The organism is Pseudomonas syringae group sp. J254-4, from assembly GCF_032586855.1.
Lineage (GTDB): Bacteria > Pseudomonadota > Gammaproteobacteria > Pseudomonadales > Pseudomonadaceae > Aquipseudomonas > Aquipseudomonas amygdali.
Window position 1 is genome coordinate 1 of sequence record NZ_JAWHOO010000024.1, and the last position, 56,762, is coordinate 56,762.

Here is a 56,762-nt window from a genome sequence, read left to right on the forward strand (position 1 = left end):
GCAGAGCGTCGAGAACTGCATTACCACGCTGGAGCGTGGGAACGATCATCGCAACTATCGTGCGGCGCTCCGCGTCGCATGCCGTTCTGGACGCTTCGCGTCCTCTTGTGACGTAGGGCGACTAAAGCCTCACACTCGCAAACGTCGACTCATTACGCGCCTGACTCAACGCCGACATCGGTCCGGACAAAGGCGCGAGCACCATTGCCTGCGGGATCGGCATCATGGCGACCTGTTGCGCGGTGTTGGAACCCACGCGCTCGTCACGCGGCGGAATGCCGAAGTATTCGCGGTAGCATTTGGAGAAGTGTGGCGTCGATACGAAGCCGCACACCGACGCCACTTCGATGATCGACATCGGTGTCTGCTTGAGCAGTTGCCGGGCGCGGATCAGGCGCAGTTTCAGGTAGTAGCGCGACGGCGAGCAGTGCAGGTATTTCTGGAACAGTCGCTCCAGCTGCCTGCGTGATACAGCGACATACACCGCAAGCTCGTCAAGGTCGATCGGCTCTTCGAGGTTGGCCTCCATCAGCGCCACAATTTCCTGCAGTTTTGGCTGATTGGTACCCAGCATGTGCTTGAGCGGCACGCGCTGATGATCCTGTTCGTTGCGAATGCGCTCGTAGACGAACATCTCGGAAATCGCGGCCGACAATTCACGACCATGATCGCGGCTGATCAGGTGCAGCATCATGTCCAGTGGTGCGGTGCCACCCGAACTGGTGAAGCGGTTGCGGTCCAGGGTGAACAGCCGGGTGCTCATCGACACGCGTGGAAAGGCTTCCTGCATTGAAGCCAGACACTCCCAATGCACACTGCAATCGAAGCCATCCAGCAAGCCGGCACACGCCAACGCCCAACTGCCGGTGCACACCGCGCCGAGGCGACGTGACTGACGCGCCTGGCTCTGCAGCCAACTCACGTGTTCACGCGTTACGGTGCGCTGAATGCCGACACCACCACAGACGATGACGGTGTCGAGTGCCGGGGCCTTGTGCATGGCGGCATCCGGTGTGATCTGCAAACCGTCACTGGCCCACACCTGACCGCCGTCCACGCTCAACGTGGTCCAGCGATACAGCTCGCGGCCCGACAGCTGATTGGCCATGCGAAGAGGTTCTACCGCCGATGCGAGGGAGATCAGGGTGAAGTTATCCAGCAGCAGAAAGCCGATGGATTGTGGCGCGCGGTTCTGAGGTTGAGCCCCTTGATTGAACGATGTCATCACACTATCTCCTCACATATGGCATAGGTTGGCCCCAGGACAGGCTCTTCTTATAGCCCTCGTCATTGATGGGCTTTGTGATGACATCGCAAATCCCATGCCGGAAATTGATCAGCCATTCAATAACACCTGAAAACGACGTCGCGAAGTGTCTATCCGGCAGCGACCCGAGTGTCTGTTTGCGACGCCAAGGCGCGCTGGCCGCACTCTTGATGAGCAATTCGGTAGCACACGGGGAAACGTCATGGGGCTAGACGTGCCCCAAGTGCTACTCAAGGCACGCCCTGAAAAATCAGGTCGTCAGCGGGTTTTCGCGCTAAAAGGTGGCGGCCATCGAGGCGTGTGATCAAAAACCGCGCAGCCGCTAAAAAGTGCGGACAGACCTGACGACACGACCGCACGGGCTGACCCGATAATGAACTTGTCGGCGTTACCCCCCTCCAAAAGACCGCGTTCGCGCAGGCACCGACCTGCCAACCGACCGCTGCCGACCTGCGCAGCGACTGTGTAACGTACTGGCCGTTTTTCAGCAGTCCCAACACTGCAACCGGGCGTGTGTACGATGCAACGAATCTGTAAGCGACCTTGCGCGCACTGGATACGACGCCTCCTGCACTGGATACGACGCCCCCTGTAGGCGTTTGATTTTCCCTGTTACATGATCGGTTCCGACTCGATCGCCCGGCGCAGTGATGGAGCTTCGCGAAAAGCCTCGCCAACCCATAAGCCGCGTCAGCGTTCACCTGCTGATGACTAGAAGAAACTCACAGGAGTCTCCACCCATGAAAGGTTCCAAATCGTTGCTGTTGGCCGCTACGCTCTGTATGCCGGTGCTTGCTCAGGCAGCCGAGCCAGAGGCCTGTCATACGGTCAACTTCTCCGACGTAGGCTGGACCGATATCACCGTTACCACTGCGGTCACCAGCGCTGTACTCGAGTCACTGGGCTACAAGACCAAGACCACCATGATTTCCGTACCGGTGACCTACAAGTCGCTGGCCGACGGCAAGAACATGGACGTGTTCCTCGGCAACTGGATGCCGACCATGGAAAACGACATCAAGCCTTACCGCGAAGCCGGGACCGTCGAAACCGTGCGTGCCAACCTGGAGAACGCCAAGTACACCCTGGCCGTCCCGGAAGCGCTCTACGACAAAGGCCTGCATGACTTCGCCGACATCGTCAAATTCAAGAAGGAGCTGGGCGGCAAGATCTACGGCATCGAGCCCGGCAACGACGGCAATCGCCTGATCCAGAGCATGATCGACAAGAACGCCTTCGGCCTGAAGGACGCAGGCTTCAAGGTTGTAGAGTCGAGCGAAGCCGCAATGCTTTCGCAGGTTGACCGCGCCGTGAAACGCAAAAACGACGTCGTGTTCCTCGGCTGGGAACCGCATCCGATGAACACGCGTTTCAAGATGAAATATCTGACTGGCGGTGATGACTTCTTCGGCCCCAACTATGGCCAGGCGACCATCTACACCAACACCCGCAAAGGCTACAGTCAGGAATGCAGCAACGTAGGTCAGTTGCTCAAGAACCTGTCCTTCACACTGGACATGGAAAGCACCCTGATGGGCAACGTGCTGGACGACAAAATGAAGCCTGATGCCGCCGCCAAGGCGTGGATCAAGAAAAACCCGCAAGTACTCGACACCTGGCTCGCCGGCGTGACCACCGTCGATGGCAAGCCGGGCCTGGAGGCAGCCAAAGCCAAGTTGACCCAGTAAGCCGACAGCAGGCGGGGCTGACCCGTCTGCTGCCCTCTTCACCTTCCGCAAGCGGACACCCGAAATCATGCTGACTGACCATAAAATCCCTCTGGGCGAGTACATCGCCGCATTTGTCGATTGGTTGACGGCCAACGGCGCCGACTACTTCGACGCGATTGCCTCGACACTGGAAATGATGATCCACGGGTTCACTTTCGCGCTGACCTGGTTCAATCCATTCGTACTGATCGGCCTTATCGCCGCCCTCGCGCACTTCATCCAGCGCAAGTGGGGCCTGACGGTTTTCGTCATCCTTTCGTTTCTGCTGATCCTCAACCTGCATTACTGGCAGGAAACCATGGAAACCCTGGCGCAGGTGCTCTTCGCCACGCTGGTCTGTGTTGTCATCGGCGTGCCGCTGGGCATCATTGCCGCGCACAAGCCGCTGTTCTACACCATCATCCGGCCATTGCTCGATCTGATGCAGACTGTTCCCACGTTCGTCTATCTGATCCCGACCCTTACGCTGTTCGGTCTGGGCGTGGTGCCCGGCCTGATCTCGACCGTGGTCTTCGCCATTGCTGCACCGATTCGCCTGACGTATCTGGGCATCCGCGATGTACCCCAGGAATTGCTGGACGCAGGCAAGGCCTTCGGCTCGTCGCGCCGCCAGTTGCTGACCCGCATCGAACTGCCCTACGCCATGCCCAGCATCGCTGCCGGGATCACCCAGTGCATCATGCTGTCGTTGTCGATGGTGGTCATCGCGGCCCTGGTCGGCGCCGATGGCCTGGGCAAGCCAGTGGTCAACGCGCTGAACACGGCCGACATCGCGCTCGGTTTCGAAGCCGGTCTGGCAATCGTATTGCTGGCCATCATGCTCGACCGTATCTGCAAACAACCCGAAGCCAAGGTAGGGTCCGACGCATGAGTATCATCAAATTCGACAAGGTAGACGTCATCTTCTCCAAGGACCCGCGTGAAGCCCTCAAGCTGCTCGACGAAGGCCTCACGCGTGACCAGATCCTGAAGAAAACCGGACAGATCGTCGGCGTCGAGAACGCCAGTCTGGATATCGAGAAGGGCGAAATCTGCGTGTTGATGGGCTTGTCCGGCTCGGGTAAATCCAGCCTGCTGCGCTGCATCAACGGTCTCAATACCGTCAGCCGTGGCTCGTTGTTCGTCGAGCATGAAGGCTCGCAGATCAACATCGCCAACTGCAGCGCGGCCGAGCTGAAAATGATGCGCACCAAACGCATTGCGATGGTCTTTCAGAAGTTCGCCCTGATGCCTTGGCTGACAGTACGCGAGAACATCAGCTTCGGCCTGGAAATGCAGGGTCGCCCGGAAAAGGAACGACGCAAGCTGGTCGATGAAAAGCTCGAGCTGGTGGGCCTGACCCAGTGGCGCAACAAGAAACCGGACGAGCTGTCCGGCGGCATGCAGCAGCGAGTGGGGCTGGCCCGCGCACTGGCAATGGATGCCGACATTCTGCTGATGGACGAACCGTTCTCGGCGCTTGACCCGCTCATCCGCCAAGGCTTGCAGGACGAACTGCTGGCCCTGCAAAGCAAGCTGAGCAAAACCATCGTCTTCGTCAGCCACGATCTGGATGAAGCCCTGAAGCTCGGCAGCCGGATCGCGATCATGAAAGATGGCCGCATCGTTCAGTACAGCGTGCCGGAACAGATCGTCCTCAACCCGGCAGATGAATACGTTCGTACCTTCGTTGCGCATACCAACCCACTGAACGTGCTGTGTGGTCGCAGCCTGATGCGCACGGTAGATGAATGCACGCACGTCAATGGCTCGGTGTGTCTGGACCCGAGCGGCGACTCATGGCTCGACCTGGCCGAAGGCAATGTGATCAAGGGCGCACGGCAAGGTGCCACGCCCCTCGATCTGCAGAACTGGACCCCCGGCCAGGACGTCGGCACGCTGGACCGTCGCCCTACCCTGGTGCACTCCAACATCGGCATGCGCGACGCATTGCAGATCCGCTACCAGACCGGCAACAAGCTGGTCCTGCAGGATGGCAATAAAGTGGTCGGCATTCTCGGGGATACCGAGCTGTATCACGCGCTGCTGGGCAAAAACCACGGCTAAGGCCTGAACGTTAGCGCCTGAAACCGACAAGCCCGCTCCCCTGCGCTGGAATCAATCCAGCCGGGAGCGGGCTTTTTCGTTTACGGCCTCGTCACTGCACAACGCCCCTTCTGCTATTTCTGTTCCCTTGGCCCCCATGTCGTAAACGCACCTTTGTGTGGCGTCCATAGGCATTTGGCGACTTCGGTCCGGCCCTACCATCGCTCTCAGAGGGCTCTGTTCGGCCCTAACGACAAGTCAGGCGCCGCGCCGCCGCTGGGAGATCCGCGATGTTCAGCAAGCAAGACCAGATCCAGGGTTATGACGACGCACTGTTGTCGGCAATGAACGCCGAGGAGCAGCGTCAGGAAGACCATATCGAGCTGATCGCCTCGGAGAACTACACCAGCAAGCGTGTGATGCAGGCGCAGGGCAGCGGCCTGACCAACAAGTACGCAGAGGGCTATCCCGGCAAGCGTTACTACGGCGGCTGCGAGCACGTCGACAAGGTCGAGCAACTGGCCATCGAGCGCGCCAAACAGCTGTTCGGGGCCGATTACGCCAACGTCCAGCCACACTCCGGCAGCCAGGCCAACGCAGCGGTCTATCTGGCGTTGCTGCAAGCAGGCGACACTGTATTGGGCATGAGCCTGGCGCACGGCGGTCATCTGACCCACGGTGCCAAGGTCAGCTTCTCGGGCAAACTCTACAACGCCGTGCAGTACGGCATCGACACCACCACCGGGCTGATCGATTACGACGAAGTCGAACGTATCGCCGTCGAATGCCAGCCGAAAATGATCATTGCCGGTTTCTCGGCCTATTCGAAGACGCTGGATTTTCCGCGTTTTCGTGAAATCGCCGACAAGGTAGGTGCCTACCTGTTCGTCGACATGGCGCACGTTGCAGGTCTGGTGGCTGCCGGTCTGTATCCGAACCCGCTGCCGTATGCCGATGTGGTCACCACCACTACGCACAAGACACTGCGTGGCCCGCGCGGCGGCCTGATTCTCGCCAAGGCCAACGAAGAGCTGGAGAAGAAATTCAATTCCGCCGTCTTCCCGGGCGGTCAGGGCGGCCCACTGATGCACGTTATCGCCGCCAAGGCCGTGTGCTTCAAGGAAGCGATGGAGCCAGGTTTCAAGGCTTATCAACAGCAGGTCATCGACAACGCACAAGCGATGGCGCAGGTATTCATCGACCGCGGCTTCGATGTGGTTTCAGGCGGCACCGACAACCATCTGTTTCTGGTCAGCCTGATCCGTCAGGGCCTGACCGGCAAGGACGCCGACGCCGCGCTGGGCCGTGCGCACATTACCGTCAACAAGAACTCGGTGCCCAACGACCCGCAGTCGCCTTTCGTGACCTCCGGCCTGCGCATCGGCACGCCGGCCGTCACCACCCGCGGCTTCAAGGTGACCCAATGCGTCGAGCTGGCGGGCTGGATCTGCGACATTCTCGATAACCTCGGTGATGCCGATGTCGAGGCCAACGTCGCCAGCCAGGTAGCAGCCTTGTGCGCCGATTTCCCGGTTTATCGCTGAGTCAGGAGTAGCCTTACATGCAGCATTACTCAGGCTTCGGCCTTCTCAAGCATTCCCTCAGCCATCACGAAAACTGGCAGCGCATGTGGCGCACGCCGACCCCGAAAAAGGTCTACGACGTGGTCATCGTCGGCGGTGGCGGGCACGGTCTGGCGACTGCCTACTATCTGGCCAAGGAGCACGGCATCACCAATGTGGCCGTGGTCGAGAAAGGCTGGCTGGGCGGCGGCAACACCGCGCGTAACACCACCATCGTGCGCTCCAACTACCTGTGGGACGAGTCGGCCCACCTTTATGAGCACGCGATGAAACTGTGGGAAGGCCTGTCTCAGGACCTGAACTACAACGTCATGTTTTCCCAGCGCGGCGTCTACAACCTGTGCCACACCTTGCAGGACATGCGCGACTCCGAGCGGCGTGTCAGCGCCAACCGCCTGAACGGTGTAGATGGCGAGCTGCTCAACGGCAAGCAGGTCGCTGAGGAAATCCCATACCTGGACTGCTCGAAAAACACCCGTTACCCGATCATCGGCGCAACCGTTCAACGCCGTGGCGGCGTGGCCCGTCACGACGCAGTGGCCTGGGGCTTCGCGCGTGCCGCCGACGCCTTGGGCGTGGACCTTATCCAGCAGACCGAAGTCATCGGCTTTCGCAAGGAAAACGGCGTGTGCATCGGCGTCGAAACCAACAAGGGTTTCATCGGTGCCAAACGTGTCGGCGTGGTAACCGCCGGTAACTCCGGGCACATGGCCAAACTGGCGGGCTTTCGTCTGCCGATCGAGTCACACCCTTTGCAGGCACTGGTCTCCGAGCCGATCAAGCCGATTATCGACAGCGTCATCATGTCCAACGCCGTGCACGGCTACATCAGTCAGTCCGACAAGGGCGACCTGGTGATCGGTGCCGGTATCGACAGTTGGGTCGGTTACGGCCAGCGTGGCTCATACCCGGTTATCGAACACACTATTCAGGCCATCGTCGAGATGTTCCCGGTACTGTCGCGTGTGCGCATGAACCGTCAGTGGGGCGGCATCGTTGACACCACGCCGGACGCCTGCCCGATCATTTCCAAGACGCCGGTGCCGAACATGTTCTTCAACTGCGGCTGGGGCACAGGCGGCTTCAAGGCCACGCCGGGCTCGGGCAACGTGTTTGCCGCCAGTCTGGCCAAAGGCGAAATGCACCCGCTGGCCAAACCGTTCTCCATCGACCGTTTCCACAACGGCGCGCTCATCGACGAACACGGCGCTGCAGCCGTAGCCCACTAACAGGAGAACCCGACCATGCTGCATATCTTCTGTCCTCACTGTGGCGAACTGCGCTCCGAAGAGGAATTCCACCCGTCCGGTCAGGCGCATATCCCGCGCCCGCTGGACCCCGGTGCCTGCACCGATGAGCAATGGGGCGACTACATGTTCTTTCGCGATAACCCGCGCGGCCTGCACCACGAGCTGTGGATACACGCTGCCGGTTGCCGCCAGTACTTCAACATGACGCGCAATACCGTGACCTACGAGATTCTCGAAACCTATCCGATTGGTACGAAGCCGCAGTTCACGGATCAGGGAGACAAGGTATGAGCCAGACCCAGCGCTTGCCCAACGGCGGCCGTATCAATCGCAGCAAGGTGCTCAACTTCACCTTCAACGGCCAGACCTATCAGGGCTTTGAAGGCGACTCGCTGGCCTCTGCCCTGCTGGCCAATGGCGTCGATATCATCGGCCGCAGTTTCAAATACTCCCGCCCGCGCGGCATCTTCGCAGCGGGTTCGGAAGAGCCAAACGCCGTGTTGCAGATCGGCGCGACCGAAGCGACGCAAATCCCCAACGTGCGCGCCACGCAACAAGCGCTCTATGCAGGACTGGTCGCCACCAGCACCAACGGCTGGCCAAGCGTGAACACCGACGTCATGGGCATTTTGGGCAAGGTCGGCGGCAAGCTGATGCCACCGGGCTTCTACTACAAAACCTTCATGTACCCGCAATCGTTCTGGATGACTTACGAAAAGTACATCCGCAAGGCTGCGGGCCTGGGGCGCTCGCCGACCGAGAACGATCCGGACAGCTATGACGCGATGAACCAGCACTGTGACGTGCTGATCGTCGGCGCAGGCCCAGCCGGCCTGGCCGCCGCGCTGGCTGCGGGCCGCAGTGGTGCCCGAGTGATCGTTGCGGATGAACAGGAAGAGTTCGGCGGCAGTCTGCTCGACAGCCGTGAAAGTCTCGATGGCAAACCCGCTGCCGAATGGGTGGCTACGGTGGTCGCCGAGCTGAAAAGCCTGCGCAACGTGACACTGCTGCCGCGCGCCACGGTCAACGGCTACCACGATCACAATTTCCTGACCATTCACGAACGTCTGACCGATCACCTCGGTGATCGCGCCCCTATCGGCATGGTTCGCCAACGCATGCACCGGGTACGCGCCAAGCGTGTGGTGCTGGCTGCCGGCACTCACGAGCGCCCGCTGGTTTACGGCAACAACGATGTGCCGGGAAACATGCTGGCCGGCGCCGTTTCGACCTATGTCCGGCGTTACGGCGTAGCGCCGGGAAAAAAACTGGTGCTGTCCACGAACAACGACCATGCCTACCGCGTTGCGCTGGACTGGCTCGACGCCAGCCTGCATGTGGTTGCGATTGCCGATGCGCGGCACAACCCGCGCGGCCCGCTGGTTGAGGAAGCCCGTGCCAAAGGCATTCGCATCCTGACCGGCAGCGCAGTGATTGAAGCGCGTGGCAGCAAACGCGTGACAGCTGCCCGCGTCGCCGCCATCGACGTCAAGGCGCACACCGTCACCAGCCCCGGCGAATGGCTTGAATGCGATCTGGTGGCCAGTTCCGGCGGCTACAGCCCGATTGTGCACTTGGCCTCGCACTTGGGTGGCAAGCCGGTATGGCGTGAGGACATCCTCGGGTTTGTACCGGGCGAAGCACCGCAGAAACGTATCTGCGTAGGCGGCGTCAACGGCGTCTACAGTCTGGCTGACAGTCTGGCCGATGGTTTCGAAGGCGGCGTGCGCGCTGCCAGTGAAGCAGGCTTCAAGGTTGTTGAAGGCGTGATGCCCAAAGCCCTCAGCCGTGCGGAAGAGCCGACGCTGGCGCTGTTTCAGGTGCCGCACGAGAAAGGCACCGCTCGGGCACCCAAGCAATTCGTCGACCTGCAGAACGACGTGACCGCTGCCGCCATCGAGCTGGCGACTCGCGAGGGCTTCGAGTCGGTCGAGCACGTAAAACGCTACACCGCGCTGGGTTTCGGTACTGATCAGGGCAAGCTGGGCAACGTCAACGGTCTGGCCATCGCCGCCCGTTCACTGAACGTGTCGATCCCGGAAATGGGCACCACCATGTTCCGTCCCAACTACACGCCGGTCACGTTCGGCGCGATAGCCGGGCGTCATTGCAAACACATCTTCGAACCCGTGCGTTTCACTGCGCTGCACGCCTGGCATGTCAAAAACGGTGCCGAATTCGAAGACGTCGGCCAGTGGAAACGGCCGTGGTACTTTCCGAAAAACGGTGAAGACCTGCCCGCAGCCGTCGCTCGCGAATGCAAGGCTGTGCGCGACAGCGTTGGTCTGCTGGACGCTTCGACGCTGGGCAAGATCGACATTCAAGGCCCGGATGCCCGAGAATTCCTCAACCGCATCTACACCAACGCGTGGACCAAACTGGACGTGGGCAAGGCTCGCTACGGCCTGATGTGCAAGGAAGACGGCATGGTCTTCGATGACGGCGTGACTGCCTGCCTTGCCGACAACCACTTCCTGATGACTACCACCACAGGCGGCGCTGCACGCGTCCTGCAATGGCTGGAAATCTATCAGCAGACCGAATGGCCGGACCTGAAAGTGTATTTCACCTCAGTGACCGATCACTGGGCGACCCTGACGCTGTCCGGCCCCAACAGCCGCAAGCTGCTCAGCGAAGTCACCGATATCGATCTGGGCCGTGAAGCCTTCCCGTTCATGACCTGGAAAGAAGGTCTGGTCGCAGGCGTGCCGGCACGCGTGTTCCGTATCTCGTTTACCGGTGAGCTTTCCTACGAGGTCAACATTCAGGCTGACTACGCCATGGGCGTTCTGGAAAAGATCGCCGAGGCAGGCAAACAGTACAACCTGACGCCTTACGGCACTGAAACCATGCACGTACTGCGCGCCGAAAAGGGCTTCATCATCGTCGGTCAGGACACCGACGGCTCGATGACCCCGGACGACCTGAACATGGGCTGGTGTGTCGGCCGGACCAAGCCATTCTCCTGGATCGGCTGGCGCGGTATGAATCGCGAAGACTGTGTACGCGAACAACGCAAGCAACTGGTCGGCCTCAAGCCTGTCGACCCGACCAAATGGCTGCCAGAGGGTGCGCAACTGGTGTTCGACACCAAACAGACCATCCCGATGAGCATGGTCGGTCACGTGACCTCCAGCTATGCACACAACTCGCTGGGCTATTCGTTCGCGATGGGCGTGGTCAAAGGCGGCCTGGCGCGTATGGGCGAGCGGGTGTTCGCGCCTCTGGCAGACGGCAGCGTGATCGAAGCCGAGATCGTTTCCTCGGTGTTCTTCGATCCAAAGGGTGAGCGCCAGAATGTCGAGTAACACGCGGAGCGCCGATCATCAGCAGCACACAGAATTCAAGGCAGGTGATTCATGACCAAAGCGAACGTTTACCAGCAGCGCCCGACCACCGATGTCAAAGCCGAGTCGCCGCTGTTCCATGCAAACCTCGACAGCCTGATCGGCAAGGGTCGCGCCAGCCCCGGCGTGTTCCTGCGCGAGAAAAAGCTGTTGGGCCATCTGACTATTCGCGGTGATGCCCACGACCAGGCCTTCGCCGCTGGCGTGCACAAGGCGCTGGGCATGGAACTGCCAGCGGCACTGATGCTGGTGGTCAACGGCGAAAGCTCACTGCAATGGCTTGGCCCGGATGAATGGCTGCTGATCGTGCCGAGTGGCGAAGAGTTTGCGGCAGAGCAAAAGCTGCGCGAGGCGCTGACCGGGCTGCATATCTCCATCGTCAACGTCAGCGGCGGCCAGTCGATACTTGAACTGACCGGGCCGAAAGTGCGTCAGGTGCTGATGAAGTCCACCAGCTACGACGTGCACCCGGACAACTTCCCGGTGGGCAAGGCCGTCGGCACGGTGTTCGCCAAATCACAACTGGTGATCCGCCGCACTGGCGAAGAAACCTGGGAACTGCTGGTGCGCCGCAGCTTCTCGGATTACTGGTGGCTGTGGTTGCAGGATGCGAGCGCAGAGTACGGGCTGAGCATTCAGGCGTGAAGAGCCGGGAACCGGGGCTGAAACCGTAGCGTCGGTCTCAATGAAGACTCTTGGATTATCGTTCCCACGCTCCGCGTGGGAACGCAGTTCCGGACGCTCTGCGTCCTGCCCAAGCCTACAGGCTGGCACTGTCAGTCATATTTGCGGATAACAAATACTCTGGAGCATTGATTCAATGAGCCGCGCGCCCGATACATGGATTTTGACCGCCGACTGCCCCAGCATGCTGGGTACGGTAGACGCAGTGACGCGCTTTCTGTTCGAGCAGGGTTGCTACGTCACAGAACATCACTCCTTCGATGACCGTCTCTCGGGACGCTTCTTCATCCGTGTGGAATTTCGTCAGCCCGAGGCTTTCGACGAGCAGGCGTTCAGGGCCGGGCTGAGCGCGCGCGGTGAAACGTTCGGCATGATCTTCGAACTCACGGCGCCCAACTACCGGCCAAAAGTAGTGATCATGGTCTCGAAAGCCGATCACTGCCTCAATGACCTGCTCTACCGCCAGCGTATCAATCAACTGTCCATGGACGTGGTCGCGGTGGTGTCCAATCACCCGGATCTTGAGCCATTGGCTGGCTGGCACGGCATTCCGTACTACCATTTCCCACTGGACCCGAACGACAAGCCCGCGCAGGAAGCCAAAGTCTGGCAGGTCATTGAAGAGTCTGGTGCAGAACTGGTGATTCTCGCCCGCTACATGCAGGTCCTTTCACCCGATTTGTGCCGCAAGCTGGACGGCAAGGCCATCAACATCCACCACTCGCTGCTGCCCGGTTTCAAGGGTGCCAAGCCTTACCATCAAGCTTACAACAAGGGTGTGAAACTGGTGGGTGCCACCGCGCATTACATCAACAACGATCTGGACGAAGGCCCGATCATTGCTCAAGGTGTGGAAGTGGTTGATCACAGCCACTATCCCGAAGACCTGATTGCCAAAGGTCGAGACATCGAAGGTCTGACACTGGCCCGCGCAGTGGGCTATCACATTGAACGGCGGGTGTTCCTCAACGCCAACAGGACGGTGGTTTTATAGCTGCAACGGCTTCTCTCTGCTTCACCACAATAAAAGCGAGGTGACATGTATGTCTGGTAATCGCGGTGTAGTGTATCTCGGCGCTGGCAAGGTCGAAGTGCAATCAATCCCCTTCCCGAAAATGGAAGACCCACGCGGCAAGCGCATCGAACACGGCGTGATCCTGCGCGTAGTCTCCACCAATATCTGCGGCTCTGATCAGCACATGGTGCGTGGTCGCACGACGGCGCAAACCGGGCTGGTCCTGGGTCATGAAATCACCGGCGAGGTGCTGGAAGCCGGGCGCGACGTGGAACATCTGAAAGTCGGTGATCTGGTTTCTGTGCCGTTCAACGTGGCCTGCGGTCGCTGCCGCAGTTGCAAGGAACAGAACACTGGCGTCTGCCTGACGGTCAACCCGGCCCGCCCCGGCGGTGCATACGGCTACGTCGACATGGGCGACTGGGTCGGCGGTCAGGCTGAGTACGTGCTGGTGCCTTACGCTGACTTCAACCTGCTCAAACTCCCGGACCGCGACGCGGCGATGGAAAAAATCCGCGACCTGACCTGCCTGTCCGACATCCTGCCCACCGGCTACCACGGCGCAGTGACTGCCGGGGTTGGCCCTGGCAGTACGGTTTATGTTGCAGGCGCCGGCCCGGTCGGCCTGGCTGCGGCGGCGTCAGCGCGCTTGTTGGGCGCGGCGGTGGTAATCGTCGGCGACGTCAACCCGAAACGCCTGGTCCACGCCAAGGCCCAAGGCTTCGAAATTGCTGACCTGTCCCTCGACACGCCACTGCACGAACAGATCGCTGCCCTGCTCGGCGAGCCTGAAGTGGATTGCGCCATCGACGCCGTAGGCTTCGAAGCACGCGGTCACGGCCATGCTGGCGCTCAGGCCGAAGCACCCGCCACCGTTCTCAACTCGTTGATGGGCGTGGTGCGCGTCGCAGGCAAGATCGGCATCCCCGGCCTGTACGTCACCGAAGACCCGGGAGCCGTGGACGCCGCCGCAAAAATGGGCAGCCTGAGCATTCGCTTCGGCCTGGGCTGGGCCAAATCCCACAGCTTCCATACCGGCCAGACCCCGGTCATGAAATACAACCGCCAGTTGATGCAGGCCATCATGTGGGACCGCATCAAGATCGCCGACATAGTGGGTGTAGAGGTGATCAGTCTGGATGAGGCTCCGCGGGGTTATGGCGAGTTTGATTCGGGCGTGCCGAAGAAGTTTGTGATTGATCCGCATGGGTTGTTTGGTGCTGTGTAGTCATCTAACAGCAAATAGGTTTATTGACTAATTACGCCAGCAGATTCAAGAGCGGGGAATGCTCTTTCACATCTGCTGGCGTATTAATCTTAACTCTTCTTCAGCATTAGAAATTTTAAGGGCTAATTTGTAAGAGGGTGGCGTCGATAGATCCTGAATAGGGTTAGCGAGGTTTTTCTGCGATTTCTTGTATTGTTGAACCAGATCATACTCATAAGGGAGACCATCCTCATCATACAAACTTAACGCCGTGTTTGCCTCTTTTTTCAGCTGTGTAGCCCTTTCAACATACTGACTATAAAGCTTATCGTTGGCCTTAAACTCTTTTGCAGATTTTCTATAGTCAAGACCTGCTTGTTTATTCAATTTTTTTGCAGACACACTCACTGACTTGACTTGTCGCACCGCTGCAGAGCGACTTAACTGTGGCGCACTCGCACTTAAGTTCATCCCGTCAGAACCGCGCAACACAGAACTACCAATAACGCCATCCGTAGACAAACGCCGGGAAGGCTTCATTATTTTAAAAGCTCTTAAAAGTCCCTTCATCAAGGTTGGTGTACTCCCTGTCAAGTCAACCCAATTAACCGGATCCCCCTCACAATACCCATACGCATTCACCCCACCCTCACCAAACGGGCTCAGACTGTCCGGGCTGTTGAACCTCATCAACACCGGGTTAAACGCCCGATACCCATTCCCCAGCAAATAGTGCCCCGTCACCGGGTCAACTCGCTGGCCGGTAAAGCCCGGCAGGCTTGCGGGGCCTGAAGGATGACGATGTCCGTAAGGCGTGTAGGCAAACTCCAACCCCTGAGCGGCAATCACTGACTGCTGTTGATCCGTCGCCAACAACGCGCCGTCGCGCTGATTATTTTCTGCACTCAGGCACGCCAGCAAATGCTCATCCGTGCGCATAAGCGTGTGCTGGACCTGCCCCTGAATCTGCGTAGCCAAGAGTATCTTCTGATAAAAAAGGCGAGTGCTGCCCTGCCCCGCAGCCGAACAATCGGCCAGGCGATCCAATGGATCGTAGCGGTAGACACAGAGCACGGATTGCCCGGACGAAGCCATGGTTTCACTCCTTTGAAGTCAGCCAGGGCAGCAAGTCTGGGCTGAGTCCGTGCTTCCGCACAGCTAGCAGAACTAATAGGTGCCAGGCAGAAAGGCGCTGAACACAGTCATGCCGGCGCTCAGACCGAAGCGCCCGCCATCGTGGAGTTTGATGCGGACGTGACGAAGAAATTTGTAATTAATCCGCATAAGTTGTTGGGTACGACTTGAGCACTGCAACCTTATTATCGCCTTCATGATTAAAAGCCCCCCACCTAACCTCTAACCAACCGGGTGATTGGCCTTTATCCGAATCGACTTGGCACAACGACCGGCTTGTGCAACGCGCCATTGCCATGTCGAAGTTTTTAACGACCGTTTTATAATAGTTAACACAATTAACTACAACACGCGATACCTGCTTACCCTTGCCAGAAAATTATTCACGTTTTCGGGATCCATTGTTCCAACTTTCTAACGGCTTCACGAATATCCATTTTTTCACCTGCTATAGACACAATCGTTCGACGAGGGGGTGATGGGGAATTAACGGCCTGCCCGTTCTTGGGAGGAAGGGGTGGTGGTGGCATGTTTTTGGGAGGACGGGGTGGTTTGGGTGGGATAACACTCGATCGCGCGTTTCTGGGAGGAAGGACCGGCGGAATGCCGTTCAGCTGTCCTGTCTTGGGAGGGCGGGGTGGTGGGACAACAAATTGTGACCCATCGATAACATCAGGTGCAGACGTATGCGAGCTCACCGAGTTAGTTGAAGTAGTTACCTGTGTGGACCCGGAACGATCAAGCAACGGGGAAGATAGAGAATCCTGGCTACCTTTTCGACCAAGTAAACGCTGTTTCACACGGCTTGCTCTTTTCAAAATTTTCACTAAAAACGTTGGCCAATGTCCGCCCGGATCAACCCGATTAACCGGATCCGCCTCACAGTACCCATACGCATTCACCCCGCCCTCACCAAACGGGCTCAGACTGTCCGGGCTGTTGAACCTCATCAACACCGGGTTAAACGCCCGATACCCATTCCCTAACAAATAGTGCCCCGTCACCGGGTCAACTCGCTGGCCGGTAAAGCCCGGCAAGCTTGCGGGGCCTGAAGGATGACGATGTCCGTAAGGCGTGTAGGCAAACTCCAACCCCTGAGCGGCAATCACTGACTGCTGTTGGTCCGTCGCCAGTAACAGGCAATCGTTCTGGTTGTTTTCCACACTCAGGTGAGCCAGCAAATGCTCGTCCGTACGCAGAAGCGTGTGCTGTATCTGCCCCTGAATTTGCGTCGCCAAGCGGCTCTTCTGATAAAAAAGCCGCGTCCTGCCCTGCCCCGCAGGCGAGCAGTCGGCAAGACGATCCGTTGCGTCGTAATGGTAAGTGCAGAGCACTACAGGGCTGGCAGAAGACATGAACATCACCTGCGGCGATCGATGATAGAACCGTAATTCTGGGCGTGTGATCTCGTGCTGCACAGCTAGCAGAAATGCTAGGGAGCCCACCTCGTCTGCCAGAGCCGATTCAGGCAAATGAAATAACTGCCTGTCTTCAGCGCGTTGGGAACAAGCCTCTGTTGCTCACAGTCAAACCGTCTGCTTTACCGCCCACTCATGGGCGGTTCAGGTTTGATAAGGGTGACGCAATGAAAACTGCACGCGGTATGGCTTTGGTAACGTTGATGGCACTGGCTGCAAGCCCGGTGTTTGCCTTCAATCTGAATGACGCCGCAAATGCGGTTTCCAATGCCACGAGTGGCAATCAGAAAGCCACGGCGGCCCCTGAAGTCGCAGGGCTGCTTAATACCCTTGGCACCCAGCTCAATGTCACCCCTGAACAAGCCGTTGGCGGAACAGGCGCATTGCTCGGGCTGGCAAAAAATAAACTGACCAGCACCGATTACTCGCAACTGGCCAAATCCGTTCCTGGCCTGGAGCAGATGTCCGGCACCTCCGCACTGGACAGCCTGGGAGGCGCAAACGGGCTGGGCAGTCTGCTCGGTGGCAAGTCCGGCGATAACTCGATGCTCAACAGCGCACTGGGCAACGTGCAGAGCATGGGTGATGTGAATAACGCCTTCAAGGCACTGGGCATGGACAGCACAATGGTCAGCCAGTTTGCCCCGCTGATTCTGCAATACCTCGGGCAGCAAGGTGCCAGCGGTTCGGCGTTGCAGAGCCTGAGTGGGTTATGGGGTACCGGCAGCTGATTCAAGCCGCAACGCCGCAATACGCGCATCTTTCTCCACCCAGAGCTGGTTGACCCAGCTCTGGATTTTCTCGCGAAACACCGGATCGTTCTCGTAGTCGCCCTGCCACAGTGCCGGGTCCATTTCGCGGGTCTTGATGTCGACGATCACCTTGGGCACGCGCCCGCACAGCATGTCCCAGAACCCGGGAATGCCTGAACCTGGATAGACCACAGTGACATCCAGAATGGCGTCCAGTTGCTCACCCATAGCAGCCAGCACGAATGCGACGCCACCGGCCTTGGGCTTGAGCAGATGGGTATAGGGCGATGCTTGAGTCGCATGTTTGCCCGGAGTAAAGCGCGTGCCTTCCAGATAGTTGACGATGGTCACTGGCTGACGCTTGAACAGCTCGCAGGCAGCCTTGGTGATCTCCAGATCCTTGCCCTTCAGCTCCGGGTGCTTCGCTAGAAACGCCTTGCTGTAGCGCTTCATGAACGGGTAATCCAGCCCCCACCACGCCAGACCCAGCAGGGGCACCCAGATCAGTTCTTTTTTCAAAAAAAACTTGAAGAAGGGTTTGCGCCGGTTGAGTGCCTGGACCAGCGCAGGAATATCCACCCACGACTGATGATTGCTGATGACCAGATACGAAGTATCACTGCGCAACCCCTCATCGCCACGAATATCCCATTGCGTCGGTACACAGGTTGCGAAGATAACCTTATCAATCTCGGCCCAGGTTTCGGCAATCCACATAACGGCGACTGAACAGCGATCGCGCATTCGGCCTCTGAACAGCAGCTTGAGCAACGCAAAAACCAATAACGGACCTATCAATACCAGCGTATTGATCAGTAACAGCAAAGCAACAAAACAGCCGGTGAGCAGACGGCGCATGGCGGACTCTTGAAGGTTCAGGGGCGGCAATAATAAAGACCCACGCGTTTTACGCCAATTACACAGGTGCTTACAAATGTTTCACGTCCGGGCATTTATGCTGGCCTGACACTCTTGCTGGCGAACCTACTGCAGGTTCGCTGTCTAAAAACGCGCGCCAATCAGGCGCTGACCATTGCGAGGAACCTCTCACGTGAAACCGATCCTGGCGCTATTGTCGTTGCTGGCCCTGCCGGTCATGGCTGCTGAACCGACGCTGTATGGCCGCTATGAGAACATCAAGGTTCTGGACGTAGACCAGACTTTCAAGGCCAAGATGGACACCGGCGCACTGACTGCTTCACTGTCGGCCAAGGACATCGAGCTGTTCCAGCGTGATGGCGATGACTGGGTGCGATTCCGTCTGGCAACCAAGGGCGCCGACAACAAGGTGTATGAGCACAAGGTGTCGCGGATCAGCAAGATCAAAGGGCGTGCAGAAGGTGATGACGAAGACGACGAAGGCATCAACCCTGCCAAGCGTCCTGTTGTAGACCTGGAACTGTGCCTGGGAAACAAGAAGCGTACGGTCGAAGTCAACCTGGTCGATCGCAGCCACTTCAACTTCCCGCTATTGATCGGCGCCAAGGCGCTGCGCGAGTTCGACGCAGCGGTTAACCCGGCCCGCCGCTACACTGCTGACCAGCCTGACTGCTGAGGCGTCTATCGTGCTCATGCTTCTTCCTGACTATCGTGCGACGCTCCGCGTCGCATGCCGTTCTGGACGCTCCGCGTCCGGTCTTGAGGGCATGGCGCGGCGCAGATCTGTGACGCAGAGCGTCACCCACGGCATTCCCACGCTGGAGCGTGAGGAACGATAGCCGCACGCGAGAACACCATCGTGCCCATGCTCCGCGTGGGTATGCCGTTCAGGACGCTGCGCAGATTGACTCAAACTGGCGGCAGGGTCGCGATCATCGACGGGCGTTGACTGACGTCCAGATACCAAGCGGCCAGTCGCGGATAAGTGCTGCGCCAGTTCAGATCCGGCTGGCGAAAGTCCAGATAACCGAGCGCCACGGCGACGCTGATCGATGCGACATCAAAGGATGTGCTGAGCTCTGTGACCGCATCGCTTTCGAAGTAATGCAGCGAGCGTTCAATCTTCTGCTGCTGGTTGTCCAGCCACTGGTCCCAGTGTTTTTCCTGCGGACGCAAGGCAGTTTCGTAGCGGATCATTACCGCTGCATCCAACACCGCATCGGCCAGCGAAGCCAGGGTCAGGCGCCTCCAGCGTGCCGAGCCTTCCCGGGGGATCAGTGGCAGGCCCACGTGCTGGTGGTCGAGATAATCAAGAATCACCCGGCTGTCGTGAATGACGTTGCCGTCAGCCAGCCTTAGCGCGGGAAGTTTACCGGCCGGGTTGTCTTCATTGAGCTCGGCAGACGGGCTGATCGGTGTCAGCACTGTGGTCTGCAACTCGACGCGGTCGAGCTGAGCGGTTTCATGAAGCATCACCATCACCTTGCGGGCAAAAGGCGAGGCGGCGTTGAAGTACAACGTCATCGTGGGCGCTGACATGGGTGTTCCTCGAATGAGACAGGATCCTAGACTAGTCAGCCTGTGACGCGCCTGCAATGAGCGTTTCAATCAGCCGCGCCGCACCAGCAAGCCCTTGATGCTCAACAGGGCAGCCGTCCCCATGCCCAGCCACGCCAGCGTGTCCCACCAGCCATCACCCAGCAGCGCGGCGAACAAGCCGACGCCGATAAGCAGCGCTATCAAGGCGGGTATCGCAAAGGTCTTCCAGAATCGCGATGGCCTGGAACTCATTGCGCCGCCTGAGCGCGAATCACGCTCAGCGAGCGCGTGGCACGCCGTCTCACCCACCACAGGTACACCCCGCTGCCGAGCACAATGATGGTCAGCACATCCAGTACCGCCCAGAGAATCTTCATCGGCATGCCGCCGTAATCACCGAAATGCAGAGGCTGCGACATACCCAATGCATCCATGTACCAGGGACGCTCGACCACGGCCGTGACTTGCAGCGTCTGCGCGTCGATCAGCACTGGCGTGGCCAGGTGCGCAGTCAAGTGCGTGTTGCCTTTGAGGAACACCGCGTAATGATGCTCGCTGGAGAAGCGCGTGCCGGGGAAAGCGATGAAATCGGCCTGCATGCCGGGCGCAGCGGATTCGGCAATTTCCAGCAATCGAGTCGCCGGGGCGCGCTGGGTCAATGGCGGCGCGTCCTTGTAAGGGGCGATCATGGTCGCCAGCGCATCATTGCGCCAAGAGGCAATCAGCAGATCGGCACAGGCACTGATCACCCCCGTCACGCCCACCACCAGCGCCCAGGTCAATGTGACTACGCCGATCAGGTTGTGCAGGTCCAGCCAACGCGTACGCCTGGATTTATTGACCCGCACCTGGCCGAACTCCAGCTTGCGCATGAACGGCGCATACAACACGGTCCCGGAAACAATCGCCACCACAAACAGCAAACCCATGAACGCCAGCAGCAATTTGCCGGGCAGGTTGGCGTACATGTCTACGTGCAGGCGCAGCATGACCATCATGAAGCCGCCATTGGCAGAAGGCATTTCCAGCGTTTCACCGGTGCGTGCATCAAGGGCGAAGGTGTGCGAGGAATTGGGCTCGGTACCTGCGGTTGCCGCGGTGATGGCCATCACGCCATTGGGGTCTTCGTCGTCCCAGCCGAAATACTGCATCACCTCGCCGGGGCGATGTGCTTCGGCGGCCCTGGCCAGTTGCTCCAGGTTCAGATGCGGCGTGTCGGCAGGCATCTCCTGGTACTGCGGGGCGTCGCCCAGCAGGTGATCGATTTCATGATGGAAGATCAACGGCAGTCCTGTAACCGCGAGCATCAACAAAAACAGGGTGCAAATCAGGCTGCTCCAGGTATGCACGATGGACCAGCGGCGCACGGTTTGGCTTTTCATGGTTTATCCACAGGCGAAGGGACGCAAAACCGAGCGTGCCCCCGAAATGACTTGTAAGACTAAGCCGCTCGAAACCGGAAAAGTGTCAGGGCGATCCGGTGCAGGCATGAAGAGGTATGTTTCAGAGTTTTGCCGGATTGCTGCTGGCCTGCTCATCCCTGGCCAGCACAGTGACCCACCACGCGGTGTGTTGTTCGATCTGCACGGGTAAGGTCGGCAACAACGCCTTGAGCGCCAGGTCAGTGTCGGCCAGCGGGAATGTGCCGGTAATACGCAGATCAGCCACGGTCGAGTCGACACCCAGATGGCCTGTACGGTAACGACCCAGTTCAGCAAGCATGTCCGCCAGCCGGGCGTTGTCCACCACCAACATGCCGCGCGTCCAGGCGTCGACGCCGGAAGGCATGCTGAGCAACGGGCCAAGGCCATTGCGCGTGAGGAGAACCTGCTGGCCCTCGCGCAGAACCTGTTCACCGGACGCATTGCGCGCATTGGCGGCAACCGCTGATTGCAGCACGCTGAGCAGTGTTCCGTCTGGCTCGCGACGGACCAGAAAGCGCGTACCCAGGGCGCGCATTTTGCCATCCGCAGTTTCGACGATGAAGGGACGCGGATCGTCATGATTGCCGGTCTGCACCATTATTTCGCCGTCCTGCAGAATCACCCGACGTTGCTGCGCATCGAAGCGCACATCAATCGCGCTGTGGGTGTTAAGGCGAATCAGGGTGTTGTCCGCCAGACGCACTTCACGCTGTTCGCCGGTGGCGGTGCGCTGGTCGGCAAGCCAGTAATCTATCGGCAGGTAGCGGTCGCCGACGAACAATGCCAGCCCCAACGCCATGAACACCCCGGCCAGACCGCCACCGAGCTTGCGCAAACTGTGCCGCTGGGCACCGGGCGATTGCTGCAATGCCTTGCGCGCCGGACCTGCTGGCAAGGCAAAACGCTGATTGACCATGCCCAACTGGCTCCAGGCCCTGGCATGCTCTTCGTCGGCGGCCAGCCAGCGAGCAAGCTCAGCGTCATTGCCGCTGCTGCCATCCATGTTCAATTGCCACTGGATCGCGGCGTCCAGAACATGAGCGGATACCGGCCTGGTGTTCATGTCGGCTCACCGTAGAGCGCCACATAGCACTGACGCATGGCTTGAGCCAGGTATTGCCTGACGCGCGAAACCGAGACGCCCAGCCGCTCGGCAATTTCGCCGTGGCTCAGCCCGTCGAGGCGACTGTACAGAAAGGCTGCCCGTGCTTTGCTGGAGAGGCTGCCCAGCATACGGTCGATCGCTTTGAGGTCTTCCAGAATCAGCATCTGCTCTTCCGGCGAAGGCTGCTCGGCCTCGGGAACCTGCATCAACTCCCCGAGATAAGCCTGCTCCAGCGCAGCGCGGCGGAAGTAGTCGAACATCAGTCCCTTGGCAACGGCCGCCAGGAACGCTCGAGGCTCTCTGGGCGTCAGCAATTCCTGTCGCCCGAGCAAACGCACGAACGTGTCCTGACTCAAATCCTGAGCACGCTGTGGACAGGCGACATTGCGTCTGAGCCAGGCCAGCAGCCAACCACGATGATCGCGATACAGCGCGCCAACAATCTCGCTATGAGTGCTTGGGACTGACGACACGAATAGCCTCGATGAGAAAGATCTAACTAAAGAGAATCATTCGCGATTGTGGCAGAGCGGAGGGATGGTGGCAATTCGCGTCTGTCGGGAGGAGGGTCTGAATCGAGTTGGCGCTCGTACCAATGCTCCGCGTCCATTGCAACGCGGAGCGTCGGGAAATGCATTCCCACGCTGCAGCGTGAGGAACGAGAATCCTGTAACTATCGTGCCGATGCTCCAGTGTGAAATACATTCACGCTGGAGCATTCACAACGAAAGGCGTCCAGGGAGGACGCCCGTCGTCAGATCAGGCCTGGTGGCTGATTTCGCGCAGCGGCTTGCCGCGTGCCGGCTTGTCGCCTGCAACGAAGTAGTCGGCGGTGCTGCGTGGCAGCGGCTGACGACCGCGGATCTTGTCGGCGATTTTCTCGGCGATCATGATTGTCGGTGCATTCAGGTTGCCCGTGGTGATGATCGGCATGATCGAGGCATCGACTACGCGCAGGCTTTGCAGGCCATGCACACGGCCCTGACCGTCGACAACGGCCATCTCGTCGGTGCCCATCTTGCACGAGCAGGACGGGTGGTAAGCCGTTTCGGCGTGCTCACGTACGAACTGGTCCAGCGCTTCATCAGATTGCACATCGATACCAGGGCTGATTTCGCGGCCACGGTACGGGTCCAGAGCCGGTTGCTGCATGATCTCGCGAGTCAGGCGGATGCCATCACGGAACTCCTGCCAGTCCTGCTCGCTGGACATGTAGTTGAACAGGATGCTCGGGTACTCGCGCGGGTCTTTGGATTTGACCTGCACACGACCGCGGCTCGGCGAACGCATGGAGCCAACGTGAGCCTGGAAGCCGTGCTCCTGAACGCCCTTGGTACCGTTGTAGTTAATCGCGACCGGCAGGAAGTGATACTGAATGTTCGGCCATTCGAACGCTTCGCTGGAGCGAATGAAACCACCGGCTTCAAACTGGTTGCTCGCACCGATACCCGTACCGAGGAACATCCACTCGGCACCAATGGCAGGCTGGTTCCACCACTTCAGCGAAGGGTACAGCGACACCGGCTGGGTGCAGGCGTACTGCAGGTACATCTCCAGGTGATCCTGAAGGTTCTGGCCAACGCCCGGCAGGTCATGAACCACCGGAATATCCAGCTTGTTCAGCACTTCGGCCGGGCCGACACCGGAACGCTGGAGAATCTGCGGCGAAGCGATTGCGCCGCCACACAACAGCACTTCCTTGCGGGCACGGGCCTGGATGCGGGTGTCGCTGTCGCCTACCAGGTACGCCACGCCGACGGCACGCTTGCCTTCGAACAGAATGCGATCGGTCAGCGCGTGAGTGACGATGGTCAGGGTCGAGCGCTTCTTGGCCTCGTCCAGATAACCACGGGCGGTACTGGCACGACGACCGTTAGGCGTCACGGTGCGGTCCATCGGACCGAAGCCTTCCTGCTGATAACCATTGAGGTCGTCAGTGCGCGGGAAACCGGCTTGCACGCCCGCCTCGACCATCGCATGGAACAGCGGATTGTTGCCCGCCTTGGGCGTGGTCACGCTGACCGGACCTTCACCACCGTGGTAGTCATTCGGGCCGATGTCGCGGGTTTCGGCCTTGCGGAAGTACGGCAGGCAGTCGAGGTAGCTCCAGTCTTCGAGACCCGGCTCCTTGGCCCAGCCGTCATAGTCCATCGCGTTGCCGCGGATGTAGCACATGCCGTTGATCAGCGACGAACCGCCCAGGCCTTTACCACGACCGCATTCCATGCGGCGGTTGTTCATGTGTGGCTCTGGCTCGGTCTCGTAGGCCCAGTTATAGCGGCGTCCCTGTAGCGGGAATGCCAGTGCGGCTGGCATCTGGGTACGGAAATCCAGACGATAGTCCGGGCCACCGGCTTCCAGCAGCAGAACAGTGACGCCCGCGTCTTCGGTGAGACGGGCTGCCAGGGTGTTACCGGCAGAGCCGGCACCAATGATGATGTAGTCGTATTCGGATTGAGTCGTCATAGAGGCTCCCTCATAGAGCTGCAAGTCTCAAGCCTTGGCTGCAAGCAGAAGCAGCGAGGCGATACTTGTGAAAATGGGGTGCGGCAAACCGCTTTTGATTGCGTCTGCTTGAGGTTTGCCGCGTGCCACTTGAACCGTGTTTAGAAAACCGAGGCGTAGTCGCCCAGTTCGATCTGTACCGACTTGATCCGCGTGTACTGCGCCAGCGAGCTGATACCGTTTTCACGACCAACGCCCGACTGCTTGTAACCGCCGACCGGCATTTGTGCCGCCGATTCGCCCCAGGCGTTGATCCAGCAGATACCGGCTTCCAGCAGATGAATCACGCGGTGTGCGCGGTTCAGGTCACGGGTCACGATGCCTGCGGCCAGACCGAAATCGGTGTCGTTGGCGCGGCGCACCACTTCTTCTTCGGTGTCGTAGCCGAGGATGCTCATCACCGGGCCGAAGATTTCTTCACGCACGATGGTCATGTTGTCGGTGCAGTCGGTAAACACGGTTGGCGCAACGAAAGCGCCCTTGTCGAACACACCACCGGTCAAGCGATCACCGCCGCACAACAGGCGTGCGCCCTGCTCTTTGCCCTTGGCGATGTAGCCCAGCACACTTTCCATGTGCTCGAAGCTGACCAGCGGGCCGAAGTTGATGTTTTCGTCTTCCGGGTTACCGGCGCGAATACGCTTCACACGCTCAAGGATTTTCGCTTCGAATTCGGCTTTCAACGCGTTCGGTACAAACACGCGCGTACCGTTGGTGCAGACCTGGCCGGAGCTGTAGAAGTTGGCCATCATTGCGATGTCGGCAGCACGGTCCAGATCAGCGTCGTCAAACACGATCAGCGGCGACTTGCCGCCCAGCTCCATGGTCACTTCCTTGAGCGAAGAGCTCGATGCACTGGCCATGACTTTCTTGCCGGTGTCGGTGCCGCCGGTGAACGACACTTTCTCGATGCGCGGATGCTCGGTGATCCAGGTGCCGACTTCACGGCCGCTGCCGGTCAACACGTTGAATACGCCGTTCGGCACGCCTGCTTCGGTGTAGATTTCTGCCAGCTTCAAGGTGGTCAGCGAGGTGACTTCACTTGGCTTGAAGATCATCGCGTTGCCCGCCGCCAGCGCCGGTGCGGATTTCCACAGGGCGATCTGGATCGGGTAGTTCCACGCACCGATGCCTGCAACCACACCCAGCGGCTCTCGGCGGGTGTAAACGAAGGAGGAATCACGCAGCGGGATCTGTTCGCCTTCGATGGCGGGCACCAGGCCTGCGTAGTATTCCAGCACGTCAGCGCCGGTCACGATATCCACGTAACGGGTTTCGGAGATGGCCTTGCCGGTGTCCAGCGTTTCCAGCGCAGCCAGTTCGTCGTTGCGCTCACGCAGGATATCGACAGCACGACGCAGGATGCGCGAACGCTCGACGGCGGTCATGGCAGCCCAGATCTTCTGGCCTTTTTCAGCAGCAACGACTGCGCGCTCGACGTCTTCCTTGCCGGCACGCTGGATCTGCGCCAGTACTTCGCCGTTCGCCGGGTTGATGGCATCGAAAGTTTCAGTGTTGCTGGCATCGACGTAACCGCCATCGATGTAAAGTTTCTGCAGTTCAAAACGGGCCATAAAGTCCTCGCAAATTCAGTGGGGGGGGCGATGACTGATTTCAGTGTGCCGGAAACATTGGGCAACACGGTCTTGCAGTCGTTCGGCAGGCAGGCTTCGAAAGCTCTCAGCCAGCCGATTTCGCCAGTTGAAAATCCATGTATTCGTAGGCAATCCGTTGTGCTTGCTCGGTGTCGAATGCATCGCCTGACAACGCGCCTCTCAGCCACAGCCCGTCTATCAGGGCGGCAAGCCCGCGGGCGGCGCTGCGTGCCTGTTCCAGTGGCAAGGTACGGCGGAACTGACAGCACAGATTCGAATACAAACGGTGGTCGTTGATACGCTGCAATCGGTGCAGCGAAGGGTGATGCATGCTGGTCGCCCAGAAGGCCAGCCAGGTTTTCATGGCCGGGCCGCTGACCTGACTGGCATCGAAGTTACCTTCGATGATCACTTGCAGATGAGCCCTTGGGCTGTCTTCGGTCAGCGCCTGCCGACGTTCGCGGACGTTCAGGATCAAGGCGTTCATCAGATGCCGCATCGTGGCGGCAATCAGGCCGTTCTTGTCCTGAAAATAGTGACTGATGATGCCGTTGGACACGCCCGCCAGTCGCGCAATCAGAGCAATGCTGGCGTCGCCCATACCGACCTGATCGACCGCTGTGAGCGTGGCCTGGATCAGTTGTTGGCGGCGGATGGGTTGCATTCCGACCTTGGGCATTGGCGCGATTCTCCCGGGTGTCTGCAATGATCGTTGTACCAAAACGGTGAGGCCAGTCTAAAGATTTTTTATTGAACGATCAATCAATAAAAAATAATCGGCAGGTTTTCGCCGGTAAACGGCAAGCTGAAAAGCGCCTGAATGCGGGGGTTCTGGAGGATGCGTCAAGGCGCAGATACGTGACGCGGAGCGTCACCCACGGCATTCCCACGCTGGAGCGATATCTCAACTATCGTGCGACGCTCCGCGTCGCATGCAGTTCTGGACGCTCTGCGTCCGGTCTTCAGCGCCGGAACAGTCAATCCTGCAGAACCACATCCGCCAGTTGATCAATCGCTTCCTGCCGCTCAGCCTGATTCGGTTTGGCGTGCGGGTTAAGTGTTGACCATTGCGGGTGGGCACGGGCGCGGGTGAGCGGCTCGGGGATTTTGCCTTTGCGCCAGGTTTTGTCCTGCGGCGTGGTCAATTCCATGCTGTGAATGGCCGCATGGCCTCTCACTCCCAACGCCAGCAACAAGTGCCCCTGTCGCAGAGCAAGCAGGCGCAACACTGCATCGTCCACCGTCAACTCCCTGCGGCCCTTCAACTTGCCCAGCAAGCGTCCGCCGTAGCTGCGCGCCGTCAACAGGGCACCGCCTGCAATCGCACCGACCAAAGCCGCCGCGCCAAGCGTTACGCCGCCGACCATCAAGTCGACCCCTGCCCCGGCCGCCGCACCGGCTGCCACGCCGCCACCAACCCGCACGCCCATCAACCTGAGGGTTTCCGGATTGAACAGATCATCGCCCCAACGGCCGTCCATCAACGGCAAATCGCTGGTAGACACGTCGTCCTTGCGAAAGGCATACAGCTTGAGCAGCGCCTCGACACATTGCTGCTCACGCTGACGAACAGCCTTGCGCAACGCTTCCACAGCCTGCTGTTCCTGCTCGGCAGTGGTCTCGACGCTACGCCGACACGCTGCACAGTCAATCAACAGTTCGGCGATAAGCCGCGCCGCGCTGTGTTTTCTGGCTCGACGTTGTTTCTCCTGATCCTCAATCAAACGTTCAAGCCGAGGCCGCGCGCTTTCCAGCAGCAGCGCCAGGCTTTCATACAGACGACGGCCGCCATCTTCCGGCGGTGCGACGCTGTCGAAGCGCACCAATGCATGCAGCCCCAGGCGTGAAAGTGCCTCTCGCCATTCCGGCTCGCGGTGCTCGCGCGCACTGACGAAATTGAGCACAGGCAGCAACGGCTTGCCACAACTGGCCAGCACCGCCAGCTCGTCACGGTACTTGGCGAGCACCGGTTCGCGTGCATCGATCACATACAGCCCGGCGTCCGAGCCGAGCAACTGGCGCATGACCTTGGCCTCTTGCTCAAAGCGTTGGCGTGCCTCGCTGCCCTCCAGAAAGCGCGCCAGTCGCGCCGGCCCGTCCAGACGCTCGCCGGGACGGTCCAGGCGCTCCAGATAATCGAGCAGTGCGATAGCGTCTTCCAGGCCAGGCGTGTCGTACAGCTCGACCAAGGCCTCGCCGTCCACAGAAAGGCGCGCGCCTTCCACATGACGGGTGGTGCTGGGCCGGTGAGACACTTCACCGAAGCTGACATCGCCGGTCAGGGTGCGCAGCAGCGACGTCTTGCCGACATTGGTGTGGCCGACCACCGCCAGCTTGATGGCACGGGCATTGTCTGCTTCAGTCATGGCCTGTCTCCAGCCAGTTCAAGGGCGCGCTGTCGGTGCGCGGCAACTGCAACCCATCCAGAGCGGCGTGCCAGTCGCCCAGACGCTCCAGATCGAGCACCTGCCCGGCAGGCGCGGGCAGCAGCCAGACGCGTGTCGCCCCCGCGCTGCGCGCCAGTTCGGCCATCAGCGCCAGACTGCCGCGATCCGGTGAACGGCGAGGATCACAGGCGACCACCATGCGCGCAGGCGGATAGTGAGTCAGTTGTTCCAGCAGCTTGTGTCGCGACTCGCGGCTGTCGAGAATGCCCGCATCGACCACGCCGGACGGCAGTTCTGGCGGCCAGACGTGTTGATCATCCAGCTCGATGGCCACCAGCAACGCGCCATTGCTGTCGGACGCACCTACGCCGGGCTGAACCTGATGCAACGCGGCGGGTTCGACGTCATTGACGCCCAATCGCTCGCTGCTGGGCATCAAACGTTCACGCAGTTCAAGGTACTCGGGCAATTCAAGATCGAGACGCAGCCCCGCCCGCCCCTGCTTCCAGCGCCACAGGCAGAACGCTGCCAGCAACAGGCGCGGCACAATGCCGTAGACCAGCAGTACGCCCACCAGCCACGCAGCCCAGGCCTGACGTGCATTCTCGATACTCAAAGCGCCATTGCCGCTGGCGCGAATCATGGCTTCGTCCGGCACACTGAAGCCCAGCCACGCCGGGACGGTACTGAGTGCCTGGGTCAGGCCGACAAAGGTGTCGCTGCTCAAAATGGTGGTTTCCCAGACAAACCCGTAGCGCCGGGTCGCCATCAGCATCAACAGCACCACCAGCGCACTGACCAGCGCCAGCAGCCACAGGCTGTGAACCACCAGGCCGAGCACCCAGCGATTCAGGCGCTTGCGTTGCAGCAGCAAAACCAGCGCTGGGGCAAGCTGCGCGGCCTGGGCGTCACGGGCAAGCTTTTCACTCAACCACAGCCATAAGCGGCCCAGCCCACTGTTGCTGCGGCCAGCGAAGATCAAGCCCAGCGCCCAGGCAGCCAGCAGCACCAGATTAAGCCCAAGCAGACTGCCCAGCGCCCAGAACACATTGACCGGTGCCTGCCCGTCGCCCATTGCGGCGAAGGCCAGGCCCGCGCCACTGATGACAGCGAACACCGCCAGCGCAACCAACGCCAACCGCGCGCCCTGCTTCCAGTGGTGCAATGCGCCGAGCATGCCGTCACGCTGTGCCAGCCCAAGGGCGCGATGGGTAATACGAGCAGTCAGGTCGCCTCCGGCTGCCCGGGCGCGGCGATTGACTTCCTGATCATCCAGCGCGCCAGCCTGTTGTTCACGCAGGCGCACGGCTTCGGTCAGCCAGAGGGTATCGAGTGGGGTCAGTGCAGTCACACAGTGTCTCTTGGTTGAATTCAGCGGTGAGCATAACCGCTGTCATGGGACTGAGCACGGCGTGTGTCAGTTCATTCGCCTGCCCCGCGACCTCTGATATCCTCGGCGCATGAAAACTCATCTCCCCCTCAGCCTGATTGCCGCCCTTGGTGAAAACCGAGTGATTGGCGTCGACAATTCCATGCCCTGGCATTTGCCGGGGGATTTCAAATACTTCAAGGCCACGACGCTCGGCAAGCCGATCATCATGGGTCGCAAGACCTGGGATTCGCTGGGCCGCCCGCTGCCCGGTCGCCTCAACCTGGTGGTCAGCCGCCAGACTGATTTGCAGCTTGAGGGCGCGGAAGTCTTCCCTTCGCTGGACGCCGCAGTCGTGCGCGCCGAGCAATGGGCGCAAGAACAGGGTGTCGATGAAGTGATGCTGATCGGCGGCGCGCAGCTGTACGCCCAAGGCCTTGCACAGGCGGATCGCCTGTACCTGACTCGCGTAGCGCTTAGCCCTGATGGCGACGCGTGGTTTCCAGAAATCGATACGGCGCAATGGGCGCTGGTGTCCGATACCGAGAACGCGGCTGTCGATGACAAGCCTGCTTACAACTTTGAAGTCTGGGAACGCGTCTGATAAGCGTTTTTCGGCGCATTTGAGGTCGCTGACGAAAAACTGCAATAAAAGTGTCGCTTTTGGTTTAACTGTCGCAAATAAAGGGGCAAACGGCGTCTTTTGGCCTTTTTCGGGTCGCTGACGTACTTTTGCCTTCACAATAATTTGTTACGGTCTGCCCCTTCGTTTTTTCGACAAGGGGAAATCGCCTATGAAACTCGTGCCAAAACTGTTGGCTGCTGCCGTCTGCTTCGGGCTTGCCAGCCAGGCTATCGCAGCCACCGAATTGAAGCATTGGCCCGAGCCTGCCGCCAAGGCGCTCGACGCGATGATTGCGGCGAATGCCAACAAGGGCAATTACGCAGTCTTCGACATGGACAACACCAGCTACCGCTTCGACCTCGAAGAGTCGCTGCTGCCGTACATGGAAAACAAAGGCCTGATCACCCGCGAAAAACTCGATCCCTCGCTCAAGCTGATCCCCTTCAAAGACACCGCCGAGCACAAGGAAAGCCTGTTCAGCTACTACTATCGCCTTTGCGAAATAGACGACATGGTCTGCTACCCGTGGGTCGCGCAGGTGTTTTCCGGCTTTACGCTGCAGGAGCTCAAAGGCTATGTCGATGAGCTGATGGCCCTGAAAAAGCCGATCCCTGCGACCTACTACGAAGGCGATACCGTCAAGCAGCTCAATGTCGAGCCGCCGCGGGTATTCACCGGGCAGACCGAGCTGTACAACAAGCTGATGGAAAACGGCATCGAGGTGTATGTGATGACCGCCGCGTCCGAAGAGCTGGTGCGTATGGTCGCTGCCGATCCGAAGTACGGCTACAACGTCAAACCGCAGAATGTGATCGGCGTGAGCACGCTGCTCAAGGACCGCAAGACAGGCGAGCTGACCACGGCACGCAAGCAGATCACGGCGGGTAAATACGATCCGAAAAGCAACATGGGTCTGGAGCTGACGCCATACCTGTGGACACCGGCAACCTGGATGGCGGGCAAGCAGGCGGCCATTCTGACCTACATCGACCAGTGGAAAAAACCGGTCCTGGTCGGCGGCGATACCCCGACCAGCGACGGCTACATGCTGTTTCACAGCGTCGACGTGAGCAAGGGCGGCGTGCACTTGTGGATCAACCGCAAGGACAAGTACATGACCCAGCTGAACGGCATGATCAAGGACAATGCCGAAGCTCAGGCCAAGGAGAAGCTGCCGGTCACGGCGGACAAGAACTGGGTGATCGTCAAGCCGGACGAGATTCAGTAAGCCGCCGGACAAGCTTCATGCTGCGTGATCGTGCCCAGGTGACCGGGCACGATCAGCATACTCAGTCGAGCTTTTCGAACTTCAGATCCCAGACGCCGTGCCCAAGCTTCTCGCCACGGCGTTCGAACTTGGTGATCGGCCGTTCCGCAGGGCGCGGAACGTACTGGTTGTCTTCGGCCTGGTTGCGATAACCGGGCGCCACGCTCATCACTTCCAGCATGTATTCCGCGTACGGGCCCCAATCAGTGGCCATGTGGAACACGCCGCCTGCCTTCAGCTTGCTGCGTACCAGTGCGGCGAATTCAGGCTGCACGATGCGGCGCTTGTGGTGACGGCTCTTGTGCCACGGATCCGGGAAGAACAGCATCAGGCGATCAAGGCTGTTATCAGCGACGCAGCGGTTCAGCACTTCAATGGCGTCGCAATCGTAGACGCGCACATTGGTCAGCCCTTGGGTCAGCACACCGTTGAGCAGCGCGCCTACGCCTGGGGAATGCACCTCGACACCGATGAAGTCGTGCTCGGGAGCCGCAGCGGCCATTTCCAGCAGCGAGTGGCCCATGCCGAAGCCGATTTCCAGCGTACGCGGCGCAGCGCGACCGAATACCTGATCGAAATCCACCGGCGCATCGGTCAGCGACAGGCCATACAGCGGAAGACCTTGATCAAGGCCGCGCTGCTGACCTTCGGTCATGCGACCGGCACGCATCACGAAACTCTTGATGCGGCGGTGCGGGCGCTCTTCGCCTTCTTCGACAGCAGGCGACTCTGGGTGCGGAACGTGCGAATCAGTCATCAACGGGCTCTTACTTGATCAGGCCATCCAGCGGCGAAGATGCGCTGGCATAGAGTTTTCGAGGCATGCGTCCGGCGAGGTACGCCAGACGACCGGCAATTACAGCGTGCTTCATGGCTTCGGCCATCATCACCGGCTGCTGAGCATGGGCGATGGCCGAGTTCATCAATACGGCTTCACAGCCCAGCTCCATTGCGATGGTGGCGTCGGAGGCAGTGCCGACACCGGCATCGACCAATACCGGGACCTTGGTTTCTTCAAGGATGATCTGCAGGTTGTATGGATTGCAGATCCCCAGACCACTGCCGATCAGCCCTGCCAGCGGCATGATCGCGATGCAGCCGATTTCGGCCAGCTGGCGAGCGATGATCGGGTCATCGCTGGTGTAGACCATCACGTCGAAACCGTCCTTGACCAGTATCTCGGCAGCCTTGAGGGTTTCGATCACATTCGGAAACAGGGTTTTCTGGTCAGCCAGGACTTCGAGCTTGACCAGATTGCGACCGTCGAGCAATTCCCGCGAAAGGCGGCAGGTGCGCACGGCCTCGGTTGCATCGAAGCAGCCAGCGGTGTTCGGCAAGATGGTGTAGCGATCAGGTGGCAGCACGTCCAGCAGGTTCGGCTCGCCGGGGTTCTGGCCGAGGTTGGTGCGACGCACCGCAACAGTCACGATCTCGGCACCCGAGGCTTCAATGGCCAGACGGGTCTGTTCCATATCGATGTACTTGCCGGTGCCTACCAAAAGACGCGACTCGAAAGTCCGACCGGCCAGGACGAAGGGCTTGTCGCTGCGAACATTGCTCATCGGAAATCCTCATAACGTGCAGATTGGGTTGGGCGCAGTGCGGATTGCGAACTAGCCACCGCCAATGGCATGAACCACTTCGACCTGATCGCCTTCACTCAGGACGGTCGCCGCATGCTGACTGCGCGGCACGATATCCAGGTTCAGTTCCACCGCAACCCGGCGTCCGGCAAGGTCCAGGCGGGTCAGCAATGCCGCGACGGTTTCGCCATCGGGCAATTCAAAGGGTTCACCGTTCAACTGAATGTGCATGCGAGAGCAGCCATCATTTTTGGGGGGCCAGCATTCTAGCCCGATCAGCCGGTATGACCAAGGCAAAGCCACGCCATTCGTCTCAAGCGCGGCCGGCTTCCAGGGGAGCGGATGCTCACGGAGGCGAACCCAGCCTCCAGGCCGCCAGCCCCAGCATCGACCAGCCGAACAGAAATGCCAGACCACCGAACGGGGTGATGATGCCCAGCTTGCTGAAACCGGTCAGGGTCAGCGCGTAGAGGCTGCCGGAAAACAGCAGGATACCGACCGCGAAGGAGAATCCGGCCCAGGTGATCAGGCGCCCGGGGATGTGCGTTGCCAGTATCGCCACGCCGAGCAGGGCCAGCGCGTGGATCAGTTGGTAAAGCACACCCGTATGGAACACCGCCAGGTACTCGGCACTCAGGCGTTCCTTGAGACCGTGGGCGGCAAATGCGCCCAACGCCACACCCGTGAAGCCGAAGAAGGCAGCAAGCATCAAAAAGCTACGAAGCATCAGGAACTCCAGTGAAAAATCGTCGAAAGGCGCACGGTCTGTATAATGGCCCGCTCAACGGGTTCGGCCAAGCCATCTCTATGCTGCAGTCTATTCTTCGTCGCATCGTCAAAGCCCTGCTATGGTTCGCCGCAGGCAGTGTTCTCGTGGTTCTGGTTCTGCGCTGGGTGCCGCCACCGGGCACGGCCCTGATGGTCGAGCGCAAGGTCGAATCCTGGGTCGACGGCGAGCCTATCGACCTGCAACGCGACTGGGAACCGTGGGACAAGATCTCCGACAACCTTAAAATTGCGGTCATTGCCGGCGAGGATCAGAAATTCGCCGAGCACTGGGGTTTCGACGTCGACGCCATTCAAGCGGCCATCCTGCATAACGAGCGCGGTGGCTCGATCCGTGGTGCCAGTACGCTTAGCCAGCAGGTGTCGAAAAACCTGTTCCTGTGGTCCGGTCGCAGTTACCTGCGCAAAGGGCTTGAAGCATGGTTCACCATGCTCATCGAGCTGCTGTGGTCCAAGGAGCGCATCCTTGAGGTGTACCTGAACAGCGTCGAATGGGACGAAGGCGTATTCGGCGCGCAGGCCGCAGCGCAACATCACTTCCGCACCAACGCCAGCGCGCTTTCTGTACAGCAGGCCAGCTACCTCGCCGCCGTCCTCCCCAACCCGCGCGAGTGGAGCGCCAGCCACCCGAGCAGCTACGTTTCCCGCCGTGCAGGCTGGATTCGTCAGCAAATGCGTCAGTTGGGTGGGGATGAGTATTTGCAGGGGTTGAACAGCAGCCGTCGCTGGTGATGGGCTGGCGCTAGTTCGGAGAAGAGGACGCAGAGCGTCCGGAACGGCATGCCCACGCGGAGCATGGGCACGATAGCCAATCCCGCTAACAAAAACGCCCCGATCATCTCGGGGCGTTTTTCGTTGCCGGGTAGCCTTACGCAGCTATCGACGTCTTGAGCTTGTTCATCGCGCTTTTTTCCAGCTGACGAATACGCTCGGCGGAGACGTTGTACTTCTGTGCCAAGTCGTGCAGCGTGGCTTTTTCTTCTGCCAGCCAGCGCTGGTAGAGGATGTCGCGGCTGCGTTCGTCCAGCACGTCCAGCGCCTGATGCAGGTTGGCGGTGGAGTTGTCGGTCCAGTCGGAATCTTCCAGCTGACGCGCCGGGTCGTAGCGGTGGTCTTCCAGATAGTTGGCTGGCGACTGGAACGCACTGTCGTCATCTGCTTCGGCTGCCGGGTCAAAAGCCATGTCATGACCGGTCAGACGGCTTTCCATCTCACGCACTTCACGCGGCTCGACGCCCAGGCTTTCAGCGACGCGATGCACCTCGTCGTTGTTCAGCCAGGCCAGACGCTTCTTCTGGCTGCGCAGGTTGAAGAACAGCTTGCGCTGCGCCTTGGTGGTGGCGACCTTGACGATGCGCCAGTTACGCAGGATGAACTCGTGAATCTCGGCCTTGATCCAGTGCACGGCAAAGGACACCAGACGCACGCCCATTTCGGGGTTGAAGCGCTTCACGGCCTTCATCAGACCGACGTTACCTTCCTGAATCAGGTCAGCCTGAGCCAGACCGTAACCCGAATAACTGCGCGCGATGTGCACGACAAAGCGCAGGTGGGCGAGGACCATTTGTCGGGCCGCGTCCAGATCCTGCTCATAGTAGAGACTTTCAGCCAGTTCACGCTCCTGCTCGGGCGTCAGCAAGGGAATGCTGTTGACCGTGTGCACATAGGCCTCAAGGTTCGCACCCGGGACTAAAGCATAAGCAGGTTGCAAAGAAGTGGTCATACGAAAAAACCTCCAGCGCACAGGTTATGTGCAGTTCAGCAATAGCCAGATTGACCCGGAACCGCTAACCAAGTTCCTTGATTTTCAGAAGCCAGTCTGGTGAACGAAAAATTTGCCTCTAACGGGGCGCCAGTTCACGCAAGTGACGAGCGACCGCAATCCAGGCACCGATATACCCTAACAGAACCGCTCCAAGCAAGAGCGAAAGACCATCACCCATCGGAACACCTGCCAGCGCAAAGTCGCTTCCATAGAGACCTGCCAGCCCGACGACCGCACCGTTCAGCCAGTTCAGGCCATAAGCCAGAACGCCCCAGGACAGGATACCTGCCCCGAAACCGTACAGCGCGCCCATATAAAGGAAGGGTCTGCGCACGTAGCTGTCAGTACCGCCCACCAGCTTGATGACTTCGATTTCGATACGGCGGTTTTCAATATGTAGACGAATTGTGTTACCAATTACTAACAGCAAAGCTGAGACAAGCAAAACCGTCAAGCCGAAAACGAATCGGTCACCCAGCTTGAGGATCGCGGCCAGCCTTTCGACCCAGACCAGATCCAGTTGCGCCTGCTCGACTTTAGGCAGTTCTGCCAACCGCGTGCGCAAGGCTTCCAGCGCAGGTTTGTCCACTTCATCCGGCGTTACCAACACCACGCCTGGAAGCGGGTTCTCTGGCAATTCCTTGAGCGCCTCGCCCAGACCGGACTGTTGCTTGAACTCACCCAATGCCTGCTCGCTGCTGATGTACTCGGCATCTGCTACACCGGGCATCGACTTGATTTCATCGCGCAAGAGAGTGCCATCAGCAGTATTGGCATCCAGCTTCAGGTAGATGGAAATCTGTGCAGCGCGCTGCCAAGAACCACCCAGACGCTCGACATTGCTCAGTAGCAATGACAGGCCCATCGGCAAGCTCAAGGCAATCGCCATCACCAGACAGGTAAAGAAACTGCCAATCGGTTGTTTTCCCAGACGTCGCAGGCTGTCCAGCAGACTGGAGCGATGGCTTTCCAGCCACGCCGACAACAACGCACTGAAATCCGGGCCGTCATCATCATGGTCGTGACGCTGCTTTTTCTTTTTCGGCGGCACTGGATCGGCGGCCTTGGGCGCAACGCGTTCGGAAACCTTGGGGCTGCGTGTAGCACTCATACTCCGGCCTCCCCGTCACCGATCAGACGCCCGCGTTGCAGGGTCAGCATGCGATGGCGCATGCGGGCAATCAATGCAAGGTCGTGACTGGCAATCAGCACGCTGGTCCCCAGTCGGTTGATATCTTCAAACACGCCCATGATTTCCGCCGCCAGACGTGGGTCGAGGTTACCGGTCGGTTCATCGGCCAGCAGCAAGGCCGGGCGATGGACAATGGCGCGGGCAATCCCGACGCGCTGTTGCTGACCGGTGGACAGGTCGCCGGGGTACAGCTCGGCCTTGTCGGACAGCGCCACACGCTCAAGCGCCGAGTCGACCCGTTTGGCAATCTCGGGCTTGGACAGGCCAAGGATCTGCAAGGGCAACGCAATGTTGTTGAACACCGTGCGATCGAACAGCAACTGGTGATTCTGGAACACTACGCCGATCTGGCGACGCAGAAACGGGATCTGTGCGTTGCTGATTTGCCCAAGGTCCTGGCCGGCCAGCATCAGTTTGCCGGTGGTCGGACGCTCCATGGCCAGCAACAGGCGTAACAGCGTGCTTTTGCCGGCACCGGAATGACCAGTGACGAACAAAAACTCGCCGCGACGTACTCGAAAGCTCAGTTCATGCAACCCGACATGTCCATTCGGGTAGCGCTTACCGACCTGCTCGAATCGAATCATGGACGCTCCCGCTCCGCAAACAGTGCCTGAACAAAGGGTTCGGCCTCGAAGGTACGCAAGTCATCAATACCTTCACCAACGCCGATATAGCGAATCGGCAAACCGAACTGCTTGGCCAGGGCGAAAATCACGCCGCCTTTGGCTGTGCCATCCAGCTTGGTAAGCGCCAGCCCGGTCAACGTGACCGTCTGGTTGAATTGCTTGGCCTGATTGATAGCGTTCTGCCCGGTGCCTGCATCGAGAACCAACAGAACCTCGTGAGGGGCATCCGCGTCCAGCTTGCCGATCACCCGGCGAACCTTCTTCAACTCCTCCATCAGGTTGTCCTTGGTGTGCAGGCGACCGGCGGTGTCGGCGATCAACACATCAATGCCACGGGCCTTGGCGGCCTGCACGGCATCGAAAATCACCGAGGCGGAATCGGCACCGGTGTGCTGGGCGATCACCGGAATGTGGTTGCGCTCGCCCCAGACCTGCAACTGCTCGACGGCCGCAGCGCGGAAGGTGTCGCCCGCTGCCAGCATGACTTTCTTGCCTTCCAGTTGCAGCTTCTTGGCCAGCTTGCCGATGGTCGTGGTCTTGCCCGCGCCATTGACGCCGACCACCAGAATCACGAACGGCTTGTGCTCGGCCTTGATCACCAGCGGTTGCTCGACAGGCTTGAGCATCGCAGCCAGTTCGCCCTGCAACGAGGTGTACAACGCCTGGGCGTCGGTCAACTGCTTGCGCGCGACTTTCTGGGTCAGGCTCTTGATGATGACTGAGGTGGCTTCAACGCCGACATCGGCGGTCAGCAGACGGGTTTCGATTTCTTCCAGCAGATCATCATCGATGGCCTTCTTGCCCAGGAACAGGCTGGCCATGCCTTCGCCGATGCTGGCGCTGGTCTTCGACAGGCCCTGCTTCAGGCGAGCAAAGAAGCCGACCTTGCCGGTTTCGGGCTCTTGTACCGGAGCAGGGGCCAGAGCAGGAACCACTTGCGAAACAGGCGCTACCGGGTGTGGCACAGCCTGCGCTGCGACGGGTTCTGGTTCTGGAACAGGCTGAACCAGCAGCGGCTCGGGAACACTCAGCGGCACGATATCGGCCACAGGTTCCGCCGCGGCCGGCTCGGGCACGGCCTGAGCCTGACTTTGCTCCGGGATTGGCGGGGTGATGTGCGGCTCGCGCTCGTCACTCAGAGCCACTGGCTCTTCGGTTACCGGCAAGGTCAGCCACGGCTGAGGCGACGGCGCACCCGGCTCGACGTGGCCTTGCTGCGAATGCGCAACCGGTTCGACGATGCTCTCGGGTACAGATTGCGAGGCAACAGGAGGCTCAACCTGCGGCGTGGTCACAACCGGGTCGTGGACCGGATCGGGTTGCGTCGGGGATGATTCTTGTGGCGCTGGCTCGGCTTGCTGCGGTTTCTTGCGCAGCCATCCGAACAGGCCTTTCTTCTCTCCAGCCTCGGCTGGGGTCTTCTTGTCGTCGTTGGAACCAAACATGGAGGACGGCTATCTCAAGGTTGCGGGGCGCCAGAGGGCGACCCGGAAAAATTCTGACATGCAAAACAGACTGCGTTTAGGACTTCTTGTTCACTCAACGGCCGCGTGAAGCGCTACCTTTACCTGCGTTTCAGACAGGTTTCACTCGCAATCGGCCAGTGAAGGCTGTCTCTGAAGCAAACGGATCAGTATCCTAACACCCCCGCGCCCGCCGACGCTAAGTTCACGCGGGCCGTCCTACAGGTTCAAACTACGAATGAATGCTCTAGCCCGCCGCGCCGCAGGCCTGCTGCTCAGCACTATTTGTCTGCCTTTGACAGCATTGGCTGCTGATTCGCAACCGACCCATGAATTTACCCTGGACAATGGCCTGAAGGTTGTCGTCCGCGAAGATCACCGCGCTCCGGTGGTGGTTTCCCAAATCTGGTACAAGGTCGGCTCCAGCTACGAAACACCCGGCCAGACCGGCCTGTCCCATGCCCTTGAACACATGATGTTCAAGGGCAGCAGCAAGACCGGGCCGGGTGAGTCTTCACTGATTCTGCGCGATCTGGGCGCTGAAGAGAATGCGTTCACCAGCGATGACTATACCGCCTACTATCAGGTCCTGGCCCGCGATCGTCTGAGCGTCGCCCTGGAACTGGAAGCCGATCGCATGGCAACCCTGAAATTGCCCGCCGATGAGTTCAGCCGCGAGATCGAAGTCATCAAGGAAGAGCGTCGCCTGCGCACCGATGACAAGCCGATGGGCAAGGCATTCGAACGTTTCAAGGCGATGGCCTACCCTGCCAGCGGCTATCACACGCCGACCATTGGCTGGATGGCGGATCTGGAGCGCATGAAGGTTGAAGAGCTGCGCCACTGGTACGAATCCTGGTACGCACCGAACAACGCCACGCTGGTGGTGGTTGGCGATGTGCAACCGGACGAGGTCAAAGCCCTGGCAGAGCGTTTCTTCGGCCCGATCCCGCGCCGCGACGTGCCGCCCTCGAAAAAACCGCTTGAACTGGCCGAGCCGGGCGAGCGCAAGATCACTCTGCACGTCAAAACCCAGTTGCCGAGCCTGATTTACGGCTTTAACGTGCCAAGCGTTGCGACCGCTGAAGACCCACGTTCGGCGAATGCCCTGCGCCTGATTGCGGCACTGCTCGACGGTGGTTACAGCGCACGCATTTCCTCACGCCTGGAACGTGGCGAAGAACTGGTCTCCGGCGCATCGTCGCGCTACGACGCATTTGCTCGCGGCGACAGCCTGTTCATGATCAGCGCCACACCCAACCTGCAAAAGAAAAAGACCCTGGCCGATGTGGAAGCCGGCATCTGGCGTCTGCTCGACGAGCTGAAAACCAAGGCACCGTCCGCCGAAGAACTGGAGCGCGTTCGGGCTCAGGTCATTGCCGGTGTGGTCTACGAGCGCGACTCGATTACCAGCCAGGCGACCATGATCGGCGAGCTTGAAACCGTCGGCCTGTCCTGGAAGCTGATGGACAATGAGCTGGAAGCCCTGCAGAGCGTGACCCCGCAGGACATCCAGAAAGCAGCCAACACCTATTTCACCCGTGAGCGCCTCAGCGTTGCGCACGTTCTGCCTGAGGAGAAAGCCAAATGATCACGCGCAACGCTCCACGTCATGCGCTGCTTGGCCTGATCCTGGCCGGTTCGCTCGGCACCTTTGTCGCACTGCCAGCCGTGGCCGACAACGCCGCCCCTGCCGAGCAGGGCCAGGCTGCTCCGGCACTGGGCAATAACCTGCAAACCCTCAAGGAGCTGGACGGCAAGGCACCAGCCCGTCGTGCCCTGAACATCCAGACCTGGAATACCGCCGAGGGTGCCAGGGTGCTGTTCGTGGAATCGCGCGAATTGCCGATGTTCGACATGCGCCTGACATTCGCCGCAGGCAGCAGCCAGGACCAGAAATCGCCCGGCATTGCCCTGTTGACCAACGCCATGCTCAATGAGGGCGTCAAAGGCAAGGACGTCAACGCCATCGCTCAGGGCTTCGAAGGCCTGGGAGCGGATTTCAGCAACGGTTCCTACCGCGACATGGCGGTCACGTCCTTGCGCAGCCTGAGTGCTGCCGACAAGCGCGACCCGGCCCTGAAGCTGTTCAGCGAAGTCGTGGGCAAGCCCACCTTCCCTGCCGACTCTCTGGCCCGTATCAAAAACCAGTTGATCGCCAGTTTCGAGAATCAGAAACAGAACCCCGGCGCTATCGCCAGCAAGGAACTGTTCAACCGTCTGTACGGCGACCATCCCTACGCTCACCCGAGCGAAGGCGACGCAAAAAGCATCAATGCCATTACCCTGGCTCAGCTCAAGGCTTTCCACGCCAAAGGTTATACGGCAGGCAATGCGGTGATTGCTCTGGTAGGCGACCTGTCGCGGGACGAAGCGCAAGCCGTCGCGGCGCAGGTTTCCGCTTCGCTGCCCAAAGGCCCGGCGCTGGCGAAGGTCGCTGATCCGGTTGAGCCGAAGGCAGGCACCACGCATATCGAATTCGCGTCCAACCAGACCCACCTGATGCTCGCGCAACTGGGCATCGACCGTAACGACCCTGATTACGCGGCGCTGACCGTGGGTAACTCGGTACTGGGTGGTGGCGGCTTTGGCAGTCGACTGATGACCGAAGTGCGGGAAAAACGCGGCCTGACCTACGGTGTGTCGTCAGGCTTCACCGCCATGCAGGTTGCCGGGCCGTTCATGATCGGCCTGCAAACGCGTGCGGAAATGAGCGAAAACACCCTCAAGCTGGTGCAGGACATCGTTCGCGACTTCCTCGCCAACGGCCCGACCCAGAAAGAAATCGACGATGTGAAACGCGAACTGACCGGCAGCTTCCCGCTCACCGCAGCCAGCAATTCGGCCATCGTGGGCCAGCTAGGGGCAATCGGTTTCTACAACCTGCCGCTGACCTACCTTGAGGACTACATGGCCGCCGCCCAGAGCGTGACCGTCGAACAGGTGAAAGCTGCGATGAGCAAGCACCTGAGCGCCAACAAGATGGTCATTGTTACCGTTGGCCCGACCGTGGAGCAAAAGCCACTGCCAGCGCCGACAGACAAACCCACCCGCCAACCTGTAGGGGTCCCGGAACACTGATGGCCAATCCACGTCCGAAGGGCCACAACGGCCTGGGTCAGCTTCGTATCATCGGCGGAGAATGGGGCAGCCGTCGCCTGACCTTCCCCGACGCCCCCGGCCTGCGCCCGACGCCTGATCGGGTGCGCGAAACCCTGTTCAATTGGCTGGCACCCTACATCGCTGGTGCCAGGGTGCTGGACGTTTTCACTGGCAGCGGCGCACTGTATTTCGAAGCCCTGTCCCGTGGCGCCAGCATGGGTCTGGCGCTGGACAGCAACGCGGCGGCCATCGCCAGCCTGCGCCAGAACCTCAACGCACTGAACTGCACCAGCGGCCAGGTCTCCCAGACCGACGCCCTGCGCCATCTGGAAACCGCCACGGCATCGCCCTTTGACGTGGTGTTCCTCGACCCGCCCTTCCATCAAGGCCTGCTGGCTTCAGCCTGCAACCTGCTGGAAAGCCACGGCTGGCTGGCCGACACCGCCTGGATCTACACCGAAAGCGAAACCCCGCCATCGACCACCGGCTTGCCGGGAAGCTGGCGATTGCACCGCGAGAAAAAGGCTGGTCAGGTGTATTACGCGTTGTGGCAGCGGGGCTAGGCCGCTTTCATACGCTACTGGGTGGAGCGCATGGCGCGCTCCATTCTTGCCTCAATATCCCTCTCAGATCATGCGACCTACTTGAATTAAAGACCCATCCTACGTCGCACTCGTTGACCCGTAATCGCAAAAATAGTCCCATTTGCTCACGACATTTACACGTTCTGCATGGCCTCTGCGTGCATGAAGGAAAGTTATGAACAAAGAAAACAGGACAGCAAAATGGCGATTGCGGAGTGTGATGTGCCGCATCACAATCACAGCTTGATTGTCAGCTGGAGACACAAGGGTCTCAGGATTTTTTTTGAAACCGGCTCTACAAGCGGAATCAGGGCAGATCATTCAAGACGTATCGCACATGTCCTGATGGTTCTGAATCGAGCGAAAGTGCCAGCTAACATCAATATACCCGGCTGGCGGCTTCACCCCCTCAGGGGAGAACTGGAAGGGTTCTGGTCAATAACTGTAAACGCCAACTGGCGTATTATTTTTCGTTTCCTAGAGACAGATGTCGAGCTGGTCGATTATCTGGATTACCACTGAGCGGAGGTCCCTGTGGAAATGCATAACCCCCCACATCCGGGTGAAATCCTGCTTGAAGAGGTGATTCCTGGTCTGCAGACCACCGTTTCGGAGTTCGCCAGTCATCTGGGCTTTGCCAAAGAGACCCTTTCAGAAATACTGAATGGGCTTGCACCTGTGAGTCCTGACCTGGCAGTAAGGCTTGAGCGGGCGGGCATCAGCAGCGCGCGTCTTTGGCTGAGCATTCAGGCTGATCACGACCTGTGGCAGGCCGAGCGTCGCGAGCAGCCGCCAATCGAGCCTTACGTCAGAGCGGGTCAAGGTTAGCAACGCATCACGGGGACACGCCACCACGCTACTTGAATCTCCCCTTACATCCCGGTCCACTTAATGGCAACGTACAGCTTCAGTCACTGCACCGATCGTTGAGCAAGCACGTGTCCACACGCCCTACCTTTCTGTCCCATGCCAATCCATTCATCCCGGCCGTCGGCATGGGCAATCCGCATTTGCAGACGCTGTGGGGGCCGCTGCTGCGCAGGCCGACGTTGCTGGCGCGCACTCGCGAGCGGTTGTGGTTGAAGGATGGGGATTTTCTGGACATGGACTGGCATGGTCCGGATGAGCCCGATAAACCCCTGGTTCTTGTACTGCACGGCCTGACCGGGTCGTCCAATTCGCCGTATGTAGCCGGTCTGCAAAAGGCCATGGCGGCGCAGGGCTGGCCCAGTGTGGCGCTGAACTGGCGCGGGTGCTCGGGAGAGCCGAACCTGCTGTCGCGCAGCTATCACTCAGGCGCGAGCGAGGATCTGGCCGAGGTGATCGCTCATTTGCGTTCGCTGCGGCCATTGGCTCCGATTTATGCGGCGGGGTATTCGCTGGGCGGCAATGTGTTGCTCAAGTACCTGGGGGAGTCCGGCGCCAGCAGTGATCTTCGGGGCGCGGTGGCGGTGTCAGTGCCGTTTCGGCTGGACGAATGCGCCAACCGCATCGGCCAAGGGTTCTCCAGGGTTTATCAACGACACTTCATGCGCGAAATGCTGGCGTATATCCGTGACAAGCAGCACCGCTTCCAGCATGAAGGCATCAGCGGGGGGCTGGCCGAACTCGCCGCGCTGGGCTCGCTGGAGAACATGCGAACGTTCTGGGACTTCGATGGACGGGTGACTGCACCGCTGCATGGTTTTACCGACGCCACGGATTACTATCGCAGGGCATCCAGCCGCTACTATCTGGGTCAGATTCAGACGCCGACGCTGATCATCCAGTCCAGCGACGACCCGTTCGTGTTCCCCCACAGCCTGCCCGAACCGAGCGAGCTGTCGCCCTGCACCGAGTTTGAGCTACACGCCAGAGGCGGGCATGTCGGTTTCGTCGACGGCTCGTTGCGCAATCCGGGCTATTACCTTGAGCGCCGCATCCCGCTTTGGCTAAGCGCCGCACATCAGCGCGAAAACGCCTGATCAGGCTGACGACGGATCAAGCGGCGCCCGTGGCGATTTCATGCTCAGGATCGTTGATCCACTCGCTCCACGAGCCCGCATAAAGCGTTGCCAGCGGATACCCGGCCAGACACAGGGCGAACAGGTTATGGCAGGCCGTGACGCCTGATCCGCAGTAAGACACCAGACTTTCCGGCGGACGACCCTGCAGTTTTTCGGCAAAACGCTGCCTGAGCTGCTCAGGTGGCAAAAAGCGTCCATCCGGCCCGAGGTTATCGGTGCAGGCCGCACACTGAGCACCGGGAATATGCCCGGCGACCGGGTCCAGAGGCTCTACTTCACCTCGGAAGCGCGCTTCGGCGCGGGCGTCGATCAAGGTCATTTCCGGGCGACCGAGGCGGCCGTGCAGGCGACTGCCGCTGAGCACCATCGACATGTCCGGCTCACCGCTGAAACTGCCCGGTTCACGATTCGGCGCGTCGAGGCTCAACGGCAGTCCGGCAGCGTGCCAGGCTTTCAGCCCTCCATCGAGCAGGTACACGCCTTCGCGCTTGCCCATCCAGGCCAGCAACCACCAGGCGCGCGCGGCATACATTCCAGGTCCGTCGTCGTACAGCACGACATCGCTGTCAGCGTTGATGCCCCATGCCTGAAAACACTGTAACAAGACTTCCGGGTCCGGCAGCGGGTGGCGGCCTGTTTTGCCTTTGATCGCTGGCCCGCTGAGGTCGCGCTTCAGATCGGCAAAGGACGCGCCCTCGATACGCCCCTGGGCGTAACTGCGCTGACCGTAATCGGAATCTTCAAGCGCATAACGGCAATCGAGAATCACCAGACCTGGGGTTTTCTGTCGTGCAGCCAGTTGCTCGGGGCTGATCAGTTGCGCAATGGACATGACACACTCCTGTGGCAGAGAACCGACAAGCGGGCCGCTCATCGGCTCTGAAATTCACATCAGAACCTCAGGCAACGTCGAGTGAAACGTTTCGCATAGCGCGTCGAACGCTTCGCGAGCCTGAGGCGCGACAAACACAGATTCGAGCATAAGTACCTGATAGACGCCACGTCGAATCGCCGATTCGTTCAACTCTGTAGCGTTTTCCCGGTTGGTGCACAGAAAACGCACCCACGACGTCAGAACGATCCAGGTGTTGAGACTGGTCCACTCGATCTGCGATTCATCCATTTTCAGGATGCCAGCCTTGATAAACCCCCGATAGATAGTCATCGCCTGCATCAGGCAGCGATACGAAAAGCGCCGGTAACGCCTCGCCAGCTCTGCATCCGACGTCAGTAGATGCTCAAGGTCGCGGTGCAGAAAACGGTAGCGCCACATGGCGTCCATTATCGCCAGAAAATAGTCGCGCTTGTCTTCGATGGTCGGCGGGCGGTCGGCAGGCAGGGTCAGAAAACTGCCCACCAGCGTTTCATACTCGGTGAACAGCTCGGCGATGATCACCTGCTTGTTGGCGAAGTGGTAATAGAGATTGCCGGGCGAGATTTCCATGTGCGCAGCAATATGATTGGTGGTCACGCTTCGTTCGCCCTGCTGATTGAACAGCTCCAGACTGGTTTGCACGATGCGTTCACGGGTTTTGGTACGGGTTGCCATGCGGACAAGGCCACTCTAAGTGCTAATCAGATGATGGCAATCTTAACGCAGGCAGATGCCGCAATGGTGGCAGAATCGAAGCAGCACCAGTGACGAGTCGACGCAGGCAAGCTGAACACAAGGTGTCTTAGCCAATTGCTGCGCGTCGAGCATCATCCGCACCACAGTAAATAGCCCCAAAATCGGGGGTTTGGGCTGAAACATGGCCGATAATCGGCGCAATACGACACTTGGCGCTTATTACGCAGCTTGGCCCATCGGGAAGGCTGCGATACCATCCGAGTCCCACAACGGACTCCGACCAGGACGACGCGATGAACCGAGTGTTGTACCCAGGCACCTTCGACCCGATTACCAAGGGCCATGGAGATTTGGTCGAGCGCGCCTCGCGCCTGTTCGACCACGTGGTCATTGCGGTTGCCGCCAGCCCGAAGAAAAACCCGCTGTTTCCTCTGGAACAACGTGTCGAGCTGGCCCGCGAAGTCACCAAACACCTGCCTAACGTAGAAGTTGTCGGCTTTTCGACGCTGCTCGCGCATTTTGCCAAGGAACAGAATGCCAACGTCTTTCTGCGCGGTCTTCGCGCGGTGTCGGACTTCGAGTACGAGTTTCAGTTGGCCAACATGAATCGTCAGCTGGCACCGGACGTCGAAAGCCTGTTCCTCACACCTTCAGAGCGCTACTCGTTCATTTCCTCGACGTTGGTGCGTGAAATCGCGGCGTTGGGCGGTGATATCACCAAATTCGTTCATCCTGCTGTCGCTCAGGCGCTGACCGAACGTTTCAAGCGCTAGACGCACTGCATGTGAAGGTGCATCCCGAAGCCTAATGCGGCACAATTCGCCGCATTGGTTTTAATGTGCCCCGGCGTCGGCTGCGGCAGGAGCAATTCATGTCCCTTATCATCACTGACGATTGCATCAACTGCGACGTCTGCGAACCCGAGTGCCCAAACGAGGCGATTTCACAAGGCGAGGAGATCTACGTGATCAACCCGAACCTGTGCACCGAATGTGTGGGTCACTACGACGAGCCTCAATGCCAGCAGGTTTGCCCGGTCGACTGCATCCCCCTGGATGAAAATCACGTCGAGAGCAAAGAACAGCTGATGGACAAGTACCGGATCATCACCAGCAAAGCCTGATACAGCCTTTACTGCTGCTTGCCATACCCGTCACCGGTGCAACCCAGGCAACGCACAAAGGCTGCCTTGCCCGGATCGACCACCAGCGCCTTGCCCGTTGCGCCGAGGTTGCCGCCTGCCGCTGCAAAAGGCGCAGCAATCACGAACAGCCCTGTACCGATGACCGTGGCCGCGATCAACAGCGGTCGGGCGATCAGCAGATCGCCGATCATCGCGAACGCTGGCGGGTTCTGAATGGTGTAGACCGGATCGCCGCTGCCGGTGGAGACATCGGCGGCAATCGCAGGCAGTGCCTGCAGGCCGACAAACAGCGCCAGCGTGGCAGCAAGAATACGAAACGGGCTCATGGCTTGGTCCTTCAGGCGTAGCAAATAATTAAGGTGCTATCACTATAAACAGGGGTGCAGCTTAAGCAAGTGGCCTTGCGCTCTGCGCCTCTCGTATTTCAGCGCTGGCATTTTGGACAATAAACACTGGCGCGCTGCCCCAGCTTGATTTCACGCAACGTTGTACCGCAGACCTTGCATGGCTGGCCGCCACGCCCGTAGACAAACAATTCCTGCTGGAAATACCCCGGCTTGCCGTCGCCGCCGATGAAGTCACGCAGCGTGGTGCCGCCGCGCTCTATAGCGTAGGCCAGAATGCGCTTGATCTCGATGGCGAGCTTGAGATAACGCGCCCGTGAGATTCCTCCAGCTTCGCGTCGCGGGTCGATACCCGCCGCGAACAGCGCTTCGGTCGCGTAGATATTGCCCACCCCGACCACCACGGCGTTGTCCATGACAAACGGTTTGACCGCAATCGACTTGCCGCGCGAGCGCTCGTAAAGGCGCTCACCGTCGAACAGATCGGTCAGCGGCTCCGGCCCAAGACGAATCAACAATTCGTGGTTATGCGGATCAAGGCTCCAGAGCATCGCCCCGAATCGACGCGGGTCGGTATAGCGCAAGGCCAGCCCGGACTCCAGTTCGATATCGACATGCTCGTGCTTGAGCGCCGGAAGCCCGGCCTCGACAAGGCGCAGATTGCCCGACATGCCCAAATGGCTGATCAGCGTACCCACTTCGGCCTGAATCAGCAGGTACTTGGCGCGCCGGTCCACCTGCACGATGCGCTGTCCGGAAAGTCGGATGTCCAGGTCTTCGGGAATGGGCCAGCGCAAACGGCTGTCGCGCACGATAACGCGGCTGACACGCTGACCTTCAAGATGGGGCGCAATGCCGCGACGGGTGGTTTCTACTTCGGGTAATTCAGGCATGGATAACTCGGTTTTACAGGGATGACAAGCCAGCGCACAGACTCAACGTGCGCCCAGCTCGCGGATGCTTTCCCTCAGGTATTCAAAGTCATATTCGGACAAGCCCACGTAGTCCAGCACCAGCGCACCAATGCATTCCCATTCGTGATCTTCGTCCTGATTGCCCAGTACCTGGTAGGACTGGCAGATGTGCTCAGCCATTTTCAGGGGCGCCAGGAGGTTCTTGAGCGGGGCATTGCGACTGGTATCGTCCTGAAAAATCGCCAACGCGTTGTGATGATTGGCGATCGCGTCAGTCACGTGCGCAGGCAAGCGCCATGACTTGGCCGTGTAATAGCCGACCACCGAGTGGTTGGTATCGAACGCGGCGTTTTCAGTATCGACGATGCGACAATCAGGCCCTGCGTTGGCGTAGGCTTCTTCAAGGACCGGCATGTAATTCGGGAAACGCTTGAGCATCAGCGGAATACCGCAGTCATGGAACAGGCCCAATGCGTAGGATTCATCCACAGTCTGCGAGCCGATGCGCTTGGCCAGGGTCAGACTGGTCATTGCGACATCCTGCGCGGTATCCCAGAAGCGGTTGAGCGCGACGATGGTCTCATCGGTCATCTCGCCCCTGATCGACTGCGCGTTGATCAGATTGATCACGGTACGGCTGCCCAGCAGATTCACAGCCTTGTCAATCGAGGCGATCTTGTTGGACAGGCCATAGTGCGCAGAGTTGACGATCTTCAGCAGCGCCCCGGACAACCCCGGATCTTGCGCAATCAACCGCGCAATTACACCCAGGTCCGGATCGGGCATGTACTGCTCCATCTGCAGATCCACCATGATCTGCGGCTGCGGAGGCACACTGATGCCCTGCAACGCTTGCTGGATCTGTTCTGGGCTTAGCTCTTCGGACATAGGAATTTACTCACCGTAATGACTGGATTCTGACCCCTTGCGGGGAAACGGTCCATCACCCGAGACGAAGATATTCTCGGAACTTTGCCACATGCCAGGCTTCGGACCTTGTGTTGACGGCGTATATAGCGGCCTCAAAACGGCCGCCAGACGCCACCCTGAAAGCCCGACACTGGAGGATCCCATGTCTAAAGCACTGACTGGCAAACGCATCGCAATTCTTGTAACCGACGGTTTCGAACAGGTCGAACTGACCGGTCCGAAAGAAGCGCTGGAGCAAGCAGGTGCCACCGTGGAAATCCTTTCCACCGAAGAAGGCCAGGTCAAAGGCTGGAATCACGACAAGCCTGCCGATGATTTCAAGATCGACCGCACGTTCAAGGCGGCCAACGCCAGCGACTACCATGGCGTGGTTCTGCCAGGCGGCGTACAGAACTCCGACACCATCCGCATAGACACTGACGCCCAGAAGCTCGTCAAGGACATTGAGGGTTCCGGCAAACCAGTGGCGGTTATCTGCCATGGCGGCTGGCTGTTGATATCGGCAGGCCTGGTGAAGGGTAAGACCCTGACCAGCTTCAAGACGCTGAAAGATGACCTGGTCAACGCTGGCGCCAAGTGGGTTGATCAGGAAGTTGTCACCGACGGCACGCTGATCAGCAGTCGTCAGCCTGATGACATCCCGGCCTTCAACAGCAAATTGATTGAAGCGCTGTCGGCGTAACAGGTTGCGATTATTGTAGTCATCCCGGCGCACTACCGGGATGACGCGCTATAATCCCGCTCTTTTTTCAGGAGCGACGTCATGTCCCTGCCTAGCTTGCGCCTCAAAGCCAACGCCGACCGCCGCCTGCGCGCCGGTCACTTGTGGGTCTACAGCAACGAAATCGACGTAGCCGCCACCCCGCTGCATGGTTTTGCAGCCGGTGATCAGGCAATCCTCGAAGCTGCTGGCGGCAAGCCGCTGGGCATTGTCGCCATGAGCCCCAACAACCTGATCTGCGCACGCTTGCTGTCGCGCGATATCAAGCTGCCGCTCGATAAGTCTCTGCTGGTCCATCGCCTGAACGTGGCGCTGTCGCTGCGCGAGCGCCTGTTCGACAAGCCTTTCTACCGCCTGGTCTACGGCGATTCAGACCTGATGCCGGGTCTGGTGGTGGATCGGTTCGGTGACATTCTGGTTGTCCAGCTGGCCTCGGCCACCATGGAAAACCACAAGGAAGACATCATTGCCGCGCTGGTTCAGGTCATCAAGCCAAGCGGCATCCTGTTCAAGAACGACTCAGCCGCGCGCGATGCGGAAGGCCTGAATCGTTACGTCGAAACCGTGTTCGGCCTGGTTCCCGAATGGGTTGCGCTGGAAGAAAACGGCGTGAAGTTCGAAGCACCGGTGATGGCCGGGCAGAAGACCGGCTGGTTCTACGACCATCGCATGAACCGCGCGCGCATTGCTCCCTACGTCAAAGGCAAGCGTGTGCTGGACCTGTACAGCTACATCGGTGGCTGGGGAATTCAGGCAGCAGCCTTCGGTGCCAGCGACGTGACCTGCGTCGACGCATCATCCTTCGCCCTTGACGGCGTGGAGCGCAACGCAGCACTGAATGGCTTCGCAGAAAAAATGACCTGCATCGAGGGCGATGTCTTTGAAGCGCTGAAAGAGCTGAAGGCCGGTGAAGAGCGTTTCGACGTGATCGTTGCCGACCCGCCTGCGTTCATCAAACGCAAGAAAGATATGAAAAACGGCGAAGGCGCTTACCGCCGCCTGAACGAGCAAGCCATGCGCCTGCTCAGCAAGGACGGCATTCTGGTCAGCGCTTCCTGCTCCATGCACCTGCCGGAAGACGACCTGCAAAACATCCTCCTGACCAGCGCCCGCCATCTGGACCGCAACATTCAGCTACTGGAACGCGGCGGCCAGGGCCCGGACCATCCTGTGCACCCGGCAATTGCCGAGACGCGCTACATCAAGAGCATTACTTGCCGGTTGCTGCCTAATAGCTGATGCCTCCAGCGTCGGAATGCAGTTCACGACGCTCTGCCTTGCAAGAGGACACAGAGCGTCCGGAACGGCATGCGACGCGGAGCGTCGCACGCACGATAGTTGAGGTTATCGTTCAGCCACGCTCCAACGCCGTCCGCAAACCCAGCAATACCATAAAGTGCAGCGGGTAGATCGCATAGGCCCAGCGCCGCATCGGGATCACTGCGAACTTCGGTTTGGTGCGCAGTAGCGCTATGCCCAGCGCAGGTGCCACCAGGCAGGCGGCTATCGAGCCAATGGAAATCGGGTCGCCCCAGCTCGCGCCGGCAATCATCTGCGGCCAGGCATTGGCTGCGAGACAGAAAACTGCCGGAAACACCGAATACCAAAGGCGCTTTTGCAGCACCAACAGAAAAACCAGCGGTAGCAGCACGCCAGCAAAACCAAACATCAATTGTTGCTGAAAAACCGCTCCAAACAGCAGGGCCACGATGGCCATGATCCGCGTCGTCACGTTGCGATGCTGCCAGCCTTGAGCAATCAGTAGCCCCAGCAACAGGGTCGGCATCACGTTCAGCACGGTCACGTCCGCCATGAACAGCCGATACGGTATTTCTGCTAGCGCTGCGAATACCAGCAGCCAGCCCAGATAGCGCCATTGCACCCGCGGGGCCAGAATGGCTGCGCTGCGCCGGGAAAGGTTTACGGCAATTGCCAGACAGAACCAGGGAAAGGCGAAACGCCCCGGTACGTAAAGAAAATCAACTGACCAGCCCACATAGCGAAGATGATCGAGCACCATGCTCAGCATCGCCAGCCACTTGAGCAGGTCCAGCGCCTTGTTGCGTCCGGGCAGAAAAGGCGGGTTGGACAGATCCATATCGCTCCTGAATAGGGAATTGCGTCATGCAGTCAACACATGACCGAACCTTATATTGTCGCTACAGTGCGCACCATAATCGCCCATAAGGAATCGGCCATGACAGACCAAAGCCAACAGTTCGCCAGCGACAACTATTCCGGTATCTGCCCTGAAGCCTGGGCAGCCATGGAGCAGGCGAACAAGGGGCATCAACGTGCCTATGGTGACGATCAATGGACTGCACGCGCATCAGATGATTTCCGCCGTCTGTTCGAAACCGACTGCGAAGTGTTTTTTGCCTTCAACGGCACAGCGGCCAACTCGCTGGCGCTGTCATCGCTGTGCCAGAGTTACCACAGTGTCATCTGTTCGGAAACGGCTCACGTTGAAACCGATGAATGCGGCGCGCCGGAGTTTTTCTCCAACGGCTCCAAACTGCTGACAGCACGCAGCGCAGGCGGCAAGCTGACCCCGGAGTCGATTCGCGAAGTGGCGCTCAAGCGTCAGGATATTCACTACCCCAAACCGCGCGTCGTGACGCTGACCCAGGCCACCGAGGTAGGCGGCGTTTATCAGCCCGAAGAACTCAAGGCAATCAGTGCGACCTGCAAGGAGCTGGGCCTGCATCTGCACATGGACGGTGCCCGCTTCTCCAATGCCTGCGCCTTTCTGGAGGCCTCACCGGCAGAACTGACCTGGAAATCCGGCGTCGATGTGCTGTGCTTCGGCGGTACGAAAAACGGCATGGCGGTGGGTGAAGCCATCCTGTTTTTCAGCCATGACCTGGCTGAAGACTTCGATTACCGCTGCAAACAGGCCGGGCAACTGGCGTCGAAAATGCGCTTTCTGTCTGCCCCGTGGGTCGGGCTGCTGGAAAACGACGCCTGGCTCAAACATGCCCGCCACGCCAACCATTGCGCACAACTGCTGGCCGAACTGGTCAAGGATATTCCAGGCGTGGAGCTGATGTTTCCGGTACAGGCCAATGGCGTGTTTCTGCAATTGTCGGAACCGGCCATTGCAGCATTGACCGCCAGGGGCTGGCGTTTCTATACCTTCATCGGCAACGGCGGCGCACGCTTTATGTGCTCTTGGGACACCGAAGAAGAGCGCGTGCGTGAACTGGCCGCCGATATCAAGCTGGTGATGCAGGGCTGAAGCGTCTGGCTCAAAGCTTGCAGGTGCAGCCTGGCAATCGTGGAGGGTAATCTCCCTCTCAACGGTAATCGGCTCAAAAGGCCGCCCGCACTTCACTGACCACCCTCAAGAAGGAGCTTGTCTGCATGTTCGATTTCTCCGCCCGGCTCAAGCAGCATTTCGCTGCTCTGCAGAGTGAAGCGCAATTTTTTTCCGTACGTTACGTGCACCGCACCGGCCAGCGCCTGTGCGTGCGCAAGAATGTGGCCGAGCCACCGTCGCTGAGCAGCGACGAGGGCGCAATGCTGACCGTGCGCCTGAACGGTGTTGAAGCCTACGCCGCCACCAACGACATTTCCCTTCGGGGTTTGCAAGCCGCCTTGCAGCAGGCCGAAGCGCTGGCACGTCGCCTGGCACCACACGCGTTGCTGAACCTGAGCGATCAAGCTGTCTCGACCGCCAAGGCTGACTATCTGTCGCCGCACATGGATCAAGCCTTCCCGCCACTGAGCGACTGCATCGGCCTGCTGATGGCCGAGTCCAGCGCCGTCCCGAAAGACGAACGGCTGGTCAACTGGCAGGCCGTACTGGGGCTGGAAACGGTTGAGCAGATTTACCTGAACACCGCGGGCGCAGAGCTTCGTCAGGCGCAGCGCTTCGTTTTTCCGGGCCTGAGCGTCACCGCCTACGATGGCCGTGACAGCCAGACGCGTAACCTGGGCGGCGACAACTTCGGCCAACAGGGCGGTCTTGAAGTACTGAGCAGTTGCGGTCTGATCGGCTCTGCGGCCAACGTCGCCGATGAGGCCTTGCAGCTTATCCTCGCACCCAACACACCGTCAGGCCCACGCGACCTGCTGCTGATGCCGGATCAGATGGTGCTGCAGATTCACGAGTCCATCGGCCATCCGCTGGAACTGGACCGGATTCTCGGCGACGAGCGTAATTACGCAGGTACCAGCTTCGTCAAGACGACCGATTTCGGCACCCTGCAATACGGCTCCAGCCTGCTGAACGTGACGTTCGACCCGGACATTCCTGAACAACTGGCCAGCTACGCGCACGACGACGATGGCACGGCCGCCAGTAAACAGTTCCTGATTCGTGACGGCCTGTTGCAACGCCCGCTCGGCGGCGCACTGTCGCAATACCGCAGCGGCCTGGACGGGGTCGCCAACAGCCGCGCCTGCGGCTGGAACCGTGCGCCCATCGATCGCATGGCCAACCTGAACATCGAACCGGGCGACCAGTCACTGGACGGCCTGATCGGTAACATCGAGCACGGCATCCTGATGTCGAGCAATCGCTCCTGGTCCATCGACGACGCGCGCAACAAGTTCCAGTTCGGCTGCGAATGGGGCCAATTAATTGAAAACGGTGAACTCAAGGGCGTGGTGAAGAACCCCAACTATCGGGCGATTTCTGCACAGTTCTGGAAAAACCTCAGCGCAGTCGGTGATGCCAGTACCTTCAAAGTGCTGGGCACGCCCAACTGTGGCAAGGGTGAACCCAATCAGGTGATCCGTGTAGGCCATGCCTCTCCGGCGTGTGTTTTTGCCAATGTCGATGTGTTTGGAGGGGATGCCTGATGTCACACCAACAGCAGTTCGAGGCGCTGGTCGCCGTGCTCAAGGCTGCCATCAGCCCGACGGAACACTTCACCCTGGCCTACGACGCCGAAGCGTCCGACTTCATTCGCTTCAACCACGGCCAGGTTCGGCAGGCCGGGAGCGTGCAGCAGGTCATTGCAACCTTCAAACTGATCGACGACGGACGTCATGCCAACCTGGAAGTGACCCTGTCCGGAGATCAGGAGACCGACACTCGGCGCCTTTCCAACGCCTTGCAGCAGTTGCGCGAAACCCTGCCTTCGCTGGCGAAAGACCCGTATCTGTTGCCTAACACACAGGCCTGGCAGAGCAGCAATGTGCAGGACTTACCGCTGCCGGACAGTGCAAAAGTGGTCGAGCAGATCAGCCAACTGTCAGGCGACCTCGATCTGGTGGGTTTTTACGCGGCTGGCCCGCTGTACCGGGGTTTCGCCAGTTCGTGGGGAGCGCTGGGCTGGCATCAGGCCAACAGCTTCAATTTCGACTGGAGCCTGTTTCATGAAAACGGCCAGGCGGTGAAAGCCAATTACGCAGGTCACGACTGGAACAACGAAGCGTTCGTGCAACGCTTTCAGCAGGCCCGTGAGCAGCTCGAATTTCTCGGCCGTCCACTGCACACCCTCAAGCCCGGTCAATACCGCGCCTATCTGGCTCCGGCGGCACTGGACGAAGTCATTGGCATGCTCAGCTGGGGCGGCTTTTCCGCGCAAGCGGTGGCCAGCAAGCGCAGCCCGTTGCAAAGGCTGTATGACGGCGAGACTCATTTCAGCCCGCTGATCAGCTTCGACGAGCAAGTCAGTGGCTCGCTCTCGCCAGCCTTCTCACGCGAAGGCTACCCGCGCAAGGACCTGAAGCTGATCGTAAATGGGCAGGCCCGCGAGCGACTGGTGGACTCGAGCAGCGCCGCTGAGTACGACCTGCCTGCCAACGGCGCGGATTATGGCGAAGGTCCAAGCGCACTGAGCATTGCCGGCGGCTCGCTGGAGCTGGACCAGATCCTTGAAAAGCTCGGCACAGGCCTTTACATCAGCAACCTGTGGTACCTGAACTTTTCGGATCGCGCTGCCGCACGTCTGACCGGGATGACACGTTTCG

Annotated in this window: 56 protein-coding genes (1 of these 56 running past the window's edge); 28 read left to right on the forward strand and 28 right to left on the reverse strand. The window is 59.5% G+C overall.

The features are described from left to right. Positions 1-121: 121 nt before the first annotated feature. Entirely contained in the window at positions 122-1,225 is a 1,104-nt protein-coding gene (locus tag RYB09_RS22545) for a GlxA family transcriptional regulator (protein ID WP_002555597.1), read from the reverse strand. Positions 1,226-2,007: 782 nt separating this feature from the next. Between RYB09_RS22545 and RYB09_RS22550 the strand changes: the two genes are divergently transcribed. The 10 genes from RYB09_RS22550 to fdhA all read left to right on the forward strand — a co-directional run bounded on the left by RYB09_RS22550 (position 2,008) and on the right by fdhA (position 14,129). Continuing rightward, complete coding sequence (locus RYB09_RS22550; RefSeq protein WP_058401207.1) at positions 2,008-2,955, forward strand: choline ABC transporter substrate-binding protein; 948 nt, start codon at positions 2,008-2,010, stop codon at positions 2,953-2,955. A gap of 64 nt (positions 2,956-3,019) precedes the next feature. After that, positions 3,020-3,868 (forward strand): choline ABC transporter permease subunit, encoded by an 849-nt coding sequence (gene choW, locus RYB09_RS22555; protein WP_170846044.1) that lies wholly within the window; start codon positions 3,020-3,022, stop codon positions 3,866-3,868. Then, entirely contained in the window at positions 3,865-5,043 is a 1,179-nt protein-coding gene (gene choV / locus RYB09_RS22560; protein ID WP_057459396.1) for a choline ABC transporter ATP-binding protein, read from the forward strand. Before choW ends, choV begins: the two co-directional genes overlap by 4 nt. A gap of 269 nt (positions 5,044-5,312) precedes the next feature. Beyond that, a complete protein-coding gene (gene glyA, locus RYB09_RS22565; protein ID WP_004655925.1) occupies positions 5,313-6,566 on the forward strand; it encodes a serine hydroxymethyltransferase in 1,254 nt (417 codons plus the stop codon). Between the two features lie 17 nt (positions 6,567-6,583). After that, a complete protein-coding gene (locus RYB09_RS22570; protein ID WP_002555602.1) occupies positions 6,584-7,834 on the forward strand; it encodes a sarcosine oxidase subunit beta family protein in 1,251 nt (416 codons plus the stop codon). A gap of 15 nt (positions 7,835-7,849) precedes the next feature. Continuing rightward, positions 7,850-8,146, forward strand: coding sequence for a sarcosine oxidase subunit delta (locus RYB09_RS22575; RefSeq protein WP_002555603.1), 297 nt, complete (start codon positions 7,850-7,852; stop codon positions 8,144-8,146). Further along, positions 8,143-11,163 (forward strand): sarcosine oxidase subunit alpha, encoded by a 3,021-nt coding sequence (locus RYB09_RS22580; protein ID WP_219170432.1) that lies wholly within the window; start codon positions 8,143-8,145, stop codon positions 11,161-11,163. The genes RYB09_RS22575 and RYB09_RS22580 overlap by 4 nt, the downstream gene beginning before the upstream one ends. Before the next feature lie 51 nt (positions 11,164-11,214). After that, positions 11,215-11,847, forward strand: a complete 633-nt coding sequence (locus RYB09_RS22585; RefSeq protein WP_316890298.1) for a sarcosine oxidase subunit gamma — start codon at positions 11,215-11,217, stop codon at positions 11,845-11,847. Between the two features lie 175 nt (positions 11,848-12,022). Then, positions 12,023-12,880: a formyltetrahydrofolate deformylase gene (gene purU / locus RYB09_RS22590; RefSeq protein WP_003432560.1), complete on the forward strand. Its 858-nt coding sequence runs from the start codon at positions 12,023-12,025 to the stop codon at positions 12,878-12,880. A gap of 49 nt (positions 12,881-12,929) precedes the next feature. Then, positions 12,930-14,129, forward strand: coding sequence for a formaldehyde dehydrogenase, glutathione-independent (gene fdhA, locus RYB09_RS22595; RefSeq protein WP_057403215.1), 1,200 nt, complete (start codon positions 12,930-12,932; stop codon positions 14,127-14,129). Positions 14,130-14,195: 66 nt separating this feature from the next. Here the strand turns inward: fdhA and RYB09_RS22600 are convergent, their stop codons facing one another. After that, the gene (locus RYB09_RS22600; RefSeq protein WP_316890300.1) at positions 14,196-15,203 is read right to left on the reverse strand and encodes an RHS repeat-associated core domain-containing protein; all 1,008 of its coding nucleotides are present in this window, start codon (positions 15,201-15,203) and stop codon (positions 14,196-14,198) included. Positions 15,204-15,625: 422 nt separating this feature from the next. Then, entirely contained in the window at positions 15,626-16,597 is a 972-nt protein-coding gene (locus RYB09_RS22605; RefSeq protein WP_316890302.1) for an RHS repeat-associated core domain-containing protein, read from the reverse strand. 230 nt (positions 16,598-16,827) lie between these two features. Here RYB09_RS22605 and RYB09_RS22610 point away from each other — a divergent pair, with 230 nt between their 5' ends. After that, the gene (locus RYB09_RS22610) at positions 16,828-17,391 is read left to right on the forward strand and encodes a DUF2780 domain-containing protein (RefSeq protein ID WP_058401202.1); all 564 of its coding nucleotides are present in this window, start codon (positions 16,828-16,830) and stop codon (positions 17,389-17,391) included. On the opposite strand, the gene RYB09_RS22615 is transcribed toward RYB09_RS22610, so the two are convergent. After that, positions 17,371-18,270: an acyltransferase gene (locus RYB09_RS22615; RefSeq protein WP_316890305.1), complete on the reverse strand. Its 900-nt coding sequence runs from the start codon at positions 18,268-18,270 to the stop codon at positions 17,371-17,373. The genes RYB09_RS22610 and RYB09_RS22615 overlap by 21 nt on opposite strands. A gap of 193 nt (positions 18,271-18,463) precedes the next feature. Here RYB09_RS22615 and RYB09_RS22620 point away from each other — a divergent pair, with 193 nt between their 5' ends. Continuing rightward, the gene (locus RYB09_RS22620) at positions 18,464-18,967 is read left to right on the forward strand and encodes an ATP-dependent zinc protease (RefSeq protein ID WP_002555611.1); all 504 of its coding nucleotides are present in this window, start codon (positions 18,464-18,466) and stop codon (positions 18,965-18,967) included. 233 nt (positions 18,968-19,200) lie between these two features. On the opposite strand, the gene RYB09_RS22625 is transcribed toward RYB09_RS22620, so the two are convergent. The 10 genes from RYB09_RS22625 to RYB09_RS22670 form a co-directional block, all read right to left on the reverse strand. Beyond that, a complete protein-coding gene (locus RYB09_RS22625) occupies positions 19,201-19,830 on the reverse strand; it encodes a glutathione S-transferase family protein (protein WP_058401200.1) in 630 nt (209 codons plus the stop codon). A 69-nt stretch (positions 19,831-19,899) separates the two neighbouring features. Continuing rightward, entirely contained in the window at positions 19,900-20,082 is a 183-nt protein-coding gene (locus RYB09_RS22630; protein ID WP_004654803.1) for a hypothetical protein, read from the reverse strand. Next, the gene (locus RYB09_RS22635) at positions 20,079-21,212 is read right to left on the reverse strand and encodes a PepSY-associated TM helix domain-containing protein (RefSeq protein ID WP_316890310.1); all 1,134 of its coding nucleotides are present in this window, start codon (positions 21,210-21,212) and stop codon (positions 20,079-20,081) included. Before RYB09_RS22635 ends, RYB09_RS22630 begins: the two co-directional genes overlap by 4 nt. A 121-nt stretch (positions 21,213-21,333) precedes the next feature. Further along, positions 21,334-22,317: a FecR family protein gene (locus RYB09_RS22640; protein WP_316890312.1), complete on the reverse strand. Its 984-nt coding sequence runs from the start codon at positions 22,315-22,317 to the stop codon at positions 21,334-21,336. Beyond that, positions 22,314-22,832 carry an RNA polymerase sigma factor gene (locus RYB09_RS22645; protein ID WP_002555616.1) on the reverse strand — a complete coding sequence of 173 codons (519 nt, stop codon included), beginning with the start codon at positions 22,830-22,832 and terminating at the stop codon, positions 22,314-22,316. Before RYB09_RS22645 ends, RYB09_RS22640 begins: the two co-directional genes overlap by 4 nt. A gap of 286 nt (positions 22,833-23,118) precedes the next feature. Then, entirely contained in the window at positions 23,119-24,825 is a 1,707-nt protein-coding gene (gene betA, locus RYB09_RS22650; RefSeq protein ID WP_005758134.1) for a choline dehydrogenase, read from the reverse strand. A 140-nt stretch (positions 24,826-24,965) separates the two neighbouring features. Next, positions 24,966-26,438 carry a betaine-aldehyde dehydrogenase gene (gene betB, locus RYB09_RS22655; protein WP_122281038.1) on the reverse strand — a complete coding sequence of 491 codons (1,473 nt, stop codon included), beginning with the start codon at positions 26,436-26,438 and terminating at the stop codon, positions 24,966-24,968. 106 nt (positions 26,439-26,544) lie between these two features. Continuing rightward, entirely contained in the window at positions 26,545-27,138 is a 594-nt protein-coding gene (gene betI, locus RYB09_RS22660) for a transcriptional regulator BetI (protein WP_057403222.1), read from the reverse strand. 298 nt (positions 27,139-27,436) lie between these two features. After that, on the reverse strand, positions 27,437-28,825 hold the full coding sequence (locus tag RYB09_RS22665) for a DUF3482 domain-containing protein (protein WP_122259549.1): 1,389 nt from the start codon (positions 28,823-28,825) through the stop codon (positions 27,437-27,439). Beyond that, the gene (locus RYB09_RS22670; protein ID WP_122259548.1) at positions 28,818-30,197 is read right to left on the reverse strand and encodes a DUF2868 domain-containing protein; all 1,380 of its coding nucleotides are present in this window, start codon (positions 30,195-30,197) and stop codon (positions 28,818-28,820) included. The genes RYB09_RS22665 and RYB09_RS22670 overlap by 8 nt, the downstream gene beginning before the upstream one ends. 109 nt (positions 30,198-30,306) lie before the next feature. Between RYB09_RS22670 and RYB09_RS22675 the strand changes: the two genes are divergently transcribed. Next, positions 30,307-30,819, forward strand: a complete 513-nt coding sequence (locus RYB09_RS22675) for a dihydrofolate reductase (RefSeq protein ID WP_054071412.1) — start codon at positions 30,307-30,309, stop codon at positions 30,817-30,819. 190 nt (positions 30,820-31,009) lie between these two features. Continuing rightward, the gene (locus RYB09_RS22680; protein WP_024661887.1) at positions 31,010-32,068 is read left to right on the forward strand and encodes a hypothetical protein; all 1,059 of its coding nucleotides are present in this window, start codon (positions 31,010-31,012) and stop codon (positions 32,066-32,068) included. A 61-nt stretch (positions 32,069-32,129) separates the two neighbouring features. On the opposite strand, the gene trmB is transcribed toward RYB09_RS22680, so the two are convergent. From trmB to RYB09_RS22700, 4 genes are all read right to left on the reverse strand, one after another. Next, on the reverse strand, positions 32,130-32,777 hold the full coding sequence (gene trmB, locus RYB09_RS22685; RefSeq protein WP_227447952.1) for a tRNA (guanosine(46)-N7)-methyltransferase TrmB: 648 nt from the start codon (positions 32,775-32,777) through the stop codon (positions 32,130-32,132). Between the two features lie 97 nt (positions 32,778-32,874). Beyond that, complete coding sequence (locus RYB09_RS22690) at positions 32,875-33,669, reverse strand: thiazole synthase (protein ID WP_003304387.1); 795 nt, start codon at positions 33,667-33,669, stop codon at positions 32,875-32,877. A gap of 51 nt (positions 33,670-33,720) precedes the next feature. Next, positions 33,721-33,921, reverse strand: coding sequence for a sulfur carrier protein ThiS (gene thiS, locus RYB09_RS22695; RefSeq protein ID WP_003372514.1), 201 nt, complete (start codon positions 33,919-33,921; stop codon positions 33,721-33,723). Between the two features lie 115 nt (positions 33,922-34,036). Then, a complete protein-coding gene (locus tag RYB09_RS22700; RefSeq protein ID WP_003372515.1) occupies positions 34,037-34,417 on the reverse strand; it encodes a DUF423 domain-containing protein in 381 nt (126 codons plus the stop codon). Positions 34,418-34,497: 80 nt separating this feature from the next. Between RYB09_RS22700 and mtgA the strand changes: the two genes are divergently transcribed. After that, positions 34,498-35,208, forward strand: a complete 711-nt coding sequence (mtgA, locus tag RYB09_RS22705; RefSeq protein WP_058401210.1) for a monofunctional biosynthetic peptidoglycan transglycosylase — start codon at positions 34,498-34,500, stop codon at positions 35,206-35,208. A 136-nt stretch (positions 35,209-35,344) separates the two neighbouring features. Here mtgA and rpoH read toward each other — a convergent pair whose 3' ends face one another. The 4 genes from rpoH to ftsY all read right to left on the reverse strand — a co-directional run bounded on the left by rpoH (position 35,345) and on the right by ftsY (position 39,507). After that, positions 35,345-36,199, reverse strand: coding sequence for an RNA polymerase sigma factor RpoH (gene rpoH, locus RYB09_RS22710; protein WP_002555629.1), 855 nt, complete (start codon positions 36,197-36,199; stop codon positions 35,345-35,347). A 118-nt stretch (positions 36,200-36,317) separates the two neighbouring features. Next, entirely contained in the window at positions 36,318-37,352 is a 1,035-nt protein-coding gene (gene ftsX / locus RYB09_RS22715; protein ID WP_316890321.1) for a permease-like cell division protein FtsX, read from the reverse strand. Then, complete coding sequence (gene ftsE, locus RYB09_RS22720) at positions 37,349-38,020, reverse strand: cell division ATP-binding protein FtsE (RefSeq protein WP_002555631.1); 672 nt, start codon at positions 38,018-38,020, stop codon at positions 37,349-37,351. Before ftsE ends, ftsX begins: the two co-directional genes overlap by 4 nt. Then, a complete protein-coding gene (gene ftsY / locus RYB09_RS22725) occupies positions 38,017-39,507 on the reverse strand; it encodes a signal recognition particle-docking protein FtsY (RefSeq protein WP_122281761.1) in 1,491 nt (496 codons plus the stop codon). The genes ftsE and ftsY overlap by 4 nt, the downstream gene beginning before the upstream one ends. A gap of 256 nt (positions 39,508-39,763) precedes the next feature. On the opposite strand from ftsY, the gene RYB09_RS22730 reads away from it, so the two are divergent. The 6 genes from RYB09_RS22730 to RYB09_RS22755 all read left to right on the forward strand — a co-directional run bounded on the left by RYB09_RS22730 (position 39,764) and on the right by RYB09_RS22755 (position 45,175). Then, positions 39,764-41,116, forward strand: coding sequence for a M16 family metallopeptidase (locus tag RYB09_RS22730; protein ID WP_002555633.1), 1,353 nt, complete (start codon positions 39,764-39,766; stop codon positions 41,114-41,116). Beyond that, positions 41,113-42,606: a pitrilysin family protein gene (locus tag RYB09_RS22735; RefSeq protein ID WP_316890325.1), complete on the forward strand. Its 1,494-nt coding sequence runs from the start codon at positions 41,113-41,115 to the stop codon at positions 42,604-42,606. Before RYB09_RS22730 ends, RYB09_RS22735 begins: the two co-directional genes overlap by 4 nt. Continuing rightward, entirely contained in the window at positions 42,606-43,190 is a 585-nt protein-coding gene (gene rsmD / locus RYB09_RS22740; protein ID WP_003411937.1) for a 16S rRNA (guanine(966)-N(2))-methyltransferase RsmD, read from the forward strand. Before RYB09_RS22735 ends, rsmD begins: the two co-directional genes overlap by 1 nt. A 264-nt stretch (positions 43,191-43,454) precedes the next feature. Then, positions 43,455-43,733, forward strand: coding sequence for a type II toxin-antitoxin system RelE/ParE family toxin (locus RYB09_RS22745; protein WP_058401209.1), 279 nt, complete (start codon positions 43,455-43,457; stop codon positions 43,731-43,733). Positions 43,734-43,745: 12 nt separating this feature from the next. Further along, positions 43,746-44,039: a HigA family addiction module antitoxin gene (locus RYB09_RS22750; RefSeq protein ID WP_058401186.1), complete on the forward strand. Its 294-nt coding sequence runs from the start codon at positions 43,746-43,748 to the stop codon at positions 44,037-44,039. A gap of 110 nt (positions 44,040-44,149) precedes the next feature. Next, complete coding sequence (locus RYB09_RS22755; RefSeq protein WP_316890328.1) at positions 44,150-45,175, forward strand: hydrolase; 1,026 nt, start codon at positions 44,150-44,152, stop codon at positions 45,173-45,175. 16 nt (positions 45,176-45,191) lie between these two features. Here RYB09_RS22755 and RYB09_RS22760 read toward each other — a convergent pair whose 3' ends face one another. Both RYB09_RS22760 and RYB09_RS22765 read right to left on the reverse strand, forming a co-directional pair. Beyond that, a complete protein-coding gene (locus RYB09_RS22760; protein ID WP_058408318.1) occupies positions 45,192-46,049 on the reverse strand; it encodes a sulfurtransferase in 858 nt (285 codons plus the stop codon). Between the two features lie 54 nt (positions 46,050-46,103). Beyond that, positions 46,104-46,766 carry a TetR/AcrR family transcriptional regulator gene (locus RYB09_RS22765; RefSeq protein WP_005744091.1) on the reverse strand — a complete coding sequence of 221 codons (663 nt, stop codon included), beginning with the start codon at positions 46,764-46,766 and terminating at the stop codon, positions 46,104-46,106. A gap of 314 nt (positions 46,767-47,080) precedes the next feature. On the opposite strand from RYB09_RS22765, the gene coaD reads away from it, so the two are divergent. Both coaD and RYB09_RS22775 read left to right on the forward strand, forming a co-directional pair. Continuing rightward, the gene (gene coaD / locus RYB09_RS22770) at positions 47,081-47,560 is read left to right on the forward strand and encodes a pantetheine-phosphate adenylyltransferase (RefSeq protein WP_002555639.1); all 480 of its coding nucleotides are present in this window, start codon (positions 47,081-47,083) and stop codon (positions 47,558-47,560) included. A 98-nt stretch (positions 47,561-47,658) separates the two neighbouring features. Beyond that, positions 47,659-47,910, forward strand: coding sequence for a YfhL family 4Fe-4S dicluster ferredoxin (locus RYB09_RS22775; protein WP_003316325.1), 252 nt, complete (start codon positions 47,659-47,661; stop codon positions 47,908-47,910). An 8-nt stretch (positions 47,911-47,918) separates the two neighbouring features. Here RYB09_RS22775 and RYB09_RS22780 read toward each other — a convergent pair whose 3' ends face one another. From RYB09_RS22780 to RYB09_RS22790, 3 genes are all read right to left on the reverse strand, one after another. Further along, positions 47,919-48,257, reverse strand: a complete 339-nt coding sequence (locus RYB09_RS22780) for a hypothetical protein (protein WP_004663352.1) — start codon at positions 48,255-48,257, stop codon at positions 47,919-47,921. A 98-nt stretch (positions 48,258-48,355) separates the two neighbouring features. Next, complete coding sequence (gene mutM / locus RYB09_RS22785) at positions 48,356-49,168, reverse strand: bifunctional DNA-formamidopyrimidine glycosylase/DNA-(apurinic or apyrimidinic site) lyase (protein WP_004654856.1); 813 nt, start codon at positions 49,166-49,168, stop codon at positions 48,356-48,358. Between the two features lie 42 nt (positions 49,169-49,210). Further along, a complete protein-coding gene (locus RYB09_RS22790) occupies positions 49,211-50,023 on the reverse strand; it encodes an HDOD domain-containing protein (protein WP_172680529.1) in 813 nt (270 codons plus the stop codon). Between the two features lie 238 nt (positions 50,024-50,261). On the opposite strand from RYB09_RS22790, the gene RYB09_RS22795 reads away from it, so the two are divergent. Together RYB09_RS22795 and RYB09_RS22800 are read left to right on the forward strand one after the other, a co-directional pair. Continuing rightward, positions 50,262-50,801, forward strand: coding sequence for a type 1 glutamine amidotransferase domain-containing protein (locus RYB09_RS22795; protein ID WP_005735018.1), 540 nt, complete (start codon positions 50,262-50,264; stop codon positions 50,799-50,801). Between the two features lie 81 nt (positions 50,802-50,882). Further along, the gene (locus tag RYB09_RS22800; protein WP_005744093.1) at positions 50,883-52,079 is read left to right on the forward strand and encodes a class I SAM-dependent rRNA methyltransferase; all 1,197 of its coding nucleotides are present in this window, start codon (positions 50,883-50,885) and stop codon (positions 52,077-52,079) included. A gap of 112 nt (positions 52,080-52,191) precedes the next feature. Here the strand turns inward: RYB09_RS22800 and RYB09_RS22805 are convergent, their stop codons facing one another. Continuing rightward, positions 52,192-52,938 carry a TraX family protein gene (locus RYB09_RS22805; RefSeq protein ID WP_058408321.1) on the reverse strand — a complete coding sequence of 249 codons (747 nt, stop codon included), beginning with the start codon at positions 52,936-52,938 and terminating at the stop codon, positions 52,192-52,194. Between the two features lie 99 nt (positions 52,939-53,037). On the opposite strand from RYB09_RS22805, the gene RYB09_RS22810 reads away from it, so the two are divergent. The 3 genes from RYB09_RS22810 to RYB09_RS22820 form a co-directional block, all read left to right on the forward strand. Further along, positions 53,038-54,078, forward strand: coding sequence for a low specificity L-threonine aldolase (locus RYB09_RS22810; protein WP_058401182.1), 1,041 nt, complete (start codon positions 53,038-53,040; stop codon positions 54,076-54,078). A gap of 125 nt (positions 54,079-54,203) precedes the next feature. Continuing rightward, positions 54,204-55,646: a TldD/PmbA family protein gene (locus RYB09_RS22815; RefSeq protein WP_230017039.1), complete on the forward strand. Its 1,443-nt coding sequence runs from the start codon at positions 54,204-54,206 to the stop codon at positions 55,644-55,646. Continuing rightward, positions 55,646-56,762: the 5' portion of a TldD/PmbA family protein gene (locus RYB09_RS22820; RefSeq protein WP_058401180.1), read on the forward strand. Its footprint extends 209 nt past the window's final position; only the first 1,117 of its 1,326 coding nucleotides appear in the window; its start codon is at positions 55,646-55,648; its stop codon lies off the right edge, out of view. The genes RYB09_RS22815 and RYB09_RS22820 overlap by 1 nt, the downstream gene beginning before the upstream one ends.

Coding starts and splice junctions, on each gene's coding strand:
- coaD (WP_002555639.1), top strand. CDS start 47,081: ATGAACCGAGTGTTGTACCCAGGCACCTTCGACCCGATTACCAAGGGC.
- ftsX (WP_316890321.1), bottom strand. CDS start 37,352: ATGAGTGCTACACGCAGCCCCAAGGTTTCCGAACGCGTTGCGCCCAAG.
- RYB09_RS22810 (WP_058401182.1), top strand. CDS start 53,038: ATGACAGACCAAAGCCAACAGTTCGCCAGCGACAACTATTCCGGTATC.
- thiS (WP_003372514.1), bottom strand. CDS start 33,921: ATGCACATTCAGTTGAACGGTGAACCCTTTGAATTGCCCGATGGCGAA.
- RYB09_RS22735 (WP_316890325.1), top strand. CDS start 41,113: ATGATCACGCGCAACGCTCCACGTCATGCGCTGCTTGGCCTGATCCTG.
- trmB (WP_227447952.1), bottom strand. CDS start 32,777: ATGCGTGCCGGTCGCATGACCGAAGGTCAGCAGCGCGGCCTTGATCAA.
- RYB09_RS22780 (WP_004663352.1), bottom strand. CDS start 48,257: ATGAGCCCGTTTCGTATTCTTGCTGCCACGCTGGCGCTGTTTGTCGGC.
- choV (WP_057459396.1), top strand. CDS start 3,865: ATGAGTATCATCAAATTCGACAAGGTAGACGTCATCTTCTCCAAGGAC.
- betB (WP_122281038.1), bottom strand. CDS start 26,438: ATGGCCCGTTTTGAACTGCAGAAACTTTACATCGATGGCGGTTACGTC.
- RYB09_RS22635 (WP_316890310.1), bottom strand. CDS start 21,212: ATGAAAAGCCAAACCGTGCGCCGCTGGTCCATCGTGCATACCTGGAGC.
- fdhA (WP_057403215.1), top strand. CDS start 12,930: ATGTCTGGTAATCGCGGTGTAGTGTATCTCGGCGCTGGCAAGGTCGAA.
- RYB09_RS22760 (WP_058408318.1), bottom strand. CDS start 46,049: ATGTCCATTGCGCAACTGATCAGCCCCGAGCAACTGGCTGCACGACAG.
- rsmD (WP_003411937.1), top strand. CDS start 42,606: ATGGCCAATCCACGTCCGAAGGGCCACAACGGCCTGGGTCAGCTTCGT.
- RYB09_RS22615 (WP_316890305.1), bottom strand. CDS start 18,270: ATGCGCCGTCTGCTCACCGGCTGTTTTGTTGCTTTGCTGTTACTGATC.
- RYB09_RS22730 (WP_002555633.1), top strand. CDS start 39,764: ATGAATGCTCTAGCCCGCCGCGCCGCAGGCCTGCTGCTCAGCACTATT.
- RYB09_RS22765 (WP_005744091.1), bottom strand. CDS start 46,766: ATGGCAACCCGTACCAAAACCCGTGAACGCATCGTGCAAACCAGTCTG.
- RYB09_RS22545 (WP_002555597.1), bottom strand. CDS start 1,225: ATGACATCGTTCAATCAAGGGGCTCAACCTCAGAACCGCGCGCCACAA.
- RYB09_RS22665 (WP_122259549.1), bottom strand. CDS start 28,825: ATGACTGAAGCAGACAATGCCCGTGCCATCAAGCTGGCGGTGGTCGGC.
- RYB09_RS22775 (WP_003316325.1), top strand. CDS start 47,659: ATGTCCCTTATCATCACTGACGATTGCATCAACTGCGACGTCTGCGAA.
- RYB09_RS22600 (WP_316890300.1), bottom strand. CDS start 15,203: ATGGCTTCGTCCGGGCAATCCGTGCTCTGTGTCTACCGCTACGATCCA.
- RYB09_RS22640 (WP_316890312.1), bottom strand. CDS start 22,317: ATGAACACCAGGCCGGTATCCGCTCATGTTCTGGACGCCGCGATCCAG.
- RYB09_RS22675 (WP_054071412.1), top strand. CDS start 30,307: ATGAAAACTCATCTCCCCCTCAGCCTGATTGCCGCCCTTGGTGAAAAC.
- RYB09_RS22680 (WP_024661887.1), top strand. CDS start 31,010: ATGAAACTCGTGCCAAAACTGTTGGCTGCTGCCGTCTGCTTCGGGCTT.
- RYB09_RS22800 (WP_005744093.1), top strand. CDS start 50,883: ATGTCCCTGCCTAGCTTGCGCCTCAAAGCCAACGCCGACCGCCGCCTG.
- betI (WP_057403222.1), bottom strand. CDS start 27,138: ATGCCCAAGGTCGGAATGCAACCCATCCGCCGCCAACAACTGATCCAG.
- RYB09_RS22690 (WP_003304387.1), bottom strand. CDS start 33,669: ATGAGCAATGTTCGCAGCGACAAGCCCTTCGTCCTGGCCGGTCGGACT.
- ftsE (WP_002555631.1), bottom strand. CDS start 38,020: ATGATTCGATTCGAGCAGGTCGGTAAGCGCTACCCGAATGGACATGTC.
- RYB09_RS22570 (WP_002555602.1), top strand. CDS start 6,584: ATGCAGCATTACTCAGGCTTCGGCCTTCTCAAGCATTCCCTCAGCCAT.
- RYB09_RS22610 (WP_058401202.1), top strand. CDS start 16,828: ATGAAAACTGCACGCGGTATGGCTTTGGTAACGTTGATGGCACTGGCT.
- RYB09_RS22795 (WP_005735018.1), top strand. CDS start 50,262: ATGTCTAAAGCACTGACTGGCAAACGCATCGCAATTCTTGTAACCGAC.
- RYB09_RS22605 (WP_316890302.1), bottom strand. CDS start 16,597: ATGTCTTCTGCCAGCCCTGTAGTGCTCTGCACTTACCATTACGACGCA.
- RYB09_RS22805 (WP_058408321.1), bottom strand. CDS start 52,938: ATGGATCTGTCCAACCCGCCTTTTCTGCCCGGACGCAACAAGGCGCTG.
- rpoH (WP_002555629.1), bottom strand. CDS start 36,199: ATGACCACTTCTTTGCAACCTGCTTATGCTTTAGTCCCGGGTGCGAAC.
- purU (WP_003432560.1), top strand. CDS start 12,023: ATGAGCCGCGCGCCCGATACATGGATTTTGACCGCCGACTGCCCCAGC.
- RYB09_RS22575 (WP_002555603.1), top strand. CDS start 7,850: ATGCTGCATATCTTCTGTCCTCACTGTGGCGAACTGCGCTCCGAAGAG.
- mtgA (WP_058401210.1), top strand. CDS start 34,498: ATGCTGCAGTCTATTCTTCGTCGCATCGTCAAAGCCCTGCTATGGTTC.
- RYB09_RS22700 (WP_003372515.1), bottom strand. CDS start 34,417: ATGCTTCGTAGCTTTTTGATGCTTGCTGCCTTCTTCGGCTTCACGGGT.
- RYB09_RS22550 (WP_058401207.1), top strand. CDS start 2,008: ATGAAAGGTTCCAAATCGTTGCTGTTGGCCGCTACGCTCTGTATGCCG.
- ftsY (WP_122281761.1), bottom strand. CDS start 39,507: ATGTTTGGTTCCAACGACGACAAGAAGACCCCAGCCGAGGCTGGAGAG.
- glyA (WP_004655925.1), top strand. CDS start 5,313: ATGTTCAGCAAGCAAGACCAGATCCAGGGTTATGACGACGCACTGTTG.
- RYB09_RS22585 (WP_316890298.1), top strand. CDS start 11,215: ATGACCAAAGCGAACGTTTACCAGCAGCGCCCGACCACCGATGTCAAA.
- RYB09_RS22625 (WP_058401200.1), bottom strand. CDS start 19,830: ATGTCAGCGCCCACGATGACGTTGTACTTCAACGCCGCCTCGCCTTTT.
- betA (WP_005758134.1), bottom strand. CDS start 24,825: ATGACGACTCAATCCGAATACGACTACATCATCATTGGTGCCGGCTCT.
- mutM (WP_004654856.1), bottom strand. CDS start 49,168: ATGCCTGAATTACCCGAAGTAGAAACCACCCGTCGCGGCATTGCGCCC.
- RYB09_RS22815 (WP_230017039.1), top strand. CDS start 54,204: ATGTTCGATTTCTCCGCCCGGCTCAAGCAGCATTTCGCTGCTCTGCAG.
- RYB09_RS22630 (WP_004654803.1), bottom strand. CDS start 20,082: ATGAGTTCCAGGCCATCGCGATTCTGGAAGACCTTTGCGATACCCGCC.
- RYB09_RS22580 (WP_219170432.1), top strand. CDS start 8,143: ATGAGCCAGACCCAGCGCTTGCCCAACGGCGGCCGTATCAATCGCAGC.